Source organism: Rhabdothermincola salaria (assembly GCF_021246445.1).
GTDB lineage: Bacteria > Actinomycetota > Acidimicrobiia > Acidimicrobiales > Acidimicrobilacustridaceae > Rhabdothermincola_A > Rhabdothermincola_A salaria.
This window is the reverse complement of the sequence record NZ_JAJQXW010000005.1, coordinates 54,106-110,875: the sequence shown is the minus strand read 5'-3', so window position 1 is coordinate 110,875 and position 56,770 is coordinate 54,106. Positions and strand designations below refer to the sequence as shown.

Here is a 56,770-nt window from a genome sequence, read left to right as displayed (position 1 = left end):
CGCGCACCACCCCCAGCTCGCCGGCCAGCCACGCCAGCTCGGCGCGCAGGCCGTCGGCCCAGCCGTGGTCGAGGACGGCCCCGAAGGTGCGCAGGTTCGAGCGCAGCCGCCGTGTGCCGACCCGGGCCTTGTGCACCCCCTCGACGTCGTCGTCGAGGCGGATGACGTGATCGTGGTCGAGCACCTGGCTCACCGACGCCCGCAGGGCGGCGACGACCAGCTCGGCCGCGGTGGACCCGGGCCCGACCTCGGCGGGCGCCAGGTCCGGGGGCGCCAGGGCTCGGGGGCCCAACGCCCGCACCACCTTGGTGGTCCGATCGGGAGCCCCCGCGCCGGCCTCGGACAACGAGGCCGCCACCAGGGTCAACAGGTCGGGAGAGCCGCCTGCGGCCAGCTCGACCTCGATCTCACGGAACCGGACGGCGACGTGGTCGTCGGCATCGACGACCGACACCTCGTCGTCGTCAAGCTCGGCCAGCTCCGAGCCGTCGGCGCCCGTCAGGACGTGCCGGCGCCGGGTGGTGCGGATGGTGGTGACCGGGCCCAGGGGTTGGCGTCGCACCCAGGCCGTGACCAGATCGGCCAGCTCGGCGGGCACCTCGTGGGCGTCGCTCACCACGTCGAGCTCCCGACGCGACAAGGCGATTCCCGACGGGGCCGTGGCCGGCAGCTTGAGCGTCCAGCGGGTCGCGCCCTCGCCCGTCCGGCGACGCAACGACACGCCCCGACGCACCAGGTCCAACTCGTGGGTGTCGACGTAGACGGCGTCGAGCTCGAGCGTCGGGGCCTCGGCGACGCCGACGCCCGGCGCCACCTCGGCGAGGTCGGGCAGCTCGAAGCCCGGCCACGCCGCCATCTTGATCTCCTGCTCCAAGCTGGCGTCCGCCATCGTCGTCGTGGGTCAGTCGGCGCTGCGTCGCTCGAGGGCCAGCTGCTGGAGGCGGCGGTGGGTCTCCACGCCGTCGGGCCCGCGATGGTGGTGCCAGGTGCTGTCCGGACCGAGCGACCAGGCCAGCGAGTCATCGGCCAGGTTCACGTCGAGGACCTCGACGAGCCGGGCCTGCAGCGCCGGTTCGTCGATGGGGACGAGGGCCTCGACCCGTCGGTCGAGGTTCCGGGGCATCAAATCGGCCGAGCCGATGTAGAACACCGGTCCGTCGTCGTCGCCGCCGTGGGCGAAGTGGTACACCCGGGAGTGCTCGAGGTAGCGGCCGACGATGGAGCGCACCCGGATGTTCTCCGACAGCCCGGGCACCCCGGGCCGCAGGCAGCAGATGCCCCGCACGATCAGGTCGATCGGGGTGCCGGCCTGCGAGGCGGCGTAGAGGGCGTCGATGATCTTGGCGTCGACCAGGCTGTTCATCTTCAACACGATGCGCCCCTCGGGACCTCGCGCCGCTTCGGCCTCGATGAGCGAGGTGATGCCGGGGCGCACGGTCGTGGGCGAGACCAAGAGCTTGCCGAAGCCCGGCTCGCGAGCGAAGCCGGTGAGCAGGTTGAACAGCTGGGTGAGGTCCGAACCGATCAGGGGGTCGGCGGTGAGCAGCCCCAGGTCCTCGTAGAGGCCGGCCGTCTTGGGGTTGTAGTTGCCGGTGCCGACGTGGCAATAGCGCCGGATGCCGTCGTCCTCCTCGCGCACCACCAGGGTGGTCTTGGTGTGGATCTTGAGGCCCATCAGGCCGTAGACCACGTGGACGCCCGCCTTCTCCAGCTGGCGGGCCCACCCGATGTTCTGCTTCTCGTCGAAGCGGGCCTTCAGCTCCACCAGGGCGGCCACCTGCTTGCCCCGCTCGGCCGCCCGCACCAGCGACTTGATGATCGAGGTGTCGCTCGAGGTGCGGTACAGGGTGAGCTTGATGGCCAACACCCTGGGATCGGCCGACGCCTGGCGGATGAACTCCTCGACCGACGTCGAGAACGACTCGTAGGGGTGGTGGACCAGCACGTCGCCGTCGCGCAACACGGCGAACAGGTCGACGGGCTCGTCGGACAAAGGCCGCAGCCGCGGCTGGGTGATGGGCGTCCACGGGGGGTCCTCGAGGTCGGGCCGGTCGAGGCCCCGGATCGCCCACAGCCCGCTGAGGTCCACCGGCCCCGGGCACAGGTAGATGTCGGCGTCGTCGAGATCGAGCTCGCGCTGGAGCAGCTCGAGGATCTCCGGCGAGACGTCCTCGGCGACCTCGAGGCGCACGGCGCGCCCGAAGCGCCGGCGGCGCAGCTCGATCTCCACCGCCTCCAGCAGGTCGTCGGCCTCTTCCTCTTCGAGGGTGAGGTCGGCGTTGCGGGTGACGCGGAAGGCGAAGTGGTCGCCGGGCTCCATGCCCGGGAACAGCACCCGCAGGTGGGCGGCGATGACCTGCTCGAGGGGGACGAAGCGCTCGCCGTCGGGCATCACGACGAAGCGGGGCAGCAGGTTGGGCACCTTGACCCGAGCGAAGCGCCGTTCGCCCCCGACCGGGTCGAGGACGACCACGGCCAGGTTGAGCGACAGGTCCGAGATGTAGGGGAACGGATGCCCCGGGTCGACGGCGAGGGGGGTCAGGACCGGGAAGATGCGGTCGGTGAAGACCTCGTCGAGGTACTTGCGGTCGTCGTCGTCGAGCTCGTCGTAGCCGGAGTAGACGAGGCCCGCGTCGGCCAGCTCCGGGACGAGCCGGTCGAAGAAGATCGAGTTGGCGTAGCCCAACAGGTCGTCGAGGCGCTCTCGGATCTCGCTGAGCTGCTGGGCGGCGGTGCGACCGTCGACCGTCTTCTTGGGCAACCCGGCCGCGACCTGGTCCTTGAGCCCGGCCACCCGGACCTGGAAGAACTCGTCGAGGTTCTGGCTGAAGATGGCGACGAACTTGGCTCGCTCGAGCAACGGCACGTCGGGGTTGACGGCCAGAGCGAGCACCCGGGCGTTGAAGTCGAGCCAGGAGAGCTCGCGGTTCAAGAAGCGCTGCGGCGACGAGGCCAGCTCGTCGGCCGTGAGCTCCTCCACCGATCGCCGCACACCGATGGTGGAACCGCCGTCGGCAGTGGCAGAGACCTCGAAGGGTGCGGACATGGGCCGAGCCTACAGGGGCGCTCCGGCCCGGATCGGGGCCCGACGGGGCCGTTCACCTGGCGTTCGCGACGACGACCTCCGTCGGTCGCGGCGCCAGGGTGTCATCACTCGTCGGGCAGGCCCAGGTCCCACTCGAGGGTGAGACGCTCGCGCTCGGCGTCGCGCACCACCCGCTCGCGGTTGCGGCGGAACTGGGGGTCGTGCGGAGGGAGGAGCAACAGGCGGGCGTTGACCCGGGCCCGGAAGTCGTCGACCAGGCCGCGGACCTCGGACTCGCCCTGGACGTCCCAGTGAGGGGCGACCGGCCCGAGGTAGATCACGCGGACCCGGCCCCGCGGGGGACCTTCGGTTTCGGAGAGATCGGTCATGGACATCGCGGGGGCTCTTTCGGATCAGGCGGCAGCGGGCGGGCACGGGGTGCCCATCCGGACCGCTCAACCCTACAGGTGGGTCTCAGTCACCCGTCGTCCCCCGACTGCCCAGGGTGACCGAGAGGGTGAGGCGCCGCCCCTCGCGCTCGATCTCGAGCTCGATCTCGTCGCCCGGGGATCGCGCCTGCACCGCGTCCTGGACGTCGGTGGGCCGCTGCACGTCGTCGCCGTCGACGGCCACGATCACGTCGCCCAGCTGCAGGCCGGCGTCGACGGCCGCCGAGCCCGCCACCAACTCCGAGACGAAGACCCCCTCGTCGCTCTCGACCTCGTACTGGTCGAGCACCGAGGGGTTCACCTGGTCGACGGCGATGGTGATGACCCCGAGGAACGCGGTGTCCGGGGTGATCTGACCCAGGCCCTCCTCCAGGTCGGTGAGCAGCGGACGGATGCTGTCGATGGGGATGGCGAAGCCGATGTTCTGGGCGTCGTTGATGATGGCCGTGTTGATCCCGATCACCTGGCCGGCGGCGTTCAACAAGGGACCGCCCGAGTTGCCGGGGTTGATGGCGGCGTCGGTCTGCAGCAGGCCCTGCAGGGTGATCTGCGGAGCCTCGATGACCCGCTCCTTGGCCGAGACGATGCCCTGGGTGACGCTCGGGGGGCCACCGAGGTTGAGGGCGTTGCCGATGGCCACGACCTCGTCGCCCACCTCGGCGTCGTCGGAGCTGCCGAGTTCGGCGGGCACCAGACCGCTGGCGTCGACCAGGCGGATGAGGGCCACGTCGTCGGCCGGGGACGAGCCCACCAGCTCGGCCTCGTAGGTGCGGCCGCTGGACGTGGTGGCTCGCATCTCGGTGGCGCCACCGATCACGTGGGCGTTGGTGAGCACCAGCCCGTCGTCGCTGACCACCACCCCGCTGCCGGCCCCGCCGTAGACGTTGGTGGTGCTGCGCTGGCCGGTCTCGATGGCCACCACCGAGGGCTGGGCCTTCTCGAGGAGGGCCTGGATGTCGAGCGGCTCCCCGTCGACCAGCCGGCTGGCGCCGCCACGCGAGTCGTCGCCGTCGACCACCAGGAACAACCCGGCGGTGAGGGCCGAGGCCACCACGCCGACCACGAGGGCCACCACCACGACCACGGCGGCGCGCACCCCCCGCGGCGGCGGCCCGGGCGCGTAGGGGAGGGCCGGAGGGATCGGCGGCGGCCCCGGCGGGACCCCGCCACCCCACTGGGGCGGCGCCGAGCTGGCCGGCCAGGCCGGGGGCGACGGTTCGGCCGGGCCGGGGTAGCCGGACGGCGGTCCCGGCGGCGGTCCCGGCGGCGGTCCCGGCGGCGGTCCCGGCAGCGGTCCGGGCGGCGGTCCCGGCGGGACCGCCCCTCCCGGCCACGCCCGGGGCGGAGGCGGAGGCTCCGACGGCGACGGGGACACCTCGGCCGGCACCGGCGGGGGCTCGGGGTCGCTCGCGGGCAGGGGCCAGGTCGGCGATTCCCGGAGGGGCGCCGGCTGCTCGGTGGTGGGGGTGTCGGCGTCGCTCGGCCGGTCGTCGGGCACGGCACTCCTCGTCGGTCCGAGGGCGCAGGGTAGCGGCGCCGACGGGCAGTGGAGGTGCCGGGCCCGGGGTGGATCCGAGGCGCTTATGCCTGCTTTCACGGTCCCTGCGTACCTTGCCCTTCACGACCTGCTCTCCGAGCGAGGGAGGCGACGGGCCACGGAGGTCCGCACGTCGCTCGGCCCACCGGCACGTCGGACACAGGCCGCATCGGAGGCGACCGGCATGGACACCACCAACATCTGGATGGAGAACGGCAACTGTCGCCACGAACCACCCACCACGTTCTTCCCGAGTGACGGCGTGGGCGTCGAGCACGCCAAGCGCATCTGCGCCACCTGCCCCGTCAGCGAGCCGTGCCTCGAGTACGCCCTCGCCAACCGGATCGACCACGGCGTGTGGGGCGGCACCTCGGAGCGACAGCGTCGTCGCATCCTGAAAGCCCGCCGGATCCCGGTGCACGCCGCTTCCGACCTGGGCTGAGCCCTCCCCACCACATCCTGGACCACGGGCCACCCCTCGAGGGTGGCCCGTGGCGCGTCCGGGCTGGTGACGAGGCTCCCGGTGAGCGAGGATCGGGCCGTGCTCGAATGCGTGGTGAACCTCAGCGAGGGACGGTCCGCGACCGTGCTGGCCGCGCTCGCCGACGCCGTCGGGCCCGACTGCCTCGACGTGCACAGCTGCGTCCACCACCACCGGTCGGTCTGGACCCTGGTGGGCGAGTCGGCCCCCCGGGCGCTCACCCAGGCCGCCGTGGAGCACCTCGACGTCAGCACCCACGCCGGAGCCCACCCCCGCATCGGCGTCGTCGACGTGGTGCCCTTCGTGGCCCTCGACGGCTCGACGGAGGGCGACGCCCTCGCCGCCCGCGACCGGTACGCCCGCTGGGCCGCCGACGAGCTGGGGCTGCCCTGCTTCCTCTACGGGCCCGAGCGCACCCTGCCCGAGATCCGGCGAGGGGCGTTCACCACGCTCGTCCCCGACACGGGTCCCCCCACCGCACACCCCACCGCCGGCGCCGTGGCCGTCGGGGCCCGGCCCGTGCTGGTGGCCTACAACCTGTGGCTGGTCGACTCCGATCTCGATCTGGCCCGAGCGGTGGCCCGCGAGATCCGAGGTCCCGGCGTGCGGGCGCTGGGGCTGGCCGTCGGCGACGAGGTGCAGGTGTCGATGAACCTGGTCGACCCCCTGCAGGTGGGGCCCGCGCAGGTCTTCGATGCCGTGGCCGAGCGGGCCCGCATCGCCCGGGCCGAGCTGGTGGGCCTGGTGCCCGACGCGGTGCTGGCCGCCACCCCACCATCGCGATGGAGCGAGCTCGACCTGTCGGCCGACGTCACCATCGCGGCCCGGCTCCGACAGCGGGCCGAACGCCGGGGGCGAGGCCCCGGGAGCTGATCAGGCGACGATCAGGCGGTGGCCGAGGCCGCGTCGGCGGCGGCGGCGCGGGCCAGGGCCCGCTGACGGCGGATGCGACGGCGCTCGCGCTCGCTCATGCCGCCCCAGATGCCGAACTTCTCGCCGTTGGCGAGGGCGTACTCGAGGCACTCGCCCTGCACGACGCAGCCGCGGCAGACCTCTTTGGCCTCACGGGTGGAGGCGCCACGCTCGGGGAAGAACAGGTCGGGGTCGACACCCAGGCAGTTGGCGAGGTCCTGCCAACTCTTCTCCTCGGTGGCGGTGATGGCGGTGGGCTCGTGCATGGTTCCTCCCCACGAAGGGCCACACACCCCCCGTGCTGACCTGTGGCTGCACGTCCGCCTACCGCCGACGCCCTCTTACCACAGGTGTAATTACAACGGTGTGATCATGACCCGATCAGGCCGTCGGCGCAAGGGGGAAGCGGAAAAACCCGAGTTCGTCAGCCGGCGCGGCGTCCGCGCAGGAGCTGGCGCTTCTGTTCGATGAAGTCCACCAGCACGTAGTCGCCGAGCGTCTCGGGGGTGGTGAAGAAGGCCCGACCCTTGTTCAGCTCACTGATCTTGGAGATGAAGTCCTGGAGGTGGGGCGTGGGGTCGAGCATGAACGTGTTGATGCGGATGCCGTCCTTGGTGCAGCGCACGACCTCGCGCAACGTGGCGTCGACCGTCTCGCGCACGGGCGGGTAGTTGAAGTACACCTCGCCCGAACCGCTGATGTGGGCGGTCGGCTCACCATCGGTGATCATGATGATCTGCTTGGTGCCGGTCTGGCGCGACAGCAGACGCCGGCTGATCTGGAAGGCGTGCTGCATGTTGGTGCCGTAGACGAAGTCCCACGACACCTCGGGCAGCTGCTCGGCCTTGAGCTCGCGCGCCACCTCGCTGAAGCCGACGATGCCCATGTAGTCGCGAGGGAACTGCGACGTGATGAGCGAGTGCAGGGCCATGGCCACCTTCTTGGCCGGCAGGAAGTTGTCGCGCATCGGCATCGAGAGCGAGAGGTCCAACATGAGCACCGTGCTCGAGCGCACCAGCTGCTCGGTGCGCTCGACCTCGAAGTCGTCGGGCGTCAACCGCACCGGGGTGCCGGTGCCGCCGCGGCGGATGGCGTTGCGCACCGTGGCCCCGATGTCGAGGTTGAAGGCGTCGCCGAACTCGTAGGGCTTGGTGGAGAAATCCCGCTCGTGCCCCACCCCCAGACGGGTGATCTGGTGCTGGCCCATCTTGTCGTGGGCCAACTTGGCGAAGAGGTCGTCGAGGGCGTTCTGCCCGATCCGGCGGATGCCGCGGGGCGTGAGCTCGAGCCGACCCTCCTTGTTCTCGATCAGACCGGCCTCCTCGAGCTGGCGGGCCAGCTCGGCCATCTGCTCGAGGCTGCGGGCGGCGTCGTCGCCGAGAAGCTCGCGGGCCCGGTCGAGGTCGACCTCGGCCAGGGCGCCGGGTGAGGTGGCCCCGCGCAGGAGGTTCTCGAGCTGGTCGATGTCGCCCAGCTCCTGGAGCATCTGGGTGGCCGAGGACATGTCGAGGGGGTCCTGACCCGAGAAGTCGTAGCGACGGTTCCAGCCGAGGTCGGGGAACATGCCCTGCAGGTTCTGGCCGAGCTGGTCGATCTGCCAGCGCAGATCCATGTCCTCGAGCAGCTGGTCGGACAGCGCCTGGAGCTGGGCCCGCTGCTCGGGCGTCATGGAGTTGAGCATCGCCTGGGCGGCCGCCATGCGCTGCGCCATCACCTCGAGCAGCTCGTCGAGGTCCCGCGGGTTCTCCGGGAAGAAGTCGCCGTAGCGCTCCATGAACCCGTCGAAGTCGGGCTCCTCGCCCCGCTGGCGCTGCTCGAGCATCTGGTTCAGCTCGGCGAACATGTCCTTCATCCGGGCCATGTCCTCGGGGCTCATGTCCTCGACCGCCCCGGCCATCTGGTCGACGTACTGCTGCATGAGCTGCTCGCGCAGCTTCTCGACCAGCTCCTCGAACTGCTCCCGGGCCTCCGAGGAGGTGAAGTCGTGGTTCTCGAGGTCGCGGACCATGCCGGCGAGATCCGGGGAGAGCAGGTCGAGCGAGGCGTGGCGCTCGGCCGCCACCTGCTCGGTGAGCTCCTGGCGACGCTCGTCGCCCGACTCGCGGGCCTCCCTGGCCATCTCGTCGATGGCCTCGCGCTCGGTCTCCACGACCTCACGCAGCTCGCGGGCGATGTCGTCGTACACCCCGCCGAGGTCGTGCTGCTCGAGCGCCTCGCGACGCTTGCGCCGCAGCTCCTCCAACATCTCGCGCAGGCCCTTCACCTGCTCACCGTTGCGGTCCTTGAAGCCGGACTGCATGGCGCGCCGCAGCGCCGAGTTCAGGTCGCCGTGGTACAGCAGGTCATCGGTGATCTCCTCGAAGATGCTGGTGGCATCGAGGTCGAAGCCGACCTGTGTGCCGTCCCAGCGCGAGTAGCGGACCCGGTTGGCCTTCCCCATGTCGGCACCGTACCGGGAATACTGCCGGAGTGACCCCCCGGACCGATCCTTCCCCCCACCAGCCCGACGACACCGGCGAGACCCGCGCCGCCGGTGCGCCGATCCGCTGGGGCACCGCCGCCACCTCGTCCGGGACCCTCGGGCTCTCTCCCCGCAGCGACTGGTCCCGCTGGGAGGCCGACGGACGTCTCCCCCGTTCCCGCGACGGCAGCGGGTTCGGCGTGGACTTCGCCACCGATCTCGAGCTGCTGGCCGAGCTGGGCCTCACCACGCTGCGCTGGGGCCTCGACTGGGCCCGCCTCGAACCGTGGCCCGGCCGCTGGGACACCGACGCCGCCGACATGGTCACCGAGGTGCTGCAGGCCGCCCGCCGCGTCGGCGTCGACGTGTGGGCGGTGCTGCACGAGGGGCCCCTCCCCGGCTGGTTCAGCGAGGACGAGGGCGGCTTCGGGTCCGACGAGGGGCGTCGTCGCACCTGGCCCCGCCACGTCGACCGCGTGGCCGAGGCGTTCGGCGACCTGGTGGCCGGCTGGGTGCCCGTGCTCGATCCCTACACGCGAGCCGCCGAGGGCCACCTCCACGGCACCCGCCCGCCCGGCGGGCGGGACCCCGAGGCCTTCGTCGACACCCTGCGCGACCTCCACCTCGTGAGCCACGAGGCCTGGCGCCTCCTGCGCAGCGGCGAGCCTCCCGTCGCGACGTGCATCGACGTGGCGCCCCTCCACCCCGACCGACGGTCGCGGCACCCCGAGGAGCGCGCCGCCGCGGTGGCTCGGGCCGGCGAGATCGACCGCCTCCGGTCAGGGATGTGGGCCCGCGCCCTCACCGAAGGGCTGCTGGCCACGCCCGGACGCGGGGAGTTCGAGGTCGCCGGCCTGGCCGGCGCCTACGACGTGATCGGGTTCACCTTCCGGGGAGCCCGGACCGTGTTCGCCGACGGCACGACCGGCCCCTACCCCGCCGACGCCCCCGTCGCGGCCGACGGGACCGCTCCGTGGCCCGAGGAGCTCGGCGTGGCCGTGCGCCGCCTGGCCGAGCAGCACCCGGGCCGCCCGCTCGCCCTCCTCGGCACCGGCCTGGTGGCCAGCGAGGACGACTGGCGTACCGAGGTGGCGGCCGGCACCGTCGCCGAGGTCCGAGGGGCTCGAGCCGACGGCCTGCCCCTGGGCCTGGCCCTCTGGGAGACGGGCATCGACGGGTGGAACCCGATCACCGGCCTCGACGTCCCCGACGGCCTCGTCGACCGCGCCCGCCACCCCCGCCTCAGCGCTGCTGTCCTGGCCACCGCCGCCGGCCGGCGCCCTCCCGCCTGACGCTCCCTCCCCGTGACGCTCCCTCCCCGTGACGCTCCCTCCCCGTTCCTGCATGGGAACGACGTCGCAGGGAGCGCCGCATTCATGCAAGAACCCGAGAGCGTTCCATGAAAGGCACCCGAGAACGCTCCTTCCTGCATGGGAACGACGCTCCATGGCGCGCCGAACGCATGCACGAACGCAAGGGAGGGGCCGGGACCCTTTGGGCGCAGGGCGGCGCCGGATGGTGAGACGCGCGGCACCGGATGGTGGAATGCGCGACGCCGGATGGTGGGATGCTCGGGGGATGAACGAACGCTCCGCCCAGGATGTGGCCAAGGAGGCCGCCGGCCGCCACGCCGCCGGCTACGTCGAACCCGGGATGCGGGTGGGGCTGGGCACCGGTTCCACCGTGCACTGGACCATCGTCGAGCTGGGCGAACGAGCCCTCGACATCGTGTGCACGGCGACGTCGGTGCAGACCCACGACCTGGCCACCTCGCTCGGCATGACGGTGGTGACACCCGACGAGATCGGCCGACTCGACATCGCCATCGACGGCGCCGACGAGGTGGCCCCGGGGTTCGACCTCACCAAGGGCGGCGGTGCCGCCCACACGCGCGAGAAGATCGTGGCCGCCATGGCCGACCGCTTCATCGTGGTGGTCGACGAGTCCAAGCTGGTGCCCGAGCTCGGCCCGTTCGGCATCCCCCTGGAGGTGCTCGACTTCGCCCCCGGCGTGGTGGCCGCCGCCGTGATGGCCCTGGGCGCCGCCGAGGTCACCACCCGTGACCGGCGCAGCGACAACGGCAACCTGATCATGGACGCCCACTTCGGCCCGATCGGCGACCCCGTGACCCTGGCCGCGCAGCTCTCGGCCGTCCCCGGGCTCGTCGAGCACGGCATCTTCCCCGGCGCCATGGTCGAGCGCGTCGTGGTGGCCGGCACCGACGCCACCCGCGAGCTCATCAACCAGTGACATCTTGCTCCGGTCGGCAAGCCTCCCTCCGCCGGCTGTGACACTCAGCTCGGGTCGGCAAGCCTCCCCTCGCCGGCTTCGCCGAAACGCAGGACCGATCTGAGGCTCCGTCGCTGGCGCTCCTGCGCCTGTCACCAGTGCCCTCCCACCAGCAGGTCGGGGTCCGAGTGAGTTCCGGCGCGGGGCAGGACCCGCCGAGCCCGACGACGAGTGGGGCTCGGCGGGTGACCCGCACCGTGGTTCCTCCGCGCGCACAGGAGCGACGGCGGCTCGGCGGCCGCCGCCCGTGATCGACGACGAGCTCGTCGACCGACGTGGTGTCGCGGCAGCTGCCGCTTGGAGCGACTGAGCACGGAGGGTTCCGGCGCGGGGCAGGACCCGCCGAGCCCCGCGAGGAGTCGGGAAGAGATGGCTACCGGGCGCGGTACTGGGCGCGGGCGCCGACGGCGTCCTTGTTGAGGCGCTTGGACAGGTGGAGCCCCTCGAGCAGGAACTCGACGGCGCTGGCCACCACGGCCGGGCTGTCGTCGCCACCCGTCAGGGACAGCACCGGCTCGCGCAACGCCGGGATGTCGTCGAGCAGGTCGACGTAGTCGGCCGCCAGCACGTCCTCGCCGGCCTGCACGATGCGGTCGTCGTCGAAGGCGTCGACGATCGAGCGGAGCTGCTCGATGGCCACGTGGTCACGGAAGACCGACAGCACCGCGGCCTTCAGGAGGTGCTCGACGACCTGTTCGTCGCGGCCCTCCTCGATGGTCTCGATCTCGAGCTTGCCGGCGGTGGACGACGCCAAGGCCTCGAGGTCCGACACGCGGGGCACCACCTGGGTCTCGCCGTGGACCAGGGTGCGGCGGGCCGCGTTGGCGACCAACGTCTCCATGTTGGCCACGGTGAGGCGCACCGACACGCCCGAGCGCTGGTTCACGTGCGGGCTCTGCCGGGCCATCTGCGACAGCTCGGCGACCGTCTCGGCCATGTACTCGGGGATGGTCACGTCGACCCCGGGAGCCTCGAGGGGGCGCACCTCCTGGCGGGCGATGGTGACCTCGGTGGGCACGTCGAGCGGGTAGTGGGTGCGGATCTGGGCGCCGAAGCGGTCCTTCAGGGGCGTGATGATGCGCCCGCGGTTGGTGTAGTCCTCCGGGTTCGCCGACGCGAAGAGCATCACGTCGACCGGGAGGCGCACCTTGTAGCCCCGCACCTGCACGTCGCGCTCCTCGAGCACGTTGAGCAGGCCGACCTGGATGCGCTCGGCGAGGTCGGGCAGCTCGTTGATGGCGAAGATGCCCCGGTTGGTGCGCGGCACCAGGCCGTAGTGGAGGGTGAGCTCGTCGGAGAGGTACCGGCCCTCGGCCACCTTGATGGGGTCGACCTCGCCGATGAGGTCGGCGATGGACGTGTCCGGGGTCGCCAGCTTCTCGCCGAAGCGGTCGTCACGGTGCACCCACTCGATCGGGGTGTCCTCGCCCAGCTCGGCCAGCAGGTCGCGGGCGTGCCGTGACACCGGGGCGTACGGGTCGTCGTTGATCTCGGACCCGGCGACGATGGGCATCCACTCGTCGAGCAGGCCGGTGAGCGAGCGGATCATGCGGGTCTTGGCCTGCCCCCGCTCGCCGAGGAAGATCACGTCGTGCCCGGCCAGCAAGGCGTTCTCGAGCTGGGGCAGGACCGTGTCCTCGTAGCCGAGCACCCCTGGGAAGAGGGCCTCCCCGGCCTTGATGCGCTCGATGGCGTTGACCCGGACCTCGTCCTTGACCGGACGGCTCACCCAGCCCGAGGCCCGCAGCGCACCGAGCGTGGTGGGGCGGTCGATCGAGTCGGACATGGTGGCTCCTCCCCTCCCCGGCCGGACGGCCCGGGTTTCGCACTGCCGGTCACGCTACCGCTGTGCTCCGGGGCTCCGGCGGGTCCGGCGCGGGTACCGTCGCCCGCCATGGCGCCCGGACCCGATCTCGACCTCTCGGGCTCCTGGCGCGCCGCTCCCGCCGACGACGACCAGCTGCGCCGGCGGATCGCCGACGACGAGCTCGACGACTCGGGGTGGGAAGCAGTCGCCGTCCCGGGCCACTGGCGGTCGGTGCCGGCCTTCGCCGACCGGTCCGGCCCGGTCCTGTACCGCACCCGGTTCCGCACCCCCGACTCCCCCACCGCCCCGTGGGGCGACGACGAGCACCGCTCGTTCGTCGTGCTCGACGGCGTGTTCGCCGCCAGCGACGTGTGGCTCGACGGCGCCTACCTGGGCGACACCTCCGGCTACCTGCAACCCCACGCGTTCGAGGTGACCGACACCCTCCGACGCCGCGACGACCACCTCCTCGCCCTGGAGGTGACGTGCGGGGAGGTGGGAGCGGGGCTCACCCGAGACCTCACCGGTGCGTTCGGGCGGTCGGCGCTCATGGGCGCCGGGCACGATCCCGGCGGCATCTGGCGACCCGTCCGCCTGCACCGCACCGGGCCGGTGCAGATGCGCTTCAGCCGGCTGCGCTGCCCTCGCGCCGACGCCGAGAGGGCCACCCTCGCCCTGCGCGTCGTCGTCGACACGGCCGAGCCTCGCCGCGTGGTCCTGCGCACGTCGATCCGCCCCGCCACGGACGGCATCGACGCCACCGCCGGGCCCGGCGCGACCATCGACGCGCCGATCGTCGTCGAACGGGACCAGGACCTCGCCACCGGCGAGAACCGGGTCGAGTGGACCGTCGACGTCCCCCGACCCGAGCTCTGGTGGCCCCGAGCCCTCGGCGCCCAACCCCTCTACGACGTCACCGTCGAGGTGGTGCTCGACGACCGGGTGAGCGATGCCCGCAGCTGGAGGACCGGCCTGCGCCAGGTCTCCCTCGACGACTTCGTCTGCCGGGTCAACGGCGAGCGCCTCTTCCTCAAGGGCCTCGCCGTGGGGCCCACCCGGCTGCTGCCGGCCGAGGCGACCGCCGAGGAGGTGGCCGCCGACATCGACCGGGCCGTCGACGCCGGCCTCGACCTGCTCCGGGTGCACGGCCACGTCGCCCGCCCCGAGCTCTACGCCGCCGCCGACGCCGCCGGGATCCTGCTGTGGCAGGACCTCCCCCTGCAGTGGGGGCTGCAGCGCTCGGCCAAGGCCCCGGCCCGACGCCTGGCCCGCGCCGCCGTCGACCTGCTCGCCCACCACCCGTCGATCGCGGTGTGGTGCGCCCACCACGAGCCCTGGGTGGGCGATCCCGCCACGACCCGGACGGAGGGGCCCCGAGCCACCCGGCGCCGGCGACTCCGCACCGTCGCCGCCCACGCCCTCCCCTCCTGGAACCGCACCGTCCTCGACCGGTCCGTGGCGCTCGTGCTGCGCGAGAGCGACGGCAGCCGACCGGTCGTGGCCCACTCCGGGGTGTGGCCCCACCCGCCCCAGCTGTCCGGGACCTCCACCCACCTGTGGGCCGGCTGGCGGTGGGGTGGCATCGACGACCTGCCCCGCCTACTGCGCTGGTGGCCCCGCCTGGGCCGCTTCGTGGCCGAGTTCGGCGCCCAGGCCCCGGCGCCCGACGACGCCCACCTCGCCACCGCCGGCCCCTGGCCCGACCTCGACTGGCCGGCCCTGGCCACCGAATCCGGCCTCGAACCCCGCCCGGCGCGGGCGGCGGCCCCACCGGAGCGCCACGCCACGTCCGAGGCGTGGGCCGAGGCCCTTCGGGCCCACCAGGCCGAGCTGGTGCGCTCCCACGTCGAAGCGCTCCGACGCCTGAAGTACCGCCCCACCGGTGGGTTCGCCGCCTTCGCCCTGGCCGACCCCGGCCCCGGCATCACCGCCGCCCTCCTCGACCACCACCGCCGGCCCAAGCCGGCCTGGGATGCCTTCGTCGAGGCCTGTCGACCGCTCGTCGCAGTCGTCGACCGCCCGCCGGAGGCGCTCGCCCCGGGCCAACGGCACCGCCTCGAGGTGCACGTGGTCAACGACCACCGCCGACCGATGGCCGAGCTCCGGGTCGGCACCACCGCCACGTGGGAGGGGTCCGGTGGCACCGACGTCGTGCGCCAGGGCTGGGAAGGCGACGTCGATGCCGACACCGTCACCCGGGTCGGCGAGATCCGCCTCGACGTGCCCGACGACGCCCGGTCCCTCGTCCTCGACGTGGTGCTCACCGGCCCCGGCGGGCTGGAGGTCCGCCGTCGTCACCGTCGCGACGTCCACCTCCCCGTGTGAGCCCTCCGGGCCCACCTCGGGCGTCGGACGCCACACCCTCCGCGACCACCACCTGCGTCGCCGGTTCGCCACCGCCCGGAGGCGCTGAGTAGCGTTCACCGTGCTCGCAGGCGACCAGGCTCTCCTCGCGCCGAGCGACACGGCCCTCGTCCACTCCGTCACCGGCTCACGTTCGAAAGGCCCGCTCGTGACAGCAACCAAGGAACCGTCCGGTTTCTCGCCCGACATCACCTCCACGCCGATCGCTCCCAAGCAGCGTCGCGGCGGCTTCGCCCTGATCGACCTCTACCGGTCGGCGATCGGCAAGAAGTGGGTGATGGCGATCACCGGCATCCTGCTCATGGGCTTCGTGTTCGCCCACATGGTCGGCAACCTCAAGATGTACTTCGGCGCCGAGGACTTCAACGCCTACGGCGAGTTCCTGCGCCGCCTGGCCTACCCGCTGCTGCCCAAGACCGGGGCCCTGTGGCTCCTGCGCATGGGCCTCATCGCCGCCTTCGCCCTGCACATCCACGCCGCCTACAGCCTCACCATGTTGAACCGCAAGGCTCGCCCGGTGGCCTACCAGTCCAAGCGCGACTACATCGCGGTGAACTGGGCCAACCGCTCGATGCGCTGGACCGGCGTCATCGTGCTGCTCTTCCTCTTCTGGCACCTGGCCGACCTCACCTGGGGCGTCGACGCCGTCAACGGCGAGTTCGTCTACGGCGAGGTCTACGACAACGTCGTCTTCAGCCTCGAGCGCTGGCCCGTCGCCCTCATCTACATCGTCGGCAACCTCGCCCTCGGCGTGCACCTGTACCACGGCTCCTGGAGCCTCTTCCAGACCCTGGGCACCATGAGCGCCAAGTTCAACCCCCGCCACAACCCGCTGCGCCGGGGCTTCGCGATCGGCTTCGCCGTCATCGTCGCCGGCGCCAACATCTCGTTCCCGATCGCCGTGCTGACCGGCGTGGTCGGGTGAGGGAGGCCCAGTGAGCACCATCGACCTCGACTCCAAGGTTCCCGAAGGCGACATCCAGGACCGCTGGGACAACCACCGCTTCGACATGAAGCTGGTGAACCCGGCCAACAAGCGCAAGTTCACCGTGCTGGTGGTGGGCACCGGCCTGGCCGGGGCCGCCGCTGCCGCCAGCCTGGCCGAGCTCGGCTACCACGTGAAGTGCTTCACCTTCCACGACTCGCCTCGCCGGGCCCACTCCATCGCCGCCCAGGGCGGCATCAACGCGGCCAAGAACTACAAGAACGACGGCGACAGCATCTACCGCCTCTTCTACGACACCGTGAAGGGCGGCGACTTCCGGGCCCGCGAGTCCAACGTGTACCGCCTGGCCCAGGTGAGCGTCGACATCATCGACCAGTGCGTGGCCCAGGGCGTGCCCTTCGCCCGCGAGTACGGCGGTCTGCTCGACAACCGCTCGTTCGGTGGCGCCCAGGTCTCGCGCACCTTCTACGCCCGCGGCCAGACCGGCCAGCAGCTCCTCCTCGGCGCCTACCAGGCGCTCATGCAGCAGGTGGCCCTCGGGCGGGTCGAGCTGCACACCAAGACCGAGCTGCTCGACATCGTCACCAAGGACGGCGTCGCCGCCGGCATCGTCACCCGCGACATCACCACCGGCGAGATCAAGAGCTGGTCCGGGCACGCCACCATGCTCGCCACCGGCGGGTACGGCAACGTCTTCTACCTGTCGACCAACGCCATGAACTGCAACGCCACCGCCGCGTGGCGGGCCCACAAGAAGGGGGCGCTGTTCTCCAACCCCTGCTACACGCAGATCCACCCGACCTGCATCCCGGCCAGCGACCCGTTCCAGTCCAAGCTCACCCTCATGTCGGAGTCGCTGCGCAACGACGGGCGCATCTGGGTGCCCAAGGGGTTCGACGACAACCGTCCGCCCGACCAGATCCCCGAGAGCGAGCGCGACTACTTCCTCGAGCGCAAGTACCCGGCGTTCGGCAACCTGGTCCCTCGCGACGTGGCCTCGCGCAACGCCAAGACCGTCGTCGACGAGGGGCGCGGCGTGGGCCCGCTCAAGAACGGCGTCTACCTCGACTTCGGCGATGCCATCGGGCGCCTCGGCGAGAAGACCGTCTACGAGCGCTACGGCAACCTCTTCGACATGTACGAGCGCATCACCGACGAGAACCCCTCGAAGGTGCCCATGCGCATCTACCCCGCCTCCCACTACACGATGGGCGGGCTGTGGGTCGACTACAACCTCATGACCAACGTGCCCGGGCTCTACGCCCTCGGTGAGGCCAACTTCTCCGACCACGGCGCCAACCGCCTCGGGGCCTCGGCCCTCATGCAGGGCCTGGCCGACGGCTACTTCGTCGCCCCCTACACCGTCGGCGACTGGCTCTCCGGCCTGCTCGGCCAGGACCCCGTCTCCACCGACGACCCGGTCTTCAAGGCCGCCGAGCAGGGCGTGCGCGACGAGATGCAGCGCTGGATCTCCGTCGGGGGCACCAAGTCGCCGGAGTACTACCACCGCGAGCTGGGCAAGCTCGTCTGGGACTACTGCGGCATGGCCCGCGACCGCAACGGCCTCGAGAAGGCCCTCACCGAGATCCCGGCGTTGCGCGAGGAGTTCGAGAAGAACGTCCGCGTGCTCGGATCGCCCGACGGCGTCAACCAGTCGCTCGAGAAGGTGGGCCGCGTGGCCGACTTCTTCGAGCTCGGCGAGCTCATGTGCCGCGATGCCCTCATGCGAGAGGAGTCCGCCGGCGGCCACTTCCGGGTCGAGCACCAGACCGAGGAGGGCGAGGCCCAGCGCGACGACGAGAACTTCTCGTTCGTGTCGGCGTGGGAGTGGCAGGGCTCCGACACCCCCCAGGAGCTCCACAAGGAGCCCCTGACGTTCGAGTACGTCAAGCCGTCCCAGCGCAGCTACAAGTAGCCGCGGCCGACACCTGAAGATCCTCGGGAGCAGAACACGTGAACCTCACCCTCAAGGTCTGGCGCCAGGACGGCCCGAACGACGCCGGCCACTTCGAGACCTACCAGGCCAGCGACGTGAAGGACGAGATGTCCTTCCTCGAGATGCTCGACGTCGTCAACGAGAACCTCATCGAAGCCGGGCACGAGCCCATCACCTTCGACAGTGACTGCCGTGAAGGCATCTGCGGCACCTGCGGGCTCATGATCAACGGCCAGGCCCACGGCCCCCAGAAGGGCACCGCCACCTGCCAGCTGCACATGCGCAAGTTCCGCGATGGCGAGACCGTCACCATCGAACCGTTCCGCGCCGCGGCCTTCCCGGTCATCCGCGACCTCATGGTCGACCGCAGCGCCTTCGACGCCATCATCGAGTCGGGTGGCTTCATCTCGGCCGACACGGGGGCGGCGCAGGACGCCAACGAGATGCTCATCCCGAAGCCGGCGGTCGACACCGCCATGGACGCCGCCGCCTGCATCGGCTGCGGGGCCTGCGTCGCCGCCTGCCCCAACGGCGCCGGCCAGCTGTTCACCTCGGCCAAGCTGGCCCACCTGAACCTGCTGCCCCAGGGCCAGGCCGAACGCTGGAAGCGCACCGAGGACATGGTCGAGACCATGGAGGCCTTCTTCGGCTCGTGCACCAACTACGGCGAGTGCCAGGAAGCGTGCCCCAAGGAGATCCCGATCGACTTCATCGCTCTGATGAACCGTGACTTCCTGAAGTCGAAGCTCAAGAACCGCAAGCTGCTCGGCCAGCAGGTCTGAGCCTTCGCCGGCTGCCGGCCGGCCCCCATCGACGACGAGACCGAGCCGGGCCCGAGGGCCCGGCTCGTCCGCGTTCTCGGGACCTTCGGCCCCTCGGAGGGGTCCTGCCTACCCTTCGCCGCACCGGGCGGCCGGCTCACACTCATATCCATGAGTGAGCCACTACAGGACTATTCCGAGGGCCGACTCGAGAACCTCGAGCGACGGGTCGACAGTGACGAGCGCAGGGGTGGCACCATCAGCGTGCTCGTGGCGGGCTTCGCCGCCATGGCGCTCATCGTGAGCGTGGTCGGGGTGGGTCTCGGCCTGCGCGCCATCGACGAGAGCAACGGCACCGGCTCGGCGGCCGGAGGCTCCGAGACCATCGACGTGGAGCTCGGCGATCTCTGGGTGAAGCCCTCCAGCATCGAGGTCCCGGCCGGCACCGAGGTGATGGTGAACGTCACCAACTCCGGGGCCATGCCCCACGACCTCGTGCTCGCCGGCGGGGTCGGCACCGCCATGCTCGAGCCCGGCGAGCGCGAGACCGTCAGCCTCGGCGTGGTCGAGGCCGACACCGAGGCCTGGTGCACCGTGCCAGGACACCGGGACGCGGGCATGACCATGGACATCGTGGTCACCGGCGGCTCCGGGGTGGACGCATCGGCGGGTGAGGCCAACAGTGCCGACGCGGCCAGCATCGACTTCTCGGCGACCACGCCGGTGGAGTTCACCCCCTACGACCCGAACCTGGCGCCGGCCCCGGGTGGCACCGAGCACACCATCACCATGCGGGCCACCGAGACGGTGATGGAGGTGGCCCCCGGCGTCACCCAGGAGCTGTGGACCTTCGACGACCAGGTCCCCGGCCCGATGCTCCGTGGCAAGGTCGGCGACCTGTTCACCGTGACGCTGGTGAACGACGGCGAGATCGGCCACTCCATCGACTTCCACTCCAGCAAGGTGGCGTGGAACGACGAAATGCGCACCATCGCCCCGGGAGAGTCGCTCGTCTACCAGTACAGGGCCGAGTACGCCGGGATCTTCATGTACCACTGCGGCACGGCACCGGCGCTGCACCACATCGGCAACGGCATGTTCGGGGCGATCGTCATCGACCCACCGAACCTCCCGGCGGTGGACCACGAGCTCGTCATGGTGCAGTCGGAGTTCTACCTGGGCCCCGATGGTGAACCGGGCAGCCTGGCCAAGATGCAGGACGACGCGTGGGACGCCGTGGTCTTCAACGGCTACGTGAACCAGTACCTGGATCACCCGATCGCCGTGGAGGCGGACCAGCGCATCCGAGTGTGGGTGCTCGACGCCGGCCCCAGCGAGAACTCGAGCTTCCACGTCGTGGGCTTGATCTTCGACACCGTCTTCAAGGAGGGCGCCTACCTGCTCCAGCCCGGCAACCCGACGCAGGGCGGGTCCCAGGCGCTCGATCTGCAACCGGCCCAGGGTGGGTTCGTGGAGTTCACGCTGGCCGAGGACGGCCTGTACCCGTTCGTCACCCACAAGTTCTCCAACGTGGGCAAGGGTGCGATCGGCCTGTTCAACGCCGGCGGCGTGGAGGTGGCCGGCGGAGGCCACTGACGAGTGGGTCCTGTCCGACGTTCAGTCGGTGCTCCCGGGCACCGGTCCCCATCGGTGGGACCGGTGCCCGATCGCGTCGACCTCGTAGCGGTCGTGGCCGACGAGCACCTCCCCCGTGACGGCGCACGCCGCCGCGTAGCGCCGCTCGCCGGCGGTGCCGCCCACCCATCGGGGGTCCTCGTCGTTCTCCCACTCGAGCTCCCAGCCCACCGGCACCCGCTCACCCCGCAGCGAGGGGTCCAACAGGTCGGCCCCGGACACCTCGGCCAAGGCCAGGGCCACCCCGAACGCCTCGGCGCCGAGGCTCCAGCGCCGCAACCGCTCCTCGACGACGTGGTCGGCCCAGAGGCCCGGTGCCCGCACCTCGAGGTGCGGACCGCGTGGCGCCTCCAACGCATGGTCCACGATCACCACGATGCGGTCGTCGGGGCCGGTCAGGCGGGCCGTGAACCAGGCGTCGCCCAACGTGGGGCGAAGGCCCAGCTCCACCTCGATCGCCGGTGCCACCGGCGACGGCCCGGCCACGAACGACCAGCCCTCGACGAAGGTGGCGGCGCCCGACGGCTCGTGCGGCAACTCGTCGCCGGGTGCGGGCCCGGCGACCTCGGGCGGCACCACCGTCAGTAGCCGACAGACGGATCGATGACGTTCTCGAGCGGTTCGCCGGCGAGGTGGCGCGCCAGGTTCTCGCGGAAGGCCCGGTAGAGGTCGGCGCCGGCCCCCGGCCAGTTCCACGACACGTGGGGGCTGAGCCGCACCCGCGGGTGGGAGTACATCCAGTGCCCCTCGGGAAGCGGTTCGGGATCGGGGGCGTCGATGCTGGCGCAGGCGACGTGCCCCCGGTCGAGGGCGTCACGCAGCGCATCCTGGTCGACGAGGGGCCCCCGAGCCACGTTCACGAGGTGCACACCGGGGAGCATCTCCGCCAGCACCCGAGCGTCGATCAGGCCACGGGTGGCCTCGGTGAGCGGTGCCACCAGGACCACGTGGTGGCACTCGTCGACGAGCGCATCGATGTCGGCCACGAGCTCGACCCCCGCCACCGGGCTGGGACGGTCGCTGCGGCGCAGCGCCCGCACCTCGCACCCGAACGGCACCAGGCGTTCGGCGATGGCCGTACCGATGCCCCCCAGGCCGACGAGCCCCACCCGGCGCCCGTGGAGGGTCCCGAGCGGAGCGGCGGGCATGTTCCACTGCGCCGGCGGCTCGTGGATCCAGACGTCGGGCAGTCGCTTCTCGAACGCCAGCATGGTGGACACGACCCACTCGGAGATGGGGACGGCGCTCATGCCCCGTGAATTGGTGAGCACCAGGTCCGAGCCCATCAGGTGCAGCGGGAACTCGTCGATGCCGGTGCCGATGAGGTGGACCCACCGCACGCCCCTCTCGACGACATGGGCGAAGTTGGGCACGGCGGCGGGACGGCTGAGCAGCACCTCGCCGGTGACGCCCTCCTCGAGCTCCCCCTCGATGGGGATGGGCACCACTCGGACCCGATCGGCGAGTGCGGGGTCGAGGCCGAGTCGATCGGCGTCGCCGACCTGGCTGAGCACGGTGAGCACGATCTCGGACCTTACCGCCACCCCCGGGACCCAGCCTGTCGGAGAAAGGCGCCACCTGTCGACGCACAAGTCCGACAGGTTCGCGGCGGAGGTTTTCCGAAGCAGTGCTAACGGATAGCATCGCTAACGTCTTCTGCGACCCGAGAGCCCGATGACCCCTCCCCCACCCGACGCCGAGGCCCCCGCCGACGCCACCCCGGCCCGCACCGCCATCGACGACGAGACCGCCAGCCGGCTGCGTCTCGCCCTCATGCGGGTGGCCCGACGACTGCGCCAGGAGAGTCCGCCCGGGGTCACCCCCTCGCAGCTGTCGGCCCTGGCCACCATCGACGGTCGCGGCCCGCTCACCATCGGCGAGCTGGCCGCGCACGAGAACGTCCAACCTCCCACCATCAGCCGCATCGTGGGCACGCTGGAGGGCGACGGGTGGGTGGAGCGCATCGCCGACGCCAACGACCGACGGGTGGCGTTGGTGCGCTCCACGCCCAAGGCCCACCGGGAGCTGGCCCGCATCCGTCGAGAGCGCAACGCCTACCTCGCCCGCCGTCTGTCCAGCCTCGAGCCGGCCGACCTCGAGGCCGTGCTCGCCGCCCTTCCCGCCCTCGAGCGCCTCCTGCAGGAGGAGGAGCGTTGACGCGCGTGCAGCGCGAGCTGCGCACCACCTTCTCGGCCCTCGGCGTGCGCAACTACCGGCTCTACTTCACCGGGCTGATCGTGGCCACCACCGGCCGTTGGATGCAGATGATCGCCCAGGCCTGGCTGGTCCTCGAGCTCTCCGACGACAACGCCGCCGTGCTCGGCCTCGTCACTGCCATGCAGTGGCTGCCCATCCTCCTGATCGGGCCTTGGGCCGGCGTGCTGGCCGACCGGGTCGACAAGCGCCGGCTGCTCATCGCCACCCAGTCGGCCACGGCCGCGCTCGGCATCGGGCTCGGGGTGGCGGTCCTCGCCGACGTCGCCTCCCTGGGCCTCGTCATGGGCTTCGCCGCCGCCCTCGGCCTGGTGACTGCCGCCGACATGCCGGCCCGGCAGTCGTTCCTGCTCGAGATGGTCGGCTCGGACCGCCTCACCAACGCCGTCAGCCTCAACACCGTCACCATGAACATCGGGCGCCTGGTCGGCCCCGCCATCGCCGGCCTGGTCATCTCGTACTGGGACCTGGCCATCTGCTTCCTCGCCAACGGGCTCAGCTTCGGCGCCACGATCGTGGCGCTCATGATGATGCGCACCGACGAGCTCGAGACCGCCCCGCCGGTCGCCCGGGCCAAGGGACAGCTCCGCGAGGGTCTGCGCATCGTGTGGTCGACCCCAGGGCTGCGCACCCCCCTGTTGATGATGCTGGCCATCGGCCTGCTCACCTACGAGAACCAGATCACCCTCCCCGTGTTGGCCCGCGAGACCTTCCAGACGGGCGCCGACGGCTTCGGGCTCCTGCAGAGCGCGATGAGCGTGGGGGCAGTGGTGGGCGGCCTGGTCTTCGCCACCCGCACCCAACCGTCGCACCGACGCCTCACCACAGCCGCCGCCGGACTGGGAGCGGTCACCCTGGCCCTCGCCTTCGCCCCCACCTTCGCCACCGCCCTGGTGGTCCTGCCCCTCATGGGAGTGGGCAGCGTCATGTTCCTGACCATGGCCAACTCGACCCTCCAGCTCACGGCGGACCCCGCCATGCGCAGCCGGGTCATGGCCCTCTACACGGTGGCCTTCGTGGGTTCGACCCCCATCGGGGGTCCGATCGTCGGCTGGGTGGCCCAGGTGTTCGGCGTGCGGTGGGCCATCGCCCTGGGCGGCATCACCGCCCTGTTCGCCGGCCTGGTCGCCTGGCGCTCGCTGCGCACCCAGCCCGACGTGCCCGAGCTGGTCGCCGCTCGCATGGAACGAGAGGCCGGCGCCGTCGACGACACGCCGCGATCCTCAGACCCCGACGAGGCCGCCGTCGGGTCGACCAGCGGACCGAACCCGGGCACCAGACGAGACGATCGCACCACCAGTGGAGGCGACGACCTCGCCGTACGGCCCGCCAGCTCCCCCGCCTGACCGGCGCCAGGTGCGCTGACCAGCGCAGGCCCCGCTGATCAGCGCGCCGCTGAGCGCCGCGCCCCGATCGGCACCGCCAGCACGCGACGACGCCCCCACCGCAGGGTGGGGGCGTCCAGTCCGACGGCGGGTCGGAACCGATCCCTCGGCGCTCAGGAGCTGGCGATGGTCGAGATCGCCGAGTATCGACGGCACGGGTGCGCGCCGGACGCGGCGCGGCGCCGCCCGTTGGGCCGGCCGTGGGCGAAGCGTCGGTCAGGAACCGACGCTGCCGGGGGGCGGCGGAGGGGCCACCGAACCAGGGGGCGGCGGGGGCGGGCTGGCCTCGTCCGCCGGCGGCGGGGGCGGGCTGGCCTCCACCGTGGGGGGCGGCGTGGCCTCGGAGGCACCCGGCGCCGGAGGGGGGGTGCTGGCTGCGCCCGGGGGCGGCGGCGGGGTGCTCGCCCCACCAGGAGGCGGCGGCGGGGTGCTCGCCCCACCAGGAGGCGGCGGCGGGGTGCTCGCCCCACCAGGAGGCGGCGGCGGGGTGCCGGCACCGGGAGGGGGAGGGGCCGCGCCCGGCGGGGGCCCGGCCTTGGGCTGCAGGTCGAGGGTCACGCCCTGGGCCTCGACGGCCCGCAGGTCGGCGGTGAGGCGCTCGATGTCGGCCTCGGCGGAAGGTCCGCCCCGTTCGGTGTCGCGGGCGTACACCAGCGCACCGAGATCGCGCAGGAGGGCGTCGGCGTGCTTGCGCGCCCCGCTCTGATCCATCGACTGCTGGCCCTTGGCCACGGTGTCGTTGACCGATGTGGCCAGGCTGTTGGCGCCCTGCTTGAGGTTGTCGAGAAGTCCCACGGTTCGCTCCTTTGGTCACACGACCTTCGTCGGCACCTTACCGACCACCGGTGCGACAGGGAGTCGCCCCCTCGGATGGCCTCGAGCCCGCGCCGGGGCGGGCCCTCAGGTGGTGAGGTTGGCCTCGAGGGAGTTGAGCAACGACCTGAGCGACGCCTGCTGGCGGTCGGACAACCCGGCCACCGTACGGCTCTGCAGCTCGGTCCAGAGCTTGTCGACCTTGGTCTTGAGCTTGCGCCCCTTCGGGGTGAGGTGCACCCGGATGGCCCGACGATCGGTGGCGTCGGGGCGACGGTCCACCAGCCCGGAGGCCTCCATGCGCTGGAGCATCTTGGTGACGGTGGGCGGCTCCACCCCGAGGGCGGCGGCCAGGTTGGCCTGGGTGCGGCCGTCTTCGTCCCACAGCTCCATGAGGAGCGCTTCCTGACCGGGGTGCAGGCCCACCTGGGTCAGCAGCGACGCGGCGAGGGTCCGATGCGCTCGGGCCACCCGCATCAGCTTGTTGTTCAGTTCACCAGGTCGATCCGGGGCTCGTTTTGCCATCCGCCATAGATGCCACAGTCGCGCCGACAGTGCAACTTCACCCTGACAACAGTTGCTCCGCTCACGAAATAGTGGCCTGTCGTAATATTTCTCCATGTTGCTTCGCCGGACACCGGTTCCGTTGCCTGATCCCGGCACCCCCGGATGCCGGTCCCGGTAGCCTGCGAGCGATGCCCACCTACCTCTCCGCCGAATGGCTGGAGGCTGCGTCGTCCGCCGTGGCCGGGAGCCGAGCGCTCCAGGACGTCGCCGTCGCGCCGGCCGTGGTGATCCAACAGATCGTGCACACCGACGGGGCCGACGACGTCACCTGGCACGTGGAGCTCGGGCCCGAGGGCATCCGCTGGACCGTCGGACCCCACCCCTCACCAGACGTCACCTTCAGCTGCGATGTCGACACGGCGTGGGCCGTGCAGTCGGGCGCCGAGAGCGCCCAGGCGGCGTTCATGGCCGGACGGCTCCGCGTCGGTGGCGACACCGGTGCCCTCATCGCCCACCAGAGTGCGCTCGGCGACCTCGACGACGCCCTCGCCGAGCTCCGAGCCCGCACCACCCGGTGACGACGTGCCCGAACTGCCTGAGCTCCAGGCCCACGCCGAACGGCTGACCGAGCACTTCGCCGGCGCCGAGCTCTCGGGGTTCCGCGCCCTCACCTTCACCGCCCTCAAGACCGTGCTCCCCGCGCCCGACGACGCGATCGGCCACCCGCTGCGCGGCATCGACCGCCTCGGCAAGTACCTCCTGGTGCGGTTCGAGCCCGCGACCTTCGTCGTGCACCTGATGCAGGGCGGCCGGCTGACTCCCGACGAGAAGCAGGCGGCCAAGCCCAGGGGCGGCCTGGCCCGTTGGACGTTCGCCGACGGCCGCGCCCTCCTGCTCTCGGAGATGGCCAAGGAGAAGCGCGCCGGCGTGTGGGTCGTGGCCGGTGAGATCACCGCCCAGCCTCCCCTCGAGGGCCTCGGGCCCGACGCCGCCGAGCTCACGCTCGACGAGCTGCGCACCTCGCTCACCGAGGGGCCCATGCGGGTGCACGGGTTCCTGCGCGACCAGCGGCGCATCGCCGGCATCGGCCGCCGCCTGGCCAGCGAGGTCTGCCACCGAGCCCGGCTCTCGCCGTTCGCCACCACCACCAAGCTGGGCGACGAAGACGTCGAGCGGCTGCACGCCGCCATCGGGGACTGCATCGCCGACGCCCTGGCCGTCGAACGCGACCGCGACGCCATGAGCAAGTCCGCCGAGCGCCCCGGCCACGTGTACCACCGCGACGGCGAGGACTGCCCGGTCTGTGGCGACGTGATCCGCGCCATCGAGTACACCAGCTACACCATCAACTACTGCCCGACGTGCCAGACCGGCGGCAAGGTCCTGGCCGACAACACCACCAGCAAGTTCCTGAAGTAGTCCCGAGGGGGGGGACCGGACGGGGCACCCTGGGCGCGACGGGGGCCGGCCTCGACGGCCGGCCCCGGTCGGGTCGCTCTCGTCCGCAGGTAGGGCGGGTCAGATCAGACCCAGGTCCTTCACCGCGTCGCGCTCCTCGGTCAGCTCGGTGACGGTGGCGTCGATGCGACCCTGGGAGAACTCGTCGATGTCGAGGCCCTGCACGATGGAGTACTCGCCACCGGAGCAGGTGACCGGGAACGACGACATGAGGCCCTCGGGCACGCCGTAGCTGCCGTCGGAGGGGATGGCCATGGAGACCCAGTCGCCCTCGGGCGAACCCAGGGCCCAGGTGCGCATGTGGTCGATGGCCGCGTTGGCCGCCGACGCGGCGCTGGACAGGCCACGGGCCTCGATGATGGCGGCGCCCCGCTGCTGCACGGTGGGGATGAACTCGCCCTCGAGCCAGGCCTGGTCGTCCACCAGCGCCGCGGCGTTCTGGCCCTTGACCTCGGCGTGGAAGAGGTCGGGGTACTGGGTGGCCGAGTGGTTGCCCCAGATGGTCATCTTGGTGATGTCGCGCACGGTGGTGCCGGTCTTGGCGGCCAGCTGGGCCATGGCCCGGTTGTGGTCGAGGCGGGTCATGGCGGTGAAGCGACCGTTGTCGATGTTCGGCGCGTTGTTCATGGCGATGAGGGCGTTGGTGTTGGCCGGGTTGCCCACGACCAGCACGCGCACGTCCTTGGAGGCGCTGTCGGAGAGCGCCTTGCCCTGCACCGTGAAGATGGCCCCGTTGGCCTCGAGGAGGTCCTTGCGCTCCATGCCCTTGGAACGGGGGCGGGCGCCGACCAGCAGGGCGTAGTCGACGTCGCCGAAGGCGACGTCGGGGTCGTCGGTCTGCACGATGCCCTCGAGCAGCGGGAAGGCGCAGTCGTCGAGCTCCATGGCCACACCGCGCAGGGCGTCGAGGGCCGGGGTGATGTCGAGGAGCTGGAGGATGACCGGCTGGTCCTCGCCGAGCATCTGGCCGCTGGCGATGCGGAACAACAGGCTGTAGCCGATCTGGCCGGCGGCGCCGGTGACGGCAACGCGTACGGGGGTCTTCACAAGTCCTCCAGCGGGGGGATCGAGAGCGTCGGGGCGGGCCCGAGACTACTCATCCCCCTCGGGAGCCCGGAAACCGTGGCCTCGCCCGCGGCTCGGGTCACAAGGTGACCGGGTACGGGAACTTGGCGTCGACGCCGCCGTCGACCACGACGGTGCGCCCGGTGACGTAGGCCGCCAGGTCGCTGGTGAGGAACAGCGCGGCCGACGCGATGTCGGCGGTCTCACCCATGTGCCCGAGCGGGGAGTTGCCGCCGTTGGCGGCACGCTGCTCGTCGGTGAACACCGCGTCCATCCGGGGGCTGAGGATGGTGCCCGGCGCCACCGCGTTGGCCCGCACCCCGTGGGGGCCGAGCTCGACCGCGAGGGACTGCACCCACGCCATGAGGCCGGCCTTGGCCGCGCCGTAGGCGGCGTGCATGGGCGCCCCGGTGAGCCCGCTGACCGACGCGATGAAGACCATGGTGCCGCCACCCGACGCCACCATGCGCCGCCCCAGCTCCTGGGAGAGCAGGTAGGCGTGGCGCAGGCAGATGTCGATCTCCCAGTCGAAGGTCTCGTCCTCCATCTCGAGGATCGACTGCCACCGGGCCATGCCCACGATGTCGACCAGGCCGTCGATCCGGCCCGTCGCCGCTTCGGCCTCGGCGCCCAGCCGGGCTGCGTCCTCGCGTCGGGTGACGTCGCCCACCCAGGGGATGGCGACGGAGCGCCCCGAGGCCTCGTCGAGCTCACGGGCGATGTCGGCCGCGCGATCCTCCTCGAGGTCGACGCACACCACGTGGGCGGCCCCGGCCTGGGCGAGGGCGTGGGCGGTCATGCGCCCCATGCCCTGGCCGGCGCCGGCCACCACGTAGGAACGTCCCTCGAGGCGCAGCCGCCCGAGGAAGTCCGGCACCGGAGAGTCGTCGCTGGCGGTCATGGCTGTTCCCCCTGGGTCGAGACGATGTCGCGGCTGGTCGCGGTGGTCATGCCATCACCACGCCGCCGTTGGGCCGCAGCACCTGCCCGGTGACGAACCGGGAGGCGTCGCTGGCCAGGTAGAGCATGGCCCACGACTGGTCCTCGGGCGTTCCCGTGACGTTCATGGGCGACTGCGCCGCTCGGGTGTCGAGCAACCGGGCGCGCGCCTCGTCGTCGACGGTGCCGTCGGGTCCGGTCCAGTTGCGCTGCACCATCGGCGTGTCGGTGAACCCGGGGGCGATGGCGTTGACCCGGATGCGGGCCGGGCCCAGCTCGACGGCGGCGCACCGCGTGAGGTGGTTGACCGCCGCCTTGGTCATGGCGTAGATCGACAGCGTGGGCGCCGGCATCTCCCCGCCGGCGGACGAGACGTTGATGATGGAGCCGCCCTGCTTCATGGCGCGGCCGGCGGCGGCGACGCCCCAGTAGGTGCCGAACTGGTTGACCCGGGTGACGGCCTCGACGTCCTCGGGGGTGGCGTCGACGATGAGCGTGTTGCGGATGACGCCGGCCACGTTGGCCCACACGTCGAGGCGACCACCGGCGCGCAGGGCGGCGACGGCCAGCTTGTTGACCTGGTCCCGTTCGGAGACGTCGGTGGGTACGACGGTGGCCTTGCCGCCGGCGGCGGACACGAGCGCGGCGGTCTCCTCGAGGCCGTCGGTGCCGACGTCGGCGATGACGACGTCGGCGCCGGCCTGGGCGAAGGTGACGGCGGCCTGCCGACCGATGCCGCCGGCCGCCCCGGTGACCACGGCGTTGCGGCCGGCGAGCGAGAAGGCCGCGACCAGCTCGTCGGCGAGCGCGGGGCGAGCGGCGGAGGGGGCGGCGTCGGAGGCGGTGCCGGCCGCCTTGGCGCGGATGCCCGAGATCATGTCCATGGTGCGGTCCGGGCGCTCAGGCCATCGAGGCGCGGGCGTCGACGCGGTGCCCGCGCTTCTCGAGCTCCGGGATGACCTCGGTGCCCAGCAGCTCGATGCTGCGCATCACCTTGTCGTGGGGCACGGTGCCGAACTGGACGTAGCAGAGCAGCTGATCGACGCCGGCCTCGTCGTAGCGCACGATCTTCTCGAGGCACTCCTCGGGGGTGCCCACCACGATCATGTCCTGGTCGATGTAGTTCTGGACGTCGACGGTGCCCTTGATGGTGTCCTGCAGCAGCGGGAACACCTCGGCCTGCTCCTCGGGAGTGAGGTTGGGGGCTTCCCACTGCAGGGTGAACTCGGCCAGGTGCCGGTACCACCAGGTGATGGAGTCCCAGAGGTAGTCGTGGGCACCGTCCATGTCGTCACTGCAGTGCACGAGCGTGTAGGCGCCGACGCGGTCGTTGCGCACCTTGGTGAGCGGGGCCAGGTTCTCCATCTCGGCCTCGAGCTGGGCGGCGCGGTACTGGTTGATGATGTCGGCCATGACCTCGACGGGCTGCAACAGGGCGAAGGAGAGCAGCCCGAAGCCGCTCTTGCCGGCGGCGACGGCCGAGGGGGCGCTGGCCGCGGCCAGCCACGCCGGGGGGTGGGGGTCCTGGTAGGGCTTGGGGCACTGCTTGCGCTCGGGGAACGAGATGAGGTCGGTGTCCCAGGAGATGCTCTCGTTGGTCCAGGCCTCGACCACGAACTCGACGGCTTCACGCCACTGGGCCCGGCTGTCGTCGTTGGCGGGCACGCCGAAGGCGATCTGTTCCATCGGGGTCGAGCGGCCGGTGCCCCACTCGACCCGCCCGTGGCTCAACACGTCGACGGTGGCGACCTTCTCGGCGACGCGAGCGGGATGCTGGAAGCCGGGCGGCATGAGGCTGACGCCGAAGCCGAGGCGGAGGTTCTCGGTGATGGTGGACAGCGCGCCGAGGACGACCTCGTTGCTCGGGCAGGCCGAGCGGCCGTCGCGGAAGTGGTGCTCGACGCACCACACCGTGTTGAACCCGAGGGTGTCGGCGAAGCGGATCTCCTCGATCGCCTCGTCGTAGGTGGCCTGCTCGGCCTTCTTCTGCCCGTACGGGAACGGCTCGTCGTACGGGCCGATCTTGGGCTGGAACTCATAGAGCAGGTCGAGCTTCACGGTGACTCCCCATCGTGGTGCAGCGGCCCCCCGGCCACCCCTGATTTCGGTATTGCGAAAGGTCCTTCGCAACTGGTAGAAGCGTAGGTGCCGCTGCCGGCACCGTCAACGGCGATCCGACACCCCGAGGCCCCCGACATGCCCCGTCCCGCTCCCGCCGCCCAACGGGCCCTGCAGGTGATCGACCTGCTCGTGGCCCACCCCGGCCAGCGCTTCACCCTCTCTGAGGTGGTGCGCCGCACGGGCATGAGCCTCGGCTCGGCCCACGCCGTGCTGCACACCCTCGAGTCCGCCGGGCACGTGCGGCGCCACCCGGAGACCAAGAGCTACGCCCTCGGGCCGGCGCTGGTGGCCGCCGGCGTGGTGGCCCTCGACGAGCAGCCCGGCATCCGGCGAGCCATCGACGCGGCACCGGAGCTGGCCCGGCGCCTCGGCGCCGAGGTCGTCGTCACCGCCGCCACCGCCGACGAGATCATCTTCCTGGCCAGGGCCGGCGACCCGTCGCCCCACGGTCCCGACCTGCGCGCCGGCGAACGGGTGCCGCTGGCCCCGCCGCTCGGGGCCGTGTTCCTGGCCTGGTCGTCCGACGACGAGATCGACGCGTGGCTGGCCCGCGACCCCGCCGCGTCGTCCGCCGCCCGGCGCCGCCACCGCTCCGCCCTCGACTGGACCCGCCGTCGGGGCGTGGCCGTAGGGGCGGCCTCGGAGGCCCAGCGCACCTTCGGGGCGGCGGCGTCGGACCTGGCCGACGTGCCCGTGCGCGCCGACCTGCGCTCGGGCCTCACCGAGCTGCTCACGGCGATGGCCGAGGGCCCCTACGCGGTCGAGGCCCTCGAGGGCGACCGCACCTACGACCTCGGCGTCATCGCCGCCCCGGTGTTCGACGCCGACGGCACGGTGGTGGCCGCCATCTCCGGCACCGGCTTCGCCCCGGGCCTGTCGGCCGCAGCAGCCCTCGCCGCGGCCGAGGCCGTGCGCGACTGTGCGGCGGTCGTCACCAAGGCCTCACGAGGCCGTCCACCCGCGTGACCTCCCGGCCCCCGCCCGACTGAACCACCGGCGCCGCCCACCCCGAACGTTCCTGCACGATCACGACGCCGCCCCCGAACGTGTCTGAACGACCCCGACCCCGCACCCCCGAACGTTCTTGCATGAGTTCGGCGCCGTATGGAGCGTCGTTCTCATGCAAAAAGCGGTGGTGGACTCGGGGCGAGGTGACCCGGTGCAAAAGGCGCTGGGTGGAGTCAGGGGGAGGTGACCCGGTGCACGAAGGCGGCGATCTCCTCGACCGCCTCGACCGCCTCCGGGAAGGCCGGGTAGCTCATCGGCCAGATGTGGGGCATCTCCGGGGCGACGGTGAGGGTGACGTCGACTCCGGCGTCGCTGGCCGTGGCCGCCAGGCGCAGGGCGTCGTCGAGCAGGACCTCCACGTCGCCGACCTGGATCAGCATCGGCGGCGCCCCGGCCCAGTCGGCGAACACCGGCGAGGCCAGAGGATCGGTGGGATCGTGTCCGGCCAGGTAGAGCCCGGCTGCGAGCGAGGCCGACTCGGCGGAGAAGAGGCGATCGACGTCGGCGTTCTGGACGTAGCTGGCGGCGGTGACGGTGAGGTCGACCCACGGCGAGCAGCACACCGTGCCGGCGGGCAGGGCCAGTCCCCGCTGGCGGGCGGCCGGCACGAGCGAGGCCGCCAGGCCACCGCCGGCGGAGTCGCCGGCCACGACGATGCGCCCGGCGGGGACCCCTTCGTCGAGCAGCGAGACGTAGGCCGCCACGGTGTCGTCGAGGGCGGCCGGGAAGGCGTGCTCGGGAGCGAGCCGGTAGTCGATGCTCACGACCCGGGCGTCGATGACGGCCGCCAGGTGCGAGGTGTAGGCGCGGTAGGCCAGCGCCGAGGCGATGCGGAACCCGCCACCGTGGACGTAGAGCACCACCGGGGCATCGGGGGCCAGGTCGCCCGGGCGGCACTCGATGGCCGCCACCCCGCCCACCGTGGTCTCGACGGCCTCGACGCCGTCGGCCAGCGGCAGCTGGCTCATGGTGGCATCGATGCGGGCCCGCTGCTGTTCGACGGTCTCGTCGGGGGGAGGGGGCGGAGCCGCCGCCATCCGCTCGGCCAGGGCATGGAACTCGTCGCTCGCCATGCGCGTCGAAGCTACCCCTGCGCACCGGGTCGGGGGGCCGAGACCTGACCGGTGTTGCCCAGCCAACTGGCGAAGAGGGCGCCGTAGCGGCCGCCGGCGGCCACCAGCTCGTCGTGGTGGCCCCGCTCGACCAGCACCCCGGCGTCGAACACCAGCACCAGGTCGGCGGCCTCGGCGGTGGAGAGCCGGTGGGCCACGCTGACCGTGGTGCGCCCGGCGGCCAGGCGCTGCAGGGCCGTGGTGAGCGATCGCTCGGTGCGGGGGTCGACGGCACTGGTGGCTTCGTCGAGGACCAACAGCCCCGGATCGCCCAGATGGGCCCGGGCCAGAGCGACCAGCTGGCGCTCGCCCACCGAGAGGTTCTCGCCCCGCTCGCCCACCTCGGTGTTCGCCCCGTGGGGCAACGACGCCACCCAGGCGCTCAGCCCCAGGTCGTCGAGCGCGGCGGCCACCTCGTCGTCGGTGGCACCCGGACGGCCCATCCGCACGTTCTCGGCCAGGGTGGTGTCGAAGACGAAGCCCTCCTGGGGCACCAGCCGGATGCGCTGGTGCCGGGCGTCGGGGGCCACCTCCGGCAGCGGGACCCCTCCGACGCGGATGGTGCCCACGGTCGGGTCGGCCAGGCGGACGAGCAACCGGGCGAAGGTGGTCTTGCCCGAACCGGTCTCGCCCACGATGGCCACCGATGCCCCGGCGGGGATGGTCACCGACACGTCGTGGAGCACGGGCGGGCCGGTGCGGTACCCGAAGCCGATCCCCTCGGCCGCCACCTCCAGGGCACCTGGCGGGAGCGGCGAGCCGGGATCGGCCTCGGCGACATCGATCGGCTGGTCCAACAGGTCGAGCACCCGCCGCCACCCGGCGATGGCGGTCTGGGTCTGGTCGAGGATCTCGCCCAGCTCCCCGACCGGGCCCAGGATGAGCTGCACCAGGAAGAGCACGGCGAGCAGGCCGCCCGCGTCGAGTCCCCACGACGGCCCCCACCAGACCCCCACCGCGGTGACCGCGGCCAGGGTGATCGCCCCGAAGGCGTCGCCCAGCGGGAAGATGAGGGCGAACCAGCGGGCGGCGCCGATCTCGGCGCGGTACTGGCGGTCGATGGCGTCGTCGAGGCGGGTGAGCGCCCGGCGCCGTAGGCCGTAGGCCCGCACCGGGGCGGCGCCCTGCACCGCCTCGGACACCTCGCCCATCGTCTCGCTCACCCGCTCGCGCACCTTGCCGTAGGCGACGAGCTGACGGCGCTGCATGAAGCGGAACGTGGGAACCAGCGGCGCCGCCACCACCACGGTGATCAGCGCCAGCTGCCAGGCGTACACCGCCATCACCAGCAGCGTCCCGGTGATGACGACGGAGTTCACGATCCAGGCCACCGCCCCGTACTGGGCGAAGCGGGCGATGGTCTCGATGTCGCTGGTGACCCGCGACGTGAGCTCGCCCCGCTTGGTCTCGTCGTGATCGGCGGCCGAGAGCCGATGGACGTGGGCGAAGGCCCGCACCCGCAGGACCCGCAACATGGCCTCGGCGGCCGACACCAGGCGCAGGTAGGTGAACCGGCTCAACACGGCGACGCCCACGATGATCGCCGCGCCGATGCCGCAGATGGTGAAGACCAGGCCCGGGCGGAACCCCTCGTCGGCCAGCAGCCCCTTGTCGACCACCTGTTGTACGAGCACGGGTACGGTGAGGCGACCCACCGCGCTGAGCACGGCGAACAGCACGGTGAGCTTGAGCCCCCGTCGCAGCTCCGGGCTCTCGGCCAGGCCGCGCCGCAGCACGGCGATGGCGCCGGCCCCCATGACCCCGGTGGGCGCCACCTCGGGAGTGGCCGCCCCCTCGTCCCGGTCGGCTCGGGCCCGCGCCGCGGGGTCGTCGAAGGCCTCGGCGTGCTCGAGGGCGAGCAGCTCGGCGTGGCCGTCGACCCCCGCCGGATCGGCACCGGGGCCGGGCCCGTCGTCCTCGGACCGGGAACCCGGGTCCGGCGGGGCGACGGTCACGACGTCATCCCGTCGGCGTAGGCCCGCACCAGGCGGGCATAGACGGGATCGCCGGCCAGGAGCTCGGCGTGGGAGCCCGAGCCCACCACCCGCCCGTCGGCCAGGTGCACCACCCGGTCGGCCAGCTCGATGGTCGAGAGACGATGGGCCACCACCAGGGTGCTGCACGCCAGCGTGGCCCGCAGGGCCCGGAGGATGGCCGCCTCGATGGTCGGGTCGACCGCGCTGGTGGCGTCGTCGAGCACCAGGACACGGGGCCGGCGCAGCAGGGCCCGAGTGAGGGCCAGCCGTTGGCGCTGCCCGCCGGAGAGGGTCACGCCCCGCTCCCCCAGGACGGTGTCCCAACCCTGGGGCAGGCGGGCCACGAAGTCATCGGCGTGGGCGACCGCGGCCGCGGCCTCCAGCTCGTCGTCGTCCACCTCGGATCCGAGGGTGACGTTCTCGCGGACGGTGTCGGCGAAGAGGAAGGTCTCCTGGAACACCAGGGCCACGGCGGCGCGCACGGCGACCGGGTCGGCCTCTCGCAGGTCGACCCCGCCCAGACGCACGGTGCCCGTGTCGGGGTCGAGGAGGCGCGGCAGCAGCTCGCACAGGGTGGACTTGCCTGCGCCGGTGGCCCCGACGAGGGCCACCACCTCGCCGTGGTCGACGTGCATGGTGACGCCGTCGAGCACCGGGTCCAGCCGGTCGGGGGCGTCGTCCGGGCCGTCGACGGAACCGGCGCCGCTGCCGTGGGCGAAGGAGACCTCCTCGAGGGCGACCGCCAGCGGCCCATCGGGCAGCGGGACCGCGGTGCCGGGCTCGGGCGCCGGCTCGGACGGGGTGGCGACCACCAGGTCGAGGCGCTCGCTGGTGACGACCGCCCTCGGCAGCTCCTGGAGGAAGAACCCGAAGACCCGCATGGGGAAGGCCAGCAGCCCGAACAGCGCCACCGCCTGCACCACCTGCCCGGTGTCGAGCCGGCCGAGCGAGACCTGCCAGGCGCCGATGACCAGCAACACGACGATGCCCAGGTTGGGGAGGGCGTCGATGACCGGTTCGAAGGTGGCCCGCACCCGCCCCACGTCGAGGCGGGCCCGGCGCAGCTGGTCGGCGGCCCGGTCGAGGCGTTCGACCTCGGCATCGGCGCGACCGAGCGTCTTGACGACGAGAGCGCCGTCGAAGCTCTCGTGGGCGATGCGGCTGACGTGGCCCACCTGGCGCTGCACCTCGCCGACGGGCACCTCCACCCGAGCGGTGTAGAGGCGGTTCACGATGGCCAGGGCGGGGAACAACAGCACCGCCACCAGCATCAGCATCCAGTCGACGGTGGCCAGGCTGGCGATGGCGAACACCACCAGGGTGACCACCCCGATGGAGAACGGCAGGGGGTTGAGGACCTCGGTGGCGGCGATGATGTCGTTGTCGGCGTGGGCCAGCAGCCGCCCGGTGGGGGTGTCCTTGTGGAAGCGCAAGGGGGCTTCGAGGTACACCCGGCTCAGCCGCTTGCGCCACGCCCGCTGGTTCCGGAAGGTGAGCAGGGCGGCGAAGTAGCGCCGCAGGATGATGGTGAGGGCCCGCAGGAACCCGACGGCGAGCAGCACGCCGGCCGCCCCGAGCACGGCACTGCCCTCGACCCGACCGTCGGCGAACGAGGGCACGATCACCTCGTTGGTGATGCGTCCCAGCACGACGGTCGTGGCCACCGCGGCCCCGGCGTAGATGGCCGCGCCGACGATGGACACCGCGAACACGCGGGGCTGGGCCCGCACGTAGCGCGCCAGGAGCCGGGCGCCGCGCCCGACCACCCCTCGGGTGGGCTCCGCGGACGTCGAGGCGGTCACGGCCGACGCCGCGCGGGTCCCGGCGGGGCCGCCGGGGGCAGCGTCGAGGGTGCTGCGATCGGCTGAGCCGACCGCCACTGCCCGTCCCCCACCGTCGCCCCCTGTCCGGGCGCCCCGTGGCGCGCCTCTCGAGGCGGTCAGGCTACCGGCGCTCGCGTCGCGGCCACCAAGGGGTTGCCGCCTCCCGGCAGGCCCCGACGGGTGTTCAGCGAGGGCCGGTGAAACCGAGGTTGGTGGCGATCTCGCGGGTCGCGGTCGAGCGGTTCAGCGTGTAGAAGTGCAGCCCCGGGGCGCCCTGGTCGAGCAGCTCCTGGCACAGGGCGGTGGCCAGCTCCACACCCAGGGCCCGCACGCCGTCGGGGTCGTCGGCGAGGGCCTCGAAGCGGGCGGCCAGGTGGGGCGGGAACTCGGCGCCGGCCAGCTGGGCGAAGCGGGCCACCTGCTTGGCGTTGGTGACCGGCATGATGCCCGGCAGCACCGGCTTGTGGCAGTCGAGCGCGGCCAGTTCGTCGACCATGCGCAGGTAGGGCTCGGCCTCGAAGAAGAACTGGGTGATGGCGAAGTCGGACTCGGCCAGCTTGGCGGCCAGGTGGCGGCGATCCGATCCCATCTCCGGCGAACGGGGATGGCCCTCGGGGTGGGCGGCCACGCCGACCGAGAAGTCGCCCACCTCGTGCACCAGGCGCACCAGGTCGAGCGCGTAGGCGAACTCGTCGAGCGGGGCGTCGTCGGGCTGGTCGGCCGGCGGATCGCCGGCCAGGGCCAAGATGTTGGTGATGCCCGCCTCGCGGTACTCGGTGAGCAGGCTCACCAGCTCGTCACGGGTGTGGGCCGCGCACGTGAGGTGGGCCATGGCGGTGATGCCCGTGTCGCGCTCTATGTGGATCACGATGTCGCGGGTGCGCTCGCGGGTGGACCCCCCGGCGCCGTAGGTGACCGAGACGAAGGACGGGTGGAGGCCCTCGAGCTCGCCGATCGTCTTCTCGAGGGCGCGGGCGGCCTCGTCGGTCTTGGGCGGGAAGAACTCGAACGAGCAGGTCCGGCCGGCGGCCAGCAGATCGGCGATGCGGGTCATCCGCCGTCTCCGGGACCCAGCGCCCGCTCGGCCGCCTCCACGGTGTTCACCAGCAACATGGCGCGGGTCATGGGCCCCACGCCGCCGATGCGGGGCGAGAGCCAACCGGCGACCTCGGCGGCCTCCTCGGCCACGTCGGAGACGAGCTTCTTGCCTTCGAACGACACGCCGGCGGCCACCACGGCCGCGCCGGGCTTGACCATCTCCGCGGTGATCAGGCCGGGCGAGCCGGCGGCGGCCACCAGGATGTCGGCCTGACGCGTGTAGGCGCCGAGGTCGGCCACACCGGTGTGCACCACGGTGACCGCGGCGTTGGCGTGAGGGCGCTTGAGGGTGAGCAGGTTGGCCAGGGGCCGCCCGATGGTGAGCCCTCGGCCCACGATGACCACGTGGCGGCCCTCGATGGGCACCTCGTAGTGCACGAGCAGGGCCTGGATGCCTGCCGGCGTGCACGGCAGCGGACCGGCGACGCCCTGGACCAGGTGGCCGAGGTTGACCGGGTGCAGCCCGTCGACGTCCTTGGCCGGGTCGACGGCGAGCAGGGCGGCCTCGAAGTCGAGGTGCTTCGGGAACGGGTACTGCATGAGGTAGGCGTCGACGGCAGGGTCGGCGTTGAAGCGGTGCACGACCTCGAGCACGTCGTCCTGCGTGGCGTCGGCCGGGAGGTGGGCGTGGTGCGATGTGATGCCCAGGGCCTCGCAGTCGCGGTGCTTCATGGCCACGTAGTTGGCCGAGGGGCCGTCGTCGCCGACCAGCACCGTGCCGAGCCCCGGGGTGATGCCCCGCTCGGCCAGGGCGGCCACCCGGGCCACCAGGTCCGCCTTGATGCCCGTGGCCACTGCTTCACCGTCGAGGACCTGCGCTGTCATGGTCGCCGACCCTACCGTGGGGGACCGATGTCCTCCGCCGTCCGCACCCCTCCCGCGCCGCTGGCGATCGGGCCGATCCACCTGGCCGTGCCCGTGGTGCTGGCCCCCATGGCCGGCATCACCAACGCCGCCTTCCGGCGCCTGTGCCGCCGGTTCGGCGGGGGGCTGTTCGTGAGCGAGATGGTGAACGCCCGCGGTCTGCTCGAGGGGGGCGAGAAGTCCTGGCAGCTGGCCGCCTTCGACCCCGACGAGTCGCCCCGGTCGATCCAGCTCTACGGCACCGACCCGACCACGGTGGGCGAGGCCGTCCGGCGCCTGGTGGGCGACGGCCACGTCGACCACGTCGACCTCAACTTCGGGTGCCCGGTCCCCAAGGTCACCCGCCACGGCGGCGGGGCGGCCCTCCCGGCCCGACCCCGCCTGTTCGCCGCGGTGGTCAGCGCCGCCGTCCGCGCCGCCGGAGACGTCCCCGTCACCGTGAAGATGCGCATGGGGCTCGACGACGAACGGCTCACCTACCTGCCCGCCGGGCGCCTGGCCGCCGAGGCCGGCGCCGCCGCCGTGGCGCTGCACGCCCGCACCGCCGAGCAGCGCTATTCGGGCCGGGCCCGGTGGGACGCCATCGGCGCCCTGGTCGAGGCCGTGGGCGAGGTGGCGCCGGTGCCCGTCCTCGGCAACGGCGACATCTGGACGGCCGACGACGCGCTGGCCATGGTCGAGGCCACCGGCTGCACCGGGGTGGTGGTCGGCCGGGCCTGCCTGGGTCGGCCCTGGTTCTTCGCCGAGCTGGAAGCGGCGTTCACCGCCGCCCCCGTGCCCCCGGCCCCCGGGCTCGGGGCCGTCGTCGAGGTGGCCCTCACCCACGCCCGGCTGCTGGCCGACGCCGTCGGCGAACCGCGGGCCGTGCTGCAGATGCGCAAGCACCTGGGCTGGTACCTCGCCGGCTACCCGGTGGGAGGCCACACCCGGCGAGCCCTCATGGCCGCGTCGTCGCTCGACCACCTCGACGTGCTGCTGCGCGGCCTCGACCCGAACCTGTCGCTCCCTCCGGGCGCCGATGCCCTCCCCCGGGGGACCCAGGCCGGACCCCACCCGGTCGTGGTTCCTGACGGGTGGCTCGACACCGACTCCACGACACCGCCACCCGCCGCCACCGACGTGCTCGTCGGCGGCGGATGAGAGGCTGGGCGCCATGTCCGATCGCTCGCGCCACGCCACCCGACTGGTCCTGGCCTCGGGCTCGCCGCGCCGACGCACGCTGCTGCTCGACCTGGGCCTCGACTTCGACGTGCGCCCGCCCGACGTCGACGAGTCGGTGGCACCGGACGAGTCCGGCACGGCCTACGTCGAGCGGTTGGCCCGCACCAAGGCGGCGGTCGCCAGCGCGCCCGGCCAGGTGACCCTGGCCGCCGACACCACCGTCGACCTCGATGGGCACCTCCTCGGCAAGCCCACCGATGCCGACGAGGCTCGCGAACTGCTCACCCGGCTGGCGGGGCGCAGCCACCAGGTCCACACCGGTGTGGCCGTCGCCTGGTGGACACCTGCCGAGACGACCGCCGTCGCCTCCGAGGTCACCACCACCGAGGTCACCTTCTCGGCGATGCCCGACCGGTGGATCGACTGGTACGTCGGCACCAACGAGCCCTACGACAAGGCCGGCGGCTACGGCGTGCAGGGTGCCGCCGGCCTCTTCGTCACCCGTCTCGACGGCAGCCCCACCAACGTCATCGGGCTCCCCCTCGACGCCGTGGCCCGCCTCGTGGGCCGCGCCGGCCACGACCTGCTCGACTTCCTGCGCCGCTGACGCAGGGAGCGCCCTGCGGATCCTCGTCGTTCAGCGCGGGGCCGGGGCGACCAGCTCGACGGCGTTGCCGTCGGGGTCGAGCAGCTGCAGCGACGGCTTGCCCAGCTCGAGCACGACCCCTTCGTGGGCGATGCCCGCCTCGCTCAGGTGCCGGGCCCACACCTCGAGCGACTCCCCGTCCGGCGCACCGAACGCGATGTGGTCGAGCGGTGAGCTGGCCGCCTCCAGGCGCTCGGCCGGCGAGAGGACCACGACCAGTCGGGCCTCACGGTTGCGCAGGGCCACCGTGTCGGGCAGCTCCACGAAGGCCTCCATGCCGAGGACCGTCTCGTACCAGCGGCGCGACCGCTCGAGGTCGCCGACCCGCAGCTGGACGTGGCTGAACCCGGTCACCGGTGCGTTCATGGGGCCAGTGTGCCAGCCCAGCTCGCCGGTGGACCGAGGGGGCCGGGCGTCAGTGGCGGAAGTGGCGCTCACCGGTGAGGACCATGGCCAGGCCGTGCTCGTTCGCGGCGGCGATGACCTCGTCGTCGCGGATGGAGCCGCCCGGCTGGATGACGCAGGTGGCGCCGGCCTCGACCGCCCCGTCGAGACCGTCGGGGAAGGGGAAGAAGGCGTCGGAGGCGTAGACCCCTCCTGCGGCCCGACCGGCGGCCTTCTCGCCGGCCAGCTTGCCGGCGTCGCGGCGGTTCTGCTGGCCGCAGCCGATGCCGACGGCGGCGCCGTCGCTGACCAGCACGATGGCGTTGGAGGTGACCTTGGCGACCACCCGCCACGCCAGCTCGAGGTCGGCCCACTCGGCTTCGGTGGGCTGGCGGTCGGTGACCACCCGCCAGGCCGACCGGTCGACGGTGACGTGGTCGGCCGTCTGCACCAGGTAGCCGCCGTCGACCGAACGCAGCGTGAGCTCGGGCACAGCCGGGGCGGTGGCCTCGAGGATGCGCAGGTTCTTCTTCTTCTCCTGCAGGAGGGCGAGGGCGTCGGCGTCGTAGGCCGGGGCCACCAGCACCTCGGTGAACACCGGGCCGAGGGCCTCGGCGACGGCCAGGGTCACGGGACGGTTGACGGCGACGATGCCGCCGAAGGCCGACACCGGGTCGCACTCGTGGGCCCGCGTGTAGGCGGTGAGGATGTCGTCGGCCACGGCCACGCCGCACGGGTTGGCGTGCTTGATCACGACGGCGGCCGGGCCGTCGCCGAGGGCGTGCACGAGCTGCCAGGCCGCCTCGGTGTCGTAGACGTTGAGGTAGCTCATCTCCTTGCCGCCGTGCTGGGTGGCGGTCTCCCACCAGCCCTGCCGGCCGCGGGTGGTGTAGCGGGCGCCGACCTGGTGGGGGTTCTCGCCGTAGCGCAGGACCTGGGCCCGGTCGAGGGTGAGCGAGAGCGTCTCGGGCAGGGCGTCGGCGTCGGCGTCGCCGCTGGCAGCCGCGTCGGCGCCAGTGCCGGCCGAGCCGGGGGCCGGCATGCCGGCGTCGAACCAGGCCACGATCTCGGCGTCGTAGGCGGCGGTGTGGGCGAAGGCGTCGCGGGCCAGGCCGCGCTTGGTGTCGGCCGAGAGGGCGCCGCCGGCGCGCAGCTCGGCCACCACCTCGTCGTAGCGGCCGGGGTCGGTGACGATGCCGACGAACGCGTAATTCTTGGCCGCAGCACGCACCATGGCCGGCCCGCCGATGTCGATGAGCTCGATGGAGGGCTCGGCCGAGAACGGATAGAGGTTGGCCACGACGAGGTCGATGGGCTCGATGCCGTACTCGGCCATGTCAGCGCGGTGCTCGGCGTTCGTCGGGTCGGCCAGGATGCCGCCGTGCACCTTGGGGTGCAGGGTGACCACCCGGTGCCCGAGGATGGCGGGCACGCCGGTGAGGTCGGCCACGTCGGTGACGGGCACGCCGGCCTCGGCGATCACCCGGGCGGTGCCGCCGCTGGAGACGAGGTCCCAGCCCAGCTCGTGCAGGGCACGGGCCAGATCGACCACACCAGTCTTGTCGTACACGGACAGAAGAGCCCTCACCGGACACTCCCCCTCTCGAGGATCTCGGAGATCGTCTGGATGTAGAGGCGTCGCTCGACGCCCTTGATGCGTTCGTGGAGCGTCTCGACCGTGTCGTCGTCGAGGACGGGGACGGCCTCCTGGGCCAGGATCGGGCCGGCGTCGACCTCCTCGGTGGCCAGGTGCACGGTGCAGCCGGTGACCTTGACCCCGTAGGCGAGGGCGTCGTCGACGGCGTGCCAGCCGGGGAAGCTGGGCAGCAGCGCCGGGTGGGTGTTGAGGATCCGCTCGGGGAACGCCTCGAACAGGTCCTTGCCGAGGATGGTGCCGAAGCCGGCCATGGCGACGAGGTCGATGTCCCAGCCCCGGAGCACGCCGATGAGCTCGGCGGTGTAGCCGTCGCGGTCGAAGTCCTTGGCGTAGCTCTTGCGTTCGACGAGCTCGGACTCGACCCGGTGGCTGGCGGCCACGTCGAGCGCCCCGCAGGGACGGTCGGCCACGACCAGGGCGACGGGGATCCCGGCCGAGCAGATGGCGTCGAGGATGGTGCCACTACCCGAGGCCAACACGGCGAGACGCATAGGGCCGAGAACCTACCAGCCGCCCCCCACCCCGATTCCGGGCGTCCCGTGGCGGCCCCCTTCCCCTCGACCGACGGCCGATCGGCCTCCATCGGGGGCGGACGAACACCTGCCCGACCCGCCACTAGGGTCGCCGGGCATGGCTGAACGGGACGACCCGCTCGTGCTGCGCGTCGAAGGGCTCGTGCGCCGCTTCGGAGACCGGGTGGCCGTCGACGGCGTGTCCTTCGCCATCGCGCCGGGCGAGACCTACGGGCTCCTCGGTCCCAACGGTGCCGGCAAGACGACGACCATCTCGATGGTCGCCGGCGTGCTCGGCACCGACGCAGGGACGATCACCGTCGCCGGGCACACCATGGGCCGGGGCGATCGCCAGGCCAAGGCCGCCATCGGCCTGGTCCCCCAGGACGTGGCGCTCTATCCCGACCTCTCGGCCACCGAGAACCTGCGCTTCTTCGGCCGTCTCCAGGGCCTCGACGGCCGAGCGCTCGATGCCCGCATCACCGAGGTGCTCGACGTGGTCGGCCTCACCGACCGCGCCGCCGACCGCGTCGACGCCTACTCGGGGGGCATGAAGCGGCGAGCCAACATCGCGGTGGGCCTCCTGCACCGGCCCCGCCTGCTGATCCTCGACGAACCCACCGTGGGCGTCGACCCCCAGAGCCGCAACCAGATCCTCGAGTCGATCGAGGTGCTCGGTGGCGAAGGCCTCGCCGTGCTCTACACCACCCACTACATGGAAGAGGCCGAGCGCCTCTGCGACCGGGTGGGCATCATCGACGACGGACGCCTCGTGGCCGAAGGCACCCGGGCGCAGCTGGTCGAACGGATCGGCAGTCGCGAGAGCATCACCGTGCAGGTGCTGGGCGACGGTGCCTCGGTGGCCGAGCGATGCCGCCTGGTCACCGGCGTGGTGGCCGCCGACCTCGCCGACGCCACCACCGTCACGGTCGTGGCCGTCGACGCCGCCGCCGTGCTCTCCGAGGTGGTCGAGGCGGTCCACGACGCCGGCACGTCCATCACCGGCGTCGAGATCGACGAACCGGATCTGGAGGACGTGTTCCTGCAGTTGACCGGGAAGGCGCTACGGGACCGGGCATGAGCGGCCGCGCCGATCCCGCCCTCGCCACCCACCCCGACCTGCGTCCACCCGGTGGCAGCCGGGCCACGGGCATCGTCGCCGGGTCGGATCTGCGACGGCGGATCCGCAACCGCTCGGCGCTGCTCACCGCCTTCGCCGGGCCGCTCGTCTTCGCCGTGGTGTTCAGCACGCTCATCGGCGGCGCCACGTCCAGCCGCTTCGAGGTGGCGGTGGTCGACATGGACCGGTCCGAGACGTCCGCCGCCATCGTGTCGGGACTGCTCGCCGACGACGGTGGTTCGCCGGACCAGCCGTCAGAAGACGCCTCCGCGGTGACCTTCACCCGTCTCGACGGTCGCGCCGCCGCCGAGGCGGCGGTCGACGACGGCGAGGTCGACGCCGCCATCGTGGTGCCCGAGGGCTACGAGGCGGCGGCGCAGACCCCCACCCCGTCCTCCCTCGTGGTGCTGCGCAATCCCGGACGCACCATCGCCGGCCAGGTGGCCGAGTCGGTGGCCACCAGCGTGGCCGGTCGTGTCCTCCAGGTGGCCACCGCCGCCGCGCTGGCCACCGACCTGACCGGGACGGCTCCGTCCGCCGACCTGCTCCAGGCCGCTCGCGATGCCGCGTCGCCCCTCGGCCTCGGCCAACTCGACGTCGACCGCGACGAGATCTCGCCGGCGGCCTACTACGGCGCGGCCATGAGCATCCTCTTCCTGTTCTTCACCGTCGGCCTGGCCGCCCGTTCGGTGCTGGCCGAACGCACCGACGGCACCCTGGTCCGCCTCCTGTCCGGGCCCACCCCGCCGGGCGCGGTGATCGCCGGCAAGACCTCCTCGGTGGCGGCGCTCGGTCTCGCCGGCTTCGTCACCGTCTGGGTGGTCACCTCGGTCGTGTTCGGCGCCGGCTGGGGCAACCCGGCCGGGGTGGTGGTGCTCATGGTCGCCACCGTGATCGCCATCGCCGGGGTGGCCACCCTCGTCACCTCTCTCGCCCGCACCCCTCAACAGGCCGAGTCGTACACCGCGCTGGTCGCCTTCGCCTTCGCCTTGTTGGGGGGCAACTTCCTCGGTCCCGGCCAGCTCCCCGGGGTGCTGGAACAGGCGTCGCTGCTCACCCCCAACGGGTGGGCCCTGCGGGCCTTCACCGAGCTGGCGGCCGGCACCGCCGACCCCACCCAGCTGGCCACGACCGTCGCCGTGCTGGTCGGGTTCGGCGTGGTCTTCGGGACGATCGGCCTCGCCCGCGTCCACCGGCTGATGGCGCCATGAGCCGGCTGAGGGCGGTGTGGGCCTTCGTCGCCGTCCTGTTCCGGTCGCTCAGCCGGGACCGTACGGCGCTGTTGTTCATGGTCGTCCTACCGATCCTGGTCATCGTGGTCATCGGGAGCGCCTTCGGCGGCGAGGGGCGCGTGGGAATCGGCGTGGTGAACACCGCCACGGGCCCGGTCTCGGAGGCTTTCGTCGCCGAGCTCGAAGAGGCCGAGGGGGTGGCGATCACCGACTACCCCGACGCGGACCGCGCCGATGCCGCCATCCGGCGAGGCGACGTGTCGGCAGCCGTCGTCGTCCCGGGCGATCTCGACGACACCGTGGCGGGGGGCGGGGAGGTGGAGATCGCCTTCCTCGGTTCCGCCAGCGACCAGGCCGCGCTCACCGCTCGGGTGGCGGTGAGCGGGGCCGTCGACGCCGTGGCCGCTCGGGCCGGGGCGGCGAGGGTGGTGGTCGACGGGCTCGGCGGGTCGTTCCCGGACGCCTTCGCCGCCGCCCTCAGCGTCGGTCAGGGCGGCGATGGCGGCCGCGACGTCGAGATGGTCGACATCGGGGGCGGTGGCACCCGGGACATCAGCCGCTTCTCCCTGGTCGCCCCCCAGAACCTCGTGCTGTTCGTGTTCATCACGTCGCTGTCCGGTGGCGCCTACCTCGTCCTCGCCCGCCGGGCCGGGATCCTGCGTCGGGTGGCCTCGCTGCGCACCGACACGACCACGGTCCTGGTGGGCATGGCCACCGGATGGTTCGCCATCGCCCTCGTCCAGTCGCTGCTCATCCTGGGCATCGGCGCCCTCTTCTTCGACGTGGACTGGGGCGACCCGTGGGGCGCGGCGCTGCTCACGGTGGCCTTCGCCGCCGTCGGGGCCAGCGCCGGCCTGCTGGTCGGCGCCATCGGGCGCGACGAGGACAAGGTCGGCAACCTCGCGCCCATCGTGGGCATCACCCTCGGTGCCCTCGGGGGGTGCATGGTCCCCATCGAGGTGTTCCCCCCGGCGATGCTGGCCATCGCCCACGCCGTCCCCCACTACTGGGCGATCGTCGCCTGGCAGCGGCTGGTCTTCGACGGTGGAGGCGTCGCCGACATCGCCGGCTCCCTCGCCGTGCTCACCGGGTTCGCGGTGGTCCTGCTCGGGGCGGCCTCCGCCGTCCTTCGCCGTCAGCTGCGCCACGGCTGACGGCGCTCCGGGCCCGCCCGCTGCCCGGCCGAGGGCCCCAGCAGGCACACTGGGACGATGGACCGCACCCCGGCCACCAACCCCCCACCGGCCCAGCCCACCACCCGCGGGGTGGCCCAGTGCCTGGTGATCGGCCTGGCCTGCGGCATCGGCGTGCGCATCGTGGCGTGGGTACTGCCGCTGGGGTGGCTCGGGCTCGTGCTGCTCCCCGTGACCGGCGTGGTGGTGGGCGCCGTGATCGGCCGCTCCGTCCGCGTCACCCCCCGCAGCGCCGGGCTGGCCTTCCTCGGTGGCGCCATGGTGTGGGCCGTCATCGCCGCCGGAGGCGGGCTCCTGTGGCCGCTCCGCGTGATCTTCGGCGTGGCCATCGCCATGGTCGCGGCGGCCGGGTTCGCATCGAGCGTGGCGTGGCGGCAGGGACCGACCCGCGCCCTCCCCCCGGGCTGAACCCGCCTGCCAGCCGGGTGCTCGACGCCGCCCCGGCGTGCTCAGGCGGCGCGCAGGGGCCGCCCGGCCAGCACCCCGGTGTGCCTGCCGTCCTCCATGAACACCTGGCCGTTCACCAGGGTCCAGCCGTAGCCCTCGGCTCGCTGCACGAAGCGACCGGCGTCGCCGGGGAAGTCGCGCACGTACTGCGGTAGCGGCAGGTGCAGGGCATCGAGGTCGACCACGTTGAGGTCGGCCCGGGCCCCGGGGCGCACCACCCCCCGGCCGGTCAGCCCGGCGAAGGCGGCGGTGTCGGAGGTGATGCGCCGCACCCCTTCGCCGATGTCGACCAGGCCTCGCTCGCGCACCCAGTAGGAGAGGAAGAAGGTGGGCTGGCTGGCGTCGAGGATCTGGCCGACGTGGGCGCCGGCGTCGGCCAACCCCATCATCACCAGGGGGTCGGTGAGCATCTCGGCGATCACCCCGAAGTCCTGGTTGAGCACCGGCCAGTTGAGGACGACCTGCCCGTCGTGGGCCACGCAGAGGTCGACGTAGGCCTCCACCGCGCTGGTGCCGGCCCGCTCGGCATGCGCCGCCAGGCTGCTGGCGGGATCGCAGTCGTAGCGAGCCCCCCGCTCGGGGGTGAGCACGTAGAAGTCGCGCCAGGCATCGACGCCGGCGGGGCCGTCGCCCTCGGCGACGAGGGCGGCGTGCACGTCGGGATCGGTCATCGCCGCCGCCTTGGTCCGGGCGTCGAGCCCGGAGAGGGCTTCCCAACCAGGTCGGCTGTCGAACGGCGTGGCGTGGTCGAGGCTGAACACCACGCCGATGCCCCGAGAGGTGGTCTGGGGCCGCAGGCGAGCCCCGGCGGCGTTGGCACCGGCCACGAACCCGAGGGTCTGGCGCCACAGGTCGGGGTCGGAGAAGGTGTTGGTCAGGTTGAAGGTGAACGGGCGCCCCGCGGTCCGGCTCATCGCGGCCATGAGCGCCACCTCCGAGCGGGCCCGTTCGACGCCGGGTCCGTCGCCGTCGAAGCGGGGGGCGGCGCCGAAGAAGCCGCGTCCGTGGGCACCGACGGCGTCGGCCAGGGCCACCAGCTCGGTCTCGGTGGCCCAGGTGCCGGGCACGTTGCGACCGTCGGGGGCCACGTGCCGGCGGGTCCGCGAGGTGGAGAAGCCCAGGGCGCCGGCGGCCATGGCCTCGTCGACGGCACCCACCATGACGGCCAGCTCCGCGTCGGTGGGGACGGCGTCGGGATCGAGGGAACGCTCCCCCATGGCGTGGTAGCGCACCGCGCAGTGCCCGACCATGCCCCCGACGTTGACCCCCTTCGGCGTCGAGCCCAGCCAGTCGAGGTACTGCCCGTAGCTCTCCCAGCTGAACGGCAGCCCGGCGAGGATCGAGTCGGCCGGGATGTCCTCGACCGACTCCATCATCCGGGCCAGGTAGCCGGCGTCGCCGGCGCGGACGGGGGCGAAGGTGACGCCGCAGTTGCCGATCACCAGGGAGGTCACGCCGTGCCAGCACGACGAGGTGGCCAATGGGTCCCACCCCAGCTGGGCGTCGAGGTGGGTGTGCAGATCGACGAACCCCGGGGTCACCAGCCGGCCGTCGGCGTCGAGCGTGCGTCGACCCCGCCCGACGTCAGGACCGACGGCGACGATCGTGTCGCCCTCGACGGCCACGTCGGCGGCCACCGGGCCCGCTCCCGTGCCGTCGACCACCATGCCCCCACGGATCACCAGGTCGTGCATGGACGGCCACCGTAGGCCCACCGAACGACGGCGTCACCCAGCGACGAGGGTCGACGCTGCGCACGGTGGGGGTGTGCCCGGTGGGGAGGCCGAAGGCGAGCGGCGCGATGCCGACGAGCCCGGGGCCGGCGGCCCCGGGCTCGGCTCGGCTCGGCTCGGCTCGGCTCGGCTCGGCTCGGCTCGGCTCGGCTCGACTCGGCTCGACTCAAGGGCGCCCGGGCACCGAGCGCCCGGTGAAGGCGACGAGTCGCTCCAGCGGCGTCGCCCCGCCCGGCGCCACCGTGGACTCGGCGAAGGTGCGACCGTCGCGCTCTCGTCCGTCGAGGGTGCGGTGGGCGATCCGCCCGGCGCCGACGACGACGTCGTCGGGCACGTCGAGCTCGGACCCGAGGGTCGTCGCCAGGTCCCAGCTGTGGACCAGCAGGTCGAAGGCGACGAACCGGAGGAAGGTGGCGCCCTGCATGGACCCGAAGGGGAGATCGAGCACCCGCTCCGTCGCCCCCGGCGACTGCGCAGCAGCGCCGAAGTGCTCCGCGGCGCGCTCGAAGGCCCCGAGCGGGTCGTCACCGAGGGCGTCGGGCAGGCGGCCCGAGATGTCGTGGACCGGGCCGCCCTGGAGGGCACCGGCGAACATCTCGGCCCCGCCGACCACGTGGTTGAGCAGGTCCCGCACCGCCCAGCCGTCACAGGGCGTCGACAGGCCGAGCTCCGTCGGGCCCACCTCCGCGACCAGCGCGCCGAGCCTCGGCACGATGACCTCGAGCTGGGCGGCGCCCTCCTCGGCGTCGCGAGGCAGCGTCTGCACCTCGGTGACGCTCACGAGCCCGCCCCCGCCATCTGATCGAGCATGTGGTCCAGCGCCGCCGTGTGCTCCACCGCCGGGCTGAACAAGATGACGTCGGCGTCCTCGGTCACCCGCACGGTGTGACCCGGCGGCCAGTAGAAGAGCTCACCGCCCTCACACTGCTCGTCGGTGCCGTCGCGGTAGGACACGACGAGAACGCCCGAGAGCATGTACCCCCAGTGGGGGGCCTGGCAGCTGTCGCCCTCGAGCCCGGCGAGCAACGGAGCGATGTCGGTGCCGGCGGCCAGGGAGAAGAACTCCCCGCCGATGGTCCCGTACCCGGTCGCGTCGCCGAAGTCGGGGAGTTGGCGAGCCACCGCTCCCGGCGCATCGATCTTGACCGGCACGTCGTCTCTGCGGATGTGCATGGTGTCTCCGTTCGTCGTGGTCCATCTGGTTCGAGGAGCACGATGAGGCCCGGCCCTTGTGGGCTGTCGGTGGTCCGTCGGTGGTCGCTCGGTGGCGCGGCGTGGTGCGTCACCGCCACCGTCGGCGACGAGATGGGGCCAGACTGTGAGAGATGGGACTTCAGGTGCTCGGTGGGGTCAAGCTCCGCGACGGCACCGAACAGGTGTCGCTCGGACCCACCCCACGCCTCCTCCTCGCCGTGCTGTTGGCCCACCGACGACGGGTCGTCTCCGTCGACGCCCTCGCCGACGCCCTCTGGGGGGCAGAACCCCCGGCGACGGCGCGAGCCACGCTCCAGACCCATGTGTCCAGGCTCCGGACGCTGGTGCAACGACTTCCCGGCACCCGGCTCGTGGCACAGGCCCCCGGCTACGTGCTGGAAGTGCCTCGGGACCAGGTCGACGCCGATCGCTTCGCGGACGCGGTCGAAGCCTCGCTCTCCCAGCGGGTCGACCCCCGGCGCACCGCGGCCGAGCTCGATGCGGCCCTCGAGGAGTGGCACGGCCCCGCCTTCGCCGGGATGGCGGAGCACGACTGGGCCCGACCCGAGGCGGTGCGGCTCGACGAGCTCCACCTCGTCGTCCGTGAGGAACGAGCAGCAAGCCGGCTCGACGCCGGCGACGCGGCCGAGGTGATCGGCGACCTCGAGGCGTTCACCTTCGAACACCCCCTTCGGGAACGTCCCTGGGGGCTGCTGATGCTCGCCCTGCACCGCAGCGGTCGCCAGGCCGAGGCGCTGCGCACCGCACACCGGCTGCGCCGGACCCTCGCGGACGAGCTCGGGCTCGAACCCTCCCCCGAGCTCCGGTCGCTCGAGCAGGCCATCGCCGCGGAGGACCCGGCGCTGCGTCCGCCGTCCGGCGGGCCCGCCGAGGGGGCCGAGCCGCCGGTGCCGACATCGGCCCCGCCCTCGACCCGTGCGACCCTGCCCAGGGCGGCCACCGAGCTCCTGGGTCGGGCCGACGACCTGGCCCGCTTGGAAGCGCAGCTCGGCGCGGCCCGGGTCCTGACCCTCACCGGACCGGGTGGGGTGGGCAAGTCCCGCCTCGCCTACGAGCTGGCCGGACGCCAGGCCGAGCACCACGGCGACGGCGTGCGGGTCGTCGAGCTGGCCCCCATCGTGAGGCCCGAGGAGGTCACGCCGTCGGTCGCCGCCGTGCTCGACGTGCAGCAACGGTCCGGTCGCACCCTCACCGATGCCATCGCCGAGGTGCTGGGACCGCTCGAGCTGCTCCTCGTGCTCGACAACTGCGAGCACGTCATCGAGGGCGTGACGTCCCTCGTCGACCACGTGGTGCGCTGGTGTCCCCACGTGCGGATCCTGGCCACCAGTCGAGAGCCGATGCGACTCCCCGGCGAGGTCGTGTGGCCGGTGGCACCGCTGCCGGTCCCGACCGACCCGACCGCCCCGGCCGCGGAGCTGGCGAGCTCTCCTGCCGTGCAGGTCTTCCGGGAGCGAGCTGCGGCGGCCTCACCCGGCTTCCACTACGACACCGCCACGGCCACCGACGTGGCCGAGCTCTGCATCCGTCTCGACGGCGTCCCCCTCGCCCTCGAGCTGGCGGCAGCCCGCATGAACTCGATGTCCCCCCGCCAGCTCGTCGAGCGCCTCGACGAACGCTTCGGCCTGCTCGATGCGCCACGAGCGCTCGATCGTCGCCACCGGAGCCTCCTCGACGTCGTCCAGTGGTCCTACGAGCTGCTCGACAACGCCGAACGCACGCTCTTCGAGCGCATCTCGGTCTTCGCCGGGGGCTTCGGGCTGGAGGTGGCCGAAGCCACCTGCGCCGACGAGGAGCTCCCGGCCCACGACATCGCCGGTCGGCTGGCCGCGCTCGCCGACAAGTCGCTGGTCGTGGCCGAGCACGAAGGCGACGGGGTTCGCTTCCGCCAGCTGGAGACCCTGCGGCAGTACGGGGCTCGCCTCCTCGCCGAGCGTCCCGGATCCGGGTGGGTGGCGAGGGCCCATGCCGAGACCTTCACCGGCCTGGCCGAGCTCGCGGCCACGGAACTCGAGTCGCCGGACGAGGCCGCCACGATGGCGCGCCTCGAGACCGAGCTGGGGAACCTGCGCGCCGCGGTCCGCACCGCCACCGACGCCGGAGACGTCGACCTGGCGCTGCGCCTCGCCACCGCGACGCGCGAGTTCGGGTTCCGGCGCCTGCGAGACGAGGTGGTCGGGTGGGCCGAGGTACTGGTGACCAAGCCGGCGGCGCAGACCCACCCGCTCTTCGCCACGGCACTGGCCATGGTGGCCTACGGCTGCTTCGTGAGGGGCGAGCTGCGCGCGTCGATCCGTTGGGCCGAGCAGGCGGTCGAGACCGCGGACCGTTCGGGCCACACCACCGAGGGCCTCGCCGAACGGGCACTCGGCAACGCCTGGTTCTACGTGGGAGACCGCATCGTGGCGCTGGAGTGGATGCGACGGATGCGGGCGGCAGCTGAGGCCACCGGCGTCGACGGGAACGTCGCCCACGCCCGGTACATGAGCTCGGTCGCGGCGACCAGCGTCGGCGATCTCGACGGCGGACGCCGCCTCGCCGAGCTGGCCCATGAGGCGGCCGAGCGCAGCGGGAGCGCGACGTCGCGATCCCAGGCGGCGTACGCCTCCGGTCTGGCTGCGGCCGCCACCGGCGAGAGCGACGCCGCCCTCACGATGCTGGAGGCCGCCATCGACGCCGCCGCCGAGGCCGGCAACCGTTGGATGGTGGCCTTCGCCATGACCGAGGCCATGTGGTTGCGCGCCCAGCGGGGCGAGCTCGGGTCCGCGCTCGAGGGTTACCGCGAGGTGGTCGAGACGTGGTTCCGCGGCGGGGACTGGGCGAACCAGTGGCTGACCCTCCGCCAGCTCGCCGCCATCCTCGCGTCGTGCCGCCACGACGAGCAGGCGGCGATCCTCTTCGGGGCGGTCGACGCCGCCGGGGCCGCCTCCGCGCTCCCGTTCGCCCCGACCGACGCCGACGCCGTCGAGCTCGAACGGGACTCGCTCCTCGCCCGCCTCGGCGGGGACCGGGCCGCCCAGCTCCACTCCCACGGGGCGCGGATGCGCGACGACGCCGTGGTCGCCCACGCCCTCGCCGCCATCGCCGACGCCCGCTGAGCCACTGCTCGAGCAGGTGGCGTCACCCCCCCCCGGCGGCGCTGGTGCACGACCCCACCACGGGCCAGACGCGCACGGAGCCCGGCCGTGGGGCCGGGCTCCGTCGGTGTGGATCTGCTTCGGTGACGGACCGCGGTCCGCCCGGGGTCAGGCCCAGCCGTTCTCGCGGACGACCTGGACCATGAGCTCGCCGGCCTCGGTGGGGTTCTGGCCCACCTTCACGCCGGCGTCGGCGAGGGCTTCCATCTTGGCGGCCGCCGTGCCCTTGCCCCCGGAGACGATGGCACCGGCGTGGCCCATCTTCTTGCCGGCCGGGGCGGTGACGCCGGCGACGTAGGACACGACCGGCTTGCTCATCTTGTGCTTGATGAACTCGGCCGCCTCTTCCTCGGCCGAGCCGCCGATCTCACCGATCATCATGACGGCCTTGGTGTCGGGGTCGGCCTCGAAGGCCTCGAGGCAGTCGATGAACGAGGTGCCGGGCACGGGGTCGCCACCGATGCCGACGCACGTGGTGACGCCGATGTCCTGGAGCTTGAGCTCGTAGAGGGCCTGGTAGGTGAGCGTGCCGGAGCGGCTCACGATGCCGACCGGGCCGCCCTCCTTGGCGATCTCGCCGGCGGTGATGCCGATATTGGCCTTGCCGGGGCTGATGATGCCGGGGCAGTTGGGGCCGAGCAGGCGCACGTTCGGGAAGTCGCGCTTGAGCTTGTTGTAGAACCAGGCCTCGTCGTGGGCGGGGACGCCCTCGGTGATGCAGACGATGAACTCGACACCGCCTTCGGCGGCCTCCATCACGGCGCTGCGCACGCCGGGAGCCGGGATGAAGATGCAGCTGGCGTTGGCGCCGGTCTCGGCCACGGCGTCGGCGACGCTGGCGAAGATGGGGATGCCATCGACGTCCTCGCCCGCCTTCTTGGGGTTGGTGCCGGCCACGACGTTGGTGCCGTAGTCACGGTTGCGCAGACCGTAGAAGCGGCCCTGGGAGCCGGTGAGGCCCTGGTAGACGACCTTGGTGGTCTCGTCGACGAAGATGCTCATGTCGGGGTCCTCAGTTCTTCCCGGCCAGCTCGACGGCCGTACGGGCCGCCTCGAGCATGGTGGGCCGGCTCTGCAGCTTGTCGGACAGGTGGGGCTCGAGCAGGGCCCGGCCCTCGTCGGCGTTGGTGCCGTCGAGGCGGATCACGATGGGGGCCTCGATGTCGACCCGGTCGAGCGCCTCGATGATGCCCTTGGCCACCTCTTCACCCCGGGTGATGCCACCGAAGATGTTGATGAAGATGCTCTTGACCTTGGGGTCGTCGTTGATGACCTGGAGGGCCCCGGCCATCACGTCGGCGTTGGCGCCGCCGCCGATGTCGAGGAAGTTGGCCGGCTCGCCGCCGACCTGGTTGACGACGTCGAGGGTGCTCATGGCCAGCCCGGCGCCGTTGGCGATGATGCCGACGTAGCCGTCGAGGCCCACGTACTGCAGGCCCTTCTCGTGGGCGGCCTGCTCGCGGGCGTCGCGGACCTGGGTCTTCTCGTACTCGTCGAGCTCGTGGCGGTAGGCCGCGTTGGCGTCGAGGGTGACCTTGGCGTCGAGGGCGTGCACGTTGCCGTCGGTCTTCACGATGAGGGGGTTGATCTCGGCCAGGTCGGCGTCGCCCTCGGTGTAGGCGGTGTAGAGCTTGCGCAGCATCTCCACGGCGCCGTCGGTGACGTCGGGGTTGAGCTTGGCGGCGAGCACCCACTCGCGGGCGGCGTCCTCGCTGAGGCCGTCGACCGGGTCGATCCAGATCTTGGCGATGGCGTCGGGGTTGTCGACCGCCACCTGCTCGATCTCGACACCACCCTCGGCCGACAGCATGCCGAGGTGCTTCTTGGCCGAGCGGTCGAGCGTGAAGCTGGCGTAGTACTCCTCGGCGATGTCGGAGGCGTGCTCGATCCAGAGGATGCGGGTCACGTGGCCCTTGATGTCGAGGCCGAGGATGTTGCCGGCGTGCTCGCGCACGGCGTCGGCATCGGGGGCGAACTTCACGCCGCCGGCCTTGCCGCGGCCGCCCGCGTGCACCTGGGCCTTGACCATCACGGGGTAGCCGACCGCTTCGGCCGCAGCCAGCGCATCCTCGACGGACTCGACGGCCCGCCCCTCGGAGATCGGGATGCCGTACTGGGCGAAGAACTGTTTGCCTTGATATTCGAGAAGATCCACGAGGGGACAACGTAGTCACCGGGCCGGTGAGCGGCCCAAACGTCGTCGACAGGTCGTGCGCCCGACCGGGCCCGATGTGTGGCCCATCGGTCGACGCGGGGATACTGGCACCCCATGAGCCCCGTCCAGCAGCGCCCGGCGCGCAACCCGCGCTCGATGGTCATCGCCGTCGGCGGCATCGTGCTCGGGATCGCCCTGGTCATCGTGGTGTTCGTCCTGGCCATCCCCTCGCTCACCGAGTCCGACTCGGTGCAGGTGAACCTGGGTGACGACCGCTTCACCGCCGGCAACGTGTCCCGCCTGGCCCCGGCGGTCGACGAAGGTGGGCCACTGCTGCTCCCCGACGTGGCCAACGGCCAGCGCGACATCTACCTGCAGCACCTGGGCGCGGAGGAGGACGAGGACTGGCTGGCCTTCGACGCCCGCCGACCGGGTCAGTCCCGGGACTGCACCCTCGAGTGGCAGGACGCCGAGGCCGAGTTCGTCGATCCCTGCGACGGCACGGTGGTGCCCGCCGACGGCGAGGGGTTGATCTCGTACCCGGTGGAGGTCACCGAGAACGGCGAGGTGGTCGTCGACCTCAACCCCGACGACACCGAGACGACCGACGCTGAAGGTGACGAATCCGGCGACAGCAGCACCGACACCGGGGAGTAGCTCCGGCCCGACCGACACAGCGGCGTGCTCCCGGCGCGATTCGTCCTGCCGCACCTGACGTGCCCACCCGACGGAGCACCATGGCCGCTCCTCTCCGGTTCCGGGAGCCGGAGGGTGAGCGTGAGCCGGGCCTGGTCGTAGCCGCAGACGCCCGGGTCTGCGTCGCCGTCGTCTGAGCGGCAAGCTCCCGGCCCGGGCTCGCCCTGGTCGTCGGCGCTCTCGCCTCGGCTCGTCGTGGCCTGCTCGTCGGTGGGGCTCGGTCCGGCGACTCGGTCGTCGGGCCTGTCCTGTTCGGCGCCGGTGGCGCCGTTGTTCGCGAGGGCGGCGTCGAGGGTCCCGGCGTGATCGAGGGTGCCGGGGTGGTCGTCGTTGCGGTGGAGGGGGAGGCGGGGTGGGCGGCGGGTGTGGGGTGGTGGGCTGGTGAGGGTGGTGCCGTCGGGTCGGGTGACGGTGACCGTCCCGTGGTCGTCGATGGTGATGTCCCAGCCGTCGCGGTGCACGACCCCGTGGTGGGTGGAGCACAGGCAGAGGAGGT

Annotated in this window: 50 protein-coding genes (2 of these 50 running past the window's edge); 21 read left to right on the top strand and 29 right to left on the bottom strand. The window is 72.5% G+C overall.

The genetic code is table 11. The features are described 5' to 3' along the window. The 4 genes from LUW87_RS17175 to LUW87_RS17160 all read right to left on the bottom strand — a co-directional run. Positions 1 to 889, bottom strand: partial view of a CYTH and CHAD domain-containing protein gene (locus LUW87_RS17175; RefSeq protein WP_232672429.1) — the 5' portion only. Its footprint begins 626 nt before the window's first position; 889 of the gene's 1,515 nt are visible here — the first part of the coding sequence; it begins with the start codon at positions 887 to 889; its stop codon lies beyond the left edge, outside the window. Between the two features lie 12 nt (positions 890 to 901). Beyond that, on the bottom strand, positions 902 to 3,046 hold the full coding sequence (locus LUW87_RS17170) for an RNA degradosome polyphosphate kinase (protein WP_232672428.1): 2,145 nt from the start codon (positions 3,044 to 3,046) through the stop codon (positions 902 to 904). A gap of 104 nt (positions 3,047 to 3,150) precedes the next feature. Further along, positions 3,151 to 3,420, bottom strand: coding sequence for a hypothetical protein (locus LUW87_RS17165; RefSeq protein ID WP_232672427.1), 270 nt, complete (start codon positions 3,418 to 3,420; stop codon positions 3,151 to 3,153). A gap of 79 nt (positions 3,421 to 3,499) precedes the next feature. Further along, entirely contained in the window at positions 3,500 to 4,570 is a 1,071-nt protein-coding gene (locus LUW87_RS17160; RefSeq protein WP_232672426.1) for a S1C family serine protease, read from the bottom strand. Between the two features lie 625 nt (positions 4,571 to 5,195). Between LUW87_RS17160 and LUW87_RS17155 the strand changes: the two genes are divergently transcribed. Both LUW87_RS17155 and LUW87_RS17150 read left to right on the top strand, forming a co-directional pair. Beyond that, a complete protein-coding gene (locus LUW87_RS17155; protein ID WP_283251225.1) occupies positions 5,196 to 5,453 on the top strand; it encodes a WhiB family transcriptional regulator in 258 nt (85 codons plus the stop codon). Between the two features lie 81 nt (positions 5,454 to 5,534). Beyond that, entirely contained in the window at positions 5,535 to 6,365 is an 831-nt protein-coding gene (locus tag LUW87_RS17150) for a hypothetical protein (protein ID WP_232672425.1), read from the top strand. A gap of 11 nt (positions 6,366 to 6,376) precedes the next feature. Here LUW87_RS17150 and LUW87_RS17145 read toward each other — a convergent pair whose 3' ends face one another. Beyond that, positions 6,377 to 6,670 (bottom strand): WhiB family transcriptional regulator, encoded by a 294-nt coding sequence (locus LUW87_RS17145; RefSeq protein ID WP_232672424.1) that lies wholly within the window; start codon positions 6,668 to 6,670, stop codon positions 6,377 to 6,379. 158 nt (positions 6,671 to 6,828) lie between these two features. Then, entirely contained in the window at positions 6,829 to 8,844 is a 2,016-nt protein-coding gene (locus tag LUW87_RS17140; protein ID WP_232672423.1) for a vWA domain-containing protein, read from the bottom strand. 29 nt (positions 8,845 to 8,873) lie between these two features. Here LUW87_RS17140 and LUW87_RS17135 point away from each other — a divergent pair, with 29 nt between their 5' ends. Further along, complete coding sequence (locus LUW87_RS17135; RefSeq protein WP_232672422.1) at positions 8,874 to 10,157, top strand: family 1 glycosylhydrolase; 1,284 nt, start codon at positions 8,874 to 8,876, stop codon at positions 10,155 to 10,157. Positions 10,158 to 10,443: 286 nt separating this feature from the next. Continuing rightward, the gene (rpiA, locus tag LUW87_RS17130) at positions 10,444 to 11,115 is read left to right on the top strand and encodes a ribose-5-phosphate isomerase RpiA (protein ID WP_232672421.1); all 672 of its coding nucleotides are present in this window, start codon (positions 10,444 to 10,446) and stop codon (positions 11,113 to 11,115) included. Between the two features lie 412 nt (positions 11,116 to 11,527). Here the strand turns inward: rpiA and LUW87_RS17125 are convergent, their stop codons facing one another. Continuing rightward, entirely contained in the window at positions 11,528 to 12,940 is a 1,413-nt protein-coding gene (locus tag LUW87_RS17125) for a sigma 54-interacting transcriptional regulator (protein WP_232672420.1), read from the bottom strand. 108 nt (positions 12,941 to 13,048) lie between these two features. On the opposite strand from LUW87_RS17125, the gene LUW87_RS17120 reads away from it, so the two are divergent. The 5 genes from LUW87_RS17120 to LUW87_RS17100 all read left to right on the top strand — a co-directional run bounded on the left by LUW87_RS17120 (position 13,049) and on the right by LUW87_RS17100 (position 20,564). Further along, positions 13,049 to 15,286, top strand: coding sequence for a glycoside hydrolase family 2 protein (locus tag LUW87_RS17120; RefSeq protein WP_232672419.1), 2,238 nt, complete (start codon positions 13,049 to 13,051; stop codon positions 15,284 to 15,286). Positions 15,287 to 15,473: 187 nt separating this feature from the next. Then, positions 15,474 to 16,250, top strand: coding sequence for a succinate dehydrogenase cytochrome b subunit (locus tag LUW87_RS17115; RefSeq protein ID WP_232672418.1), 777 nt, complete (start codon positions 15,474 to 15,476; stop codon positions 16,248 to 16,250). A gap of 19 nt (positions 16,251 to 16,269) precedes the next feature. Beyond that, on the top strand, positions 16,270 to 18,186 hold the full coding sequence (locus LUW87_RS17110) for a fumarate reductase/succinate dehydrogenase flavoprotein subunit (RefSeq protein ID WP_346742593.1): 1,917 nt from the start codon (positions 16,270 to 16,272) through the stop codon (positions 18,184 to 18,186). A gap of 38 nt (positions 18,187 to 18,224) precedes the next feature. Next, a complete protein-coding gene (locus LUW87_RS17105) occupies positions 18,225 to 18,989 on the top strand; it encodes a succinate dehydrogenase/fumarate reductase iron-sulfur subunit (protein ID WP_232672416.1) in 765 nt (254 codons plus the stop codon). 150 nt (positions 18,990 to 19,139) lie between these two features. Continuing rightward, positions 19,140 to 20,564 carry a multicopper oxidase domain-containing protein gene (locus LUW87_RS17100; RefSeq protein WP_232672415.1) on the top strand — a complete coding sequence of 475 codons (1,425 nt, stop codon included), beginning with the start codon at positions 19,140 to 19,142 and terminating at the stop codon, positions 20,562 to 20,564. A gap of 21 nt (positions 20,565 to 20,585) precedes the next feature. Here LUW87_RS17100 and LUW87_RS17095 read toward each other — a convergent pair whose 3' ends face one another. Next, on the bottom strand, positions 20,586 to 21,182 hold the full coding sequence (locus LUW87_RS17095) for a DUF7064 domain-containing protein (RefSeq protein WP_232672414.1): 597 nt from the start codon (positions 21,180 to 21,182) through the stop codon (positions 20,586 to 20,588). A 2-nt stretch (positions 21,183 to 21,184) separates the two neighbouring features. Next, a complete protein-coding gene (locus LUW87_RS17090; protein WP_232672413.1) occupies positions 21,185 to 22,126 on the bottom strand; it encodes an NAD(P)-dependent oxidoreductase in 942 nt (313 codons plus the stop codon). A 151-nt stretch (positions 22,127 to 22,277) separates the two neighbouring features. Between LUW87_RS17090 and LUW87_RS17085 the strand changes: the two genes are divergently transcribed. After that, positions 22,278 to 22,760, top strand: a complete 483-nt coding sequence (locus LUW87_RS17085) for a MarR family winged helix-turn-helix transcriptional regulator (RefSeq protein ID WP_232672412.1) — start codon at positions 22,278 to 22,280, stop codon at positions 22,758 to 22,760. Between the two features lie 5 nt (positions 22,761 to 22,765). Then, positions 22,766 to 24,163, top strand: a complete 1,398-nt coding sequence (locus tag LUW87_RS17080) for an MFS transporter (protein WP_232672561.1) — start codon at positions 22,766 to 22,768, stop codon at positions 24,161 to 24,163. A 255-nt stretch (positions 24,164 to 24,418) separates the two neighbouring features. Here the strand turns inward: LUW87_RS17080 and LUW87_RS17075 are convergent, their stop codons facing one another. After that, positions 24,419 to 24,997, bottom strand: coding sequence for a hypothetical protein (locus LUW87_RS17075; protein ID WP_232672411.1), 579 nt, complete (start codon positions 24,995 to 24,997; stop codon positions 24,419 to 24,421). Between the two features lie 105 nt (positions 24,998 to 25,102). Further along, entirely contained in the window at positions 25,103 to 25,540 is a 438-nt protein-coding gene (locus tag LUW87_RS17070) for a MarR family winged helix-turn-helix transcriptional regulator (RefSeq protein ID WP_232672410.1), read from the bottom strand. Positions 25,541 to 25,710: 170 nt separating this feature from the next. Between LUW87_RS17070 and LUW87_RS17065 the strand changes: the two genes are divergently transcribed. Together LUW87_RS17065 and LUW87_RS17060 are read left to right on the top strand one after the other, a co-directional pair. Beyond that, on the top strand, positions 25,711 to 26,100 hold the full coding sequence (locus tag LUW87_RS17065; protein WP_232672409.1) for an SCP2 sterol-binding domain-containing protein: 390 nt from the start codon (positions 25,711 to 25,713) through the stop codon (positions 26,098 to 26,100). A gap of 4 nt (positions 26,101 to 26,104) precedes the next feature. Beyond that, on the top strand, positions 26,105 to 26,941 hold the full coding sequence (locus tag LUW87_RS17060; protein ID WP_232672408.1) for a DNA-formamidopyrimidine glycosylase family protein: 837 nt from the start codon (positions 26,105 to 26,107) through the stop codon (positions 26,939 to 26,941). A gap of 99 nt (positions 26,942 to 27,040) precedes the next feature. Here the strand turns inward: LUW87_RS17060 and LUW87_RS17055 are convergent, their stop codons facing one another. From LUW87_RS17055 to LUW87_RS17040, 4 genes are all read right to left on the bottom strand, one after another. Beyond that, entirely contained in the window at positions 27,041 to 28,027 is a 987-nt protein-coding gene (locus tag LUW87_RS17055; RefSeq protein ID WP_232672407.1) for a malate dehydrogenase, read from the bottom strand. Between the two features lie 97 nt (positions 28,028 to 28,124). Then, a complete protein-coding gene (locus LUW87_RS17050; protein WP_232672406.1) occupies positions 28,125 to 28,946 on the bottom strand; it encodes an SDR family NAD(P)-dependent oxidoreductase in 822 nt (273 codons plus the stop codon). 46 nt (positions 28,947 to 28,992) lie between these two features. Beyond that, a complete protein-coding gene (locus LUW87_RS17045) occupies positions 28,993 to 29,868 on the bottom strand; it encodes an SDR family NAD(P)-dependent oxidoreductase (protein ID WP_232672405.1) in 876 nt (291 codons plus the stop codon). 16 nt (positions 29,869 to 29,884) lie between these two features. Then, entirely contained in the window at positions 29,885 to 31,042 is a 1,158-nt protein-coding gene (locus LUW87_RS17040; protein ID WP_232672404.1) for an LLM class flavin-dependent oxidoreductase, read from the bottom strand. A 138-nt stretch (positions 31,043 to 31,180) separates the two neighbouring features. Between LUW87_RS17040 and LUW87_RS17035 the strand changes: the two genes are divergently transcribed. Continuing rightward, positions 31,181 to 32,071 (top strand): IclR family transcriptional regulator, encoded by an 891-nt coding sequence (locus LUW87_RS17035; RefSeq protein WP_232672403.1) that lies wholly within the window; start codon positions 31,181 to 31,183, stop codon positions 32,069 to 32,071. 215 nt (positions 32,072 to 32,286) lie between these two features. Here the strand turns inward: LUW87_RS17035 and LUW87_RS17030 are convergent, their stop codons facing one another. From LUW87_RS17030 to LUW87_RS17010, 5 genes are all read right to left on the bottom strand, one after another. Beyond that, complete coding sequence (locus LUW87_RS17030; protein ID WP_232672402.1) at positions 32,287 to 33,186, bottom strand: alpha/beta hydrolase; 900 nt, start codon at positions 33,184 to 33,186, stop codon at positions 32,287 to 32,289. 11 nt (positions 33,187 to 33,197) lie between these two features. Further along, entirely contained in the window at positions 33,198 to 35,180 is a 1,983-nt protein-coding gene (locus LUW87_RS17025; protein WP_232672401.1) for an ABC transporter ATP-binding protein, read from the bottom strand. Continuing rightward, positions 35,177 to 37,003: an ABC transporter ATP-binding protein gene (locus tag LUW87_RS17020; protein WP_232672400.1), complete on the bottom strand. Its 1,827-nt coding sequence runs from the start codon at positions 37,001 to 37,003 to the stop codon at positions 35,177 to 35,179. The genes LUW87_RS17025 and LUW87_RS17020 overlap by 4 nt, the downstream gene beginning before the upstream one ends. Positions 37,004 to 37,208: 205 nt before the next feature. Further along, positions 37,209 to 38,078: a methylenetetrahydrofolate reductase [NAD(P)H] gene (metF, locus tag LUW87_RS17015; protein WP_232672399.1), complete on the bottom strand. Its 870-nt coding sequence runs from the start codon at positions 38,076 to 38,078 to the stop codon at positions 37,209 to 37,211. After that, positions 38,075 to 38,947 carry a bifunctional 5,10-methylenetetrahydrofolate dehydrogenase/5,10-methenyltetrahydrofolate cyclohydrolase gene (locus LUW87_RS17010; RefSeq protein ID WP_232672398.1) on the bottom strand — a complete coding sequence of 291 codons (873 nt, stop codon included), beginning with the start codon at positions 38,945 to 38,947 and terminating at the stop codon, positions 38,075 to 38,077. Before LUW87_RS17010 ends, metF begins: the two co-directional genes overlap by 4 nt. 27 nt (positions 38,948 to 38,974) lie before the next feature. Here LUW87_RS17010 and dusB point away from each other — a divergent pair, with 27 nt between their 5' ends. Together dusB and LUW87_RS17000 are read left to right on the top strand one after the other, a co-directional pair. Continuing rightward, a complete protein-coding gene (gene dusB, locus LUW87_RS17005; protein ID WP_232672397.1) occupies positions 38,975 to 40,126 on the top strand; it encodes a tRNA dihydrouridine synthase DusB in 1,152 nt (383 codons plus the stop codon). Positions 40,127 to 40,139: 13 nt separating this feature from the next. Continuing rightward, complete coding sequence (locus LUW87_RS17000) at positions 40,140 to 40,754, top strand: Maf family protein (protein WP_232672396.1); 615 nt, start codon at positions 40,140 to 40,142, stop codon at positions 40,752 to 40,754. 30 nt (positions 40,755 to 40,784) lie between these two features. On the opposite strand, the gene LUW87_RS16995 is transcribed toward LUW87_RS17000, so the two are convergent. From LUW87_RS16995 to purN, 3 genes are read right to left on the bottom strand one after another with little or no spacing between them, the layout of a single operon-like run. Then, positions 40,785 to 41,159 carry a VOC family protein gene (locus tag LUW87_RS16995; protein ID WP_232672395.1) on the bottom strand — a complete coding sequence of 125 codons (375 nt, stop codon included), beginning with the start codon at positions 41,157 to 41,159 and terminating at the stop codon, positions 40,785 to 40,787. Between the two features lie 49 nt (positions 41,160 to 41,208). After that, entirely contained in the window at positions 41,209 to 42,747 is a 1,539-nt protein-coding gene (gene purH, locus LUW87_RS16990) for a bifunctional phosphoribosylaminoimidazolecarboxamide formyltransferase/IMP cyclohydrolase (protein WP_232672394.1), read from the bottom strand. 14 nt (positions 42,748 to 42,761) lie between these two features. Then, a complete protein-coding gene (gene purN / locus LUW87_RS16985; protein ID WP_232672393.1) occupies positions 42,762 to 43,325 on the bottom strand; it encodes a phosphoribosylglycinamide formyltransferase in 564 nt (187 codons plus the stop codon). 139 nt (positions 43,326 to 43,464) lie between these two features. Between purN and LUW87_RS16980 the strand changes: the two genes are divergently transcribed. Genes LUW87_RS16980 through LUW87_RS16965 form a run of 4 tightly spaced genes read left to right on the top strand, consistent with a single transcriptional unit; the run spans position 43,465 to position 47,299 of the window. Then, entirely contained in the window at positions 43,465 to 44,427 is a 963-nt protein-coding gene (locus LUW87_RS16980) for an ABC transporter ATP-binding protein (protein WP_232672392.1), read from the top strand. After that, positions 44,424 to 45,677, top strand: coding sequence for an ABC transporter permease (locus LUW87_RS16975; protein ID WP_232672391.1), 1,254 nt, complete (start codon positions 44,424 to 44,426; stop codon positions 45,675 to 45,677). Before LUW87_RS16980 ends, LUW87_RS16975 begins: the two co-directional genes overlap by 4 nt. Further along, on the top strand, positions 45,674 to 46,852 hold the full coding sequence (locus tag LUW87_RS16970; RefSeq protein ID WP_232672390.1) for an ABC transporter permease: 1,179 nt from the start codon (positions 45,674 to 45,676) through the stop codon (positions 46,850 to 46,852). The genes LUW87_RS16975 and LUW87_RS16970 overlap by 4 nt, the downstream gene beginning before the upstream one ends. A gap of 57 nt (positions 46,853 to 46,909) precedes the next feature. Then, on the top strand, positions 46,910 to 47,299 hold the full coding sequence (locus LUW87_RS16965) for a hypothetical protein (protein WP_232672389.1): 390 nt from the start codon (positions 46,910 to 46,912) through the stop codon (positions 47,297 to 47,299). 41 nt (positions 47,300 to 47,340) lie between these two features. On the opposite strand, the gene LUW87_RS16960 is transcribed toward LUW87_RS16965, so the two are convergent. The 3 genes from LUW87_RS16960 to LUW87_RS16950 form a co-directional block, all read right to left on the bottom strand. Continuing rightward, positions 47,341 to 49,032 carry an N-acyl-D-amino-acid deacylase family protein gene (locus LUW87_RS16960; RefSeq protein WP_232672388.1) on the bottom strand — a complete coding sequence of 564 codons (1,692 nt, stop codon included), beginning with the start codon at positions 49,030 to 49,032 and terminating at the stop codon, positions 47,341 to 47,343. Positions 49,033 to 49,237: 205 nt separating this feature from the next. Next, the gene (locus LUW87_RS16955) at positions 49,238 to 49,852 is read right to left on the bottom strand and encodes a TIGR03086 family metal-binding protein (RefSeq protein ID WP_232672387.1); all 615 of its coding nucleotides are present in this window, start codon (positions 49,850 to 49,852) and stop codon (positions 49,238 to 49,240) included. Further along, on the bottom strand, positions 49,849 to 50,244 hold the full coding sequence (locus LUW87_RS16950; protein ID WP_232672386.1) for a cupin domain-containing protein: 396 nt from the start codon (positions 50,242 to 50,244) through the stop codon (positions 49,849 to 49,851). Before LUW87_RS16950 ends, LUW87_RS16955 begins: the two co-directional genes overlap by 4 nt. A gap of 152 nt (positions 50,245 to 50,396) precedes the next feature. Between LUW87_RS16950 and LUW87_RS16945 the strand changes: the two genes are divergently transcribed. After that, on the top strand, positions 50,397 to 53,384 hold the full coding sequence (locus LUW87_RS16945) for an AfsR/SARP family transcriptional regulator (protein ID WP_232672385.1): 2,988 nt from the start codon (positions 50,397 to 50,399) through the stop codon (positions 53,382 to 53,384). A 147-nt stretch (positions 53,385 to 53,531) separates the two neighbouring features. Here the strand turns inward: LUW87_RS16945 and sucD are convergent, their stop codons facing one another. The 3 genes from sucD to LUW87_RS16930 form a co-directional block, all read right to left on the bottom strand. After that, a complete protein-coding gene (gene sucD / locus LUW87_RS16940) occupies positions 53,532 to 54,425 on the bottom strand; it encodes a succinate--CoA ligase subunit alpha (RefSeq protein ID WP_232672384.1) in 894 nt (297 codons plus the stop codon). 10 nt (positions 54,426 to 54,435) lie between these two features. Further along, entirely contained in the window at positions 54,436 to 55,578 is a 1,143-nt protein-coding gene (gene sucC / locus LUW87_RS16935; RefSeq protein WP_232672383.1) for an ADP-forming succinate--CoA ligase subunit beta, read from the bottom strand. Positions 55,579 to 56,012: 434 nt separating this feature from the next. Next, positions 56,013 to 56,770: the 3' portion of a DUF222 domain-containing protein gene (locus LUW87_RS16930; RefSeq protein WP_232672382.1), read on the bottom strand. The gene runs 1,222 nt beyond the window's last position; the window shows 758 of its 1,980 coding nt (coding positions 1,223–1,980); its start codon lies off the right edge, out of view — the gene reads right to left on this strand; the stop codon is at positions 56,013 to 56,015.

Bases quoted from the DNA above. Each gene is read 5' to 3' on its own strand.
- LUW87_RS17170 (WP_232672428.1), bottom strand. From the start codon at position 3,046: ATGTCCGCACCCTTCGAGGTCTCTGCCACTGCCGACGGCGGTTCCACC.
- dusB (WP_232672397.1), top strand. From the start codon at position 38,975: ATGTCCTCCGCCGTCCGCACCCCTCCCGCGCCGCTGGCGATCGGGCCG.
- LUW87_RS17140 (WP_232672423.1), bottom strand. From the start codon at position 8,844: ATGGGGAAGGCCAACCGGGTCCGCTACTCGCGCTGGGACGGCACACAG.
- LUW87_RS16960 (WP_232672388.1), bottom strand. From the start codon at position 49,032: ATGCACGACCTGGTGATCCGTGGGGGCATGGTGGTCGACGGCACGGGA.
- LUW87_RS17035 (WP_232672403.1), top strand. From the start codon at position 31,181: ATGCCCCGTCCCGCTCCCGCCGCCCAACGGGCCCTGCAGGTGATCGAC.
- LUW87_RS17145 (WP_232672424.1), bottom strand. From the start codon at position 6,670: ATGCACGAGCCCACCGCCATCACCGCCACCGAGGAGAAGAGTTGGCAG.
- LUW87_RS17165 (WP_232672427.1), bottom strand. From the start codon at position 3,420: ATGTCCATGACCGATCTCTCCGAAACCGAAGGTCCCCCGCGGGGCCGG.
- LUW87_RS17010 (WP_232672398.1), bottom strand. From the start codon at position 38,947: ATGACAGCGCAGGTCCTCGACGGTGAAGCAGTGGCCACGGGCATCAAG.
- LUW87_RS17120 (WP_232672419.1), top strand. From the start codon at position 13,049: ATGGCGCCCGGACCCGATCTCGACCTCTCGGGCTCCTGGCGCGCCGCT.
- sucD (WP_232672384.1), bottom strand. From the start codon at position 54,425: ATGAGCATCTTCGTCGACGAGACCACCAAGGTCGTCTACCAGGGCCTC.
- LUW87_RS16995 (WP_232672395.1), bottom strand. From the start codon at position 41,159: ATGAACGCACCGGTGACCGGGTTCAGCCACGTCCAGCTGCGGGTCGGC.
- LUW87_RS16965 (WP_232672389.1), top strand. From the start codon at position 46,910: ATGGACCGCACCCCGGCCACCAACCCCCCACCGGCCCAGCCCACCACC.
- LUW87_RS17000 (WP_232672396.1), top strand. From the start codon at position 40,140: ATGTCCGATCGCTCGCGCCACGCCACCCGACTGGTCCTGGCCTCGGGC.
- LUW87_RS17100 (WP_232672415.1), top strand. From the start codon at position 19,140: ATGAGTGAGCCACTACAGGACTATTCCGAGGGCCGACTCGAGAACCTC.
- LUW87_RS17065 (WP_232672409.1), top strand. From the start codon at position 25,711: ATGCCCACCTACCTCTCCGCCGAATGGCTGGAGGCTGCGTCGTCCGCC.
- purN (WP_232672393.1), bottom strand. From the start codon at position 43,325: ATGCGTCTCGCCGTGTTGGCCTCGGGTAGTGGCACCATCCTCGACGCC.
- metF (WP_232672399.1), bottom strand. From the start codon at position 38,078: ATGACCCGCATCGCCGATCTGCTGGCCGCCGGCCGGACCTGCTCGTTC.
- LUW87_RS17070 (WP_232672410.1), bottom strand. From the start codon at position 25,540: ATGGCAAAACGAGCCCCGGATCGACCTGGTGAACTGAACAACAAGCTG.
- LUW87_RS17045 (WP_232672405.1), bottom strand. From the start codon at position 29,868: ATGGACATGATCTCGGGCATCCGCGCCAAGGCGGCCGGCACCGCCTCC.
- LUW87_RS17030 (WP_232672402.1), bottom strand. From the start codon at position 33,186: ATGGCGAGCGACGAGTTCCATGCCCTGGCCGAGCGGATGGCGGCGGCT.
- LUW87_RS17050 (WP_232672406.1), bottom strand. From the start codon at position 28,946: ATGACCGCCAGCGACGACTCTCCGGTGCCGGACTTCCTCGGGCGGCTG.
- LUW87_RS16945 (WP_232672385.1), top strand. From the start codon at position 50,397: ATGGGACTTCAGGTGCTCGGTGGGGTCAAGCTCCGCGACGGCACCGAA.
- LUW87_RS16980 (WP_232672392.1), top strand. From the start codon at position 43,465: ATGGCTGAACGGGACGACCCGCTCGTGCTGCGCGTCGAAGGGCTCGTG.
- rpiA (WP_232672421.1), top strand. From the start codon at position 10,444: ATGAACGAACGCTCCGCCCAGGATGTGGCCAAGGAGGCCGCCGGCCGC.
- LUW87_RS17125 (WP_232672420.1), bottom strand. From the start codon at position 12,940: ATGTCCGACTCGATCGACCGCCCCACCACGCTCGGTGCGCTGCGGGCC.
- LUW87_RS17085 (WP_232672412.1), top strand. From the start codon at position 22,278: ATGACCCCTCCCCCACCCGACGCCGAGGCCCCCGCCGACGCCACCCCG.
- LUW87_RS16975 (WP_232672391.1), top strand. From the start codon at position 44,424: ATGAGCGGCCGCGCCGATCCCGCCCTCGCCACCCACCCCGACCTGCGT.
- LUW87_RS17155 (WP_283251225.1), top strand. From the start codon at position 5,196: ATGGACACCACCAACATCTGGATGGAGAACGGCAACTGTCGCCACGAA.
- LUW87_RS16950 (WP_232672386.1), bottom strand. From the start codon at position 50,244: ATGCACATCCGCAGAGACGACGTGCCGGTCAAGATCGATGCGCCGGGA.
- LUW87_RS16970 (WP_232672390.1), top strand. From the start codon at position 45,674: ATGAGCCGGCTGAGGGCGGTGTGGGCCTTCGTCGCCGTCCTGTTCCGG.